Below are 55,522 nucleotides of genomic sequence, written 5' to 3'. Positions count from 1 at the left end.
GCTCCGCCTCCAGCGCCGCCGCCAGCGCGGTGGCCGCGTACTTGGCCCGCCGCGCCGGGGTGAACTTCACGTACTGACGCAGGCTCTGCGGGAGCTCGCCCGGCGGCAGCCCGCCGAGCGCGTCCGAGGCCAGGCCGACCACGCGCCGGCGCACGCCCTCGGGCAGCGGCCGGTCGAGCTTCTCGGCGACGCGCTCCGCCGCGGGCTCGGAGGGGGCGTCCGCCGTCCCGGCGGTCCCGGCCGGGGCTCCGGCCGCAGCGGGCTGAAGCCCCTGGGCTTCGCCGGGCTCCTTCGCTGCGTCCACCACGTCCTCGGCTCCGATCCTGGTCCAGCGGGGCACGGCCGCGACCGCCCCCTGTTCGTCACGCTCCGTGCGTCTTGTTCTGTATTGTCCCGTGCGGCGCGGGCGGGCGCGCCGTGCGCCCACCCGCCGCGGCGGCGGGGATCAGCCCTGCTCGGCGGGGGCCTGCGCCCCCTGGGCGCCCGGACGGGCCACCAGCTCGACCTGGTCCACCGCGTTGCACCAGCGGCAGCGCACCGACTCGACGGTCTCGCTGAGCACCTCGGTCTCCTCGACCTTCGACTCGCCGGCCAGGTCGAAGTGCAGGAACTCGGTGACCCGCGCGGTGCGGGTCACGTCGAAGCGGGTGAGGTTGCCGCACAGGGTGCAGCGCCAGCGCGTCTCGGCGGTCAGGGCGGGGACGGTCATCGGGGGTCCTCTCGGGTGGTCCCTGCGGGGGCAGGCGCTCCCCCCGGAGCCCCGGCGTCGGCGGCGGGAGGCGGGAATGCCCGCCCCAAGCCTATTGCCTGGGGCAACCGTCGCGACCACCGGTCGCCACAACACAGGCCCTAGTCCACCTGCCGTAAACCGCCGTGTCACCCGCGCCGCCCGGAGGGATGCTTGGCGGCATGGCACTCGCGGCCCCCGACCACACCGCCGCCCGGGACGGCCGCCCGGCGGCGGCCGTCCCCGCGGTCAGCTACGCCCTGATCGCGCTGAACACGCTGGTCTTCCTGCTCGGCCCCGCCGCCGGGCTCAACCCGCTGTACGGCAGCGGCCGGGCGCGGGTCTGCGCGGAGCAGCGCTACGAGCAGCGCTGGGGCGCCGTCCCGGCCGAGGTGCTGGCCGGACGCCCGCTGACCGCCGGGCAGCTGGCCGAGGCCCCCGACCCGGTCCCCGGCTGCCCGGCCGCCCCGACCCCGGGCAAGCACCCGGCGCTGTCCGTCCTCACCGGGCTGTTCGTCCACGCCGGCTGGCTGCACCTGCTGGGGAACCTGCTCTTCCTCCAGGTCTTCGGCCCCACCGTCGAACGGCGGCTGGGCCGGGCCCGGTACGCCGTCTTCTACCTGGCCGCCGGCAGCCTGAGCACCTACGGCTTCGCGCTCGCCGAGGCGCACTCGCCGGACTCCACGCGGGTGCTCATCGGGGCCTCCGGGGCGATCGCCGCGGCCCTCGGCGCCTACCTGCGCCTGCACCCCCGGGCCAGGGTGACCACCCTCGTCCCGCTGCTGCTCTTCCTGCCGCTGCGCTTCCCCGCCTGGCTGGTGCTCGGCCTCTGGTTCGCCCTCCAGTGGTGGTCGGTGCACACGGCCGGTCCCGGGGTGGCGTACCTGGTCCACGTGATCGGCTTCTCGGCCGGGTTCCTCTACGCCTGCACCGTGGTCCGCCACCCCCCGAGACGACCGGGCCGACGCCCGATACGCTGGCGGCACCCCACAAAGGAGCCCGAACTGTGATCACCGCCATCGTCCTGATCAAGACCAGTGTCGACCGCATCCCGGAGATCGCCGAGTCCATCGCCGCCATCGACGGCGTGAGCGAGGTCTACTCGGTGACGGGGGGCTACAACCTGGTGGCGATGGTGCGGGTGCGACGCCACGACGACCTGGCCGAGGTCATCCCGGGCCGGCTCAACAAGGTCCCGGGCGTGGCCGACACCGAGACCCAGATCGCCTTCCGCACCTACTCCCAGCACGACCTGGAAGCCGCCTTCGCCCTCGGCCTGGACGAGTAGCCGTCAGCCCTCGCGCCTGGTGTCCGCGACGCAGCGCCCGCCCTCGTTGCGGTAGTTCCAGGAGGCGCCCTGCGTGACCAGCTCCCGGACGGCGGTCAGGAAGCGGTCGACGTGCTCGTCCGGCGTCCCGGCGCCGAAGCTCACCCGGATCGCGTTCAGGCTGCGCTCGCCCGGCAGCGAGGGCTCGGGCGCCCCGCACTCGGACGGGGCGACGTCCTCGTCCCCGAGCAGCGTGCGCACCAGCGGGTGCGCGCAGAACAGCCCGTCGCGCACCCCGATCCCGTACTCGGCCGACAGCGCGGCCGAGAAGTGCGAGCTGTTCCAGCCCTGGACGACGAAGGAGAGCACGCCGACCCGGGCGGAGCCCTCACCGAACAGGTTGAGCACCTTGACCTGCGGGATCCCGGCCAGCCCGGCCGTCAGCCGGTCGATCAGCTGCTGCTCGCGGGCCTCCAGCGCGTCGAAGCCGGCCTCGGTCAGCGCCCGACAGGCCGAGGCGATCGCGTAGGCGCCGATGACGTTCGGCGAGCCGGCCTCGTGCCGGGCCGGGCCGGTGTGCCACTGGACGGCCACCGAGCCGTCGGTCTCCCGGGCCACCGTGCGGGTCGCCCCGCCGCCGGCCAGGTACGGCGCGGCCGCGTCCAGCCAGTCCGCCCGGCCGGCCAGCACCCCGGCGCCGAACGGCGCGTAGATCTTGTGGCCGGAGAAGGCGATCCAGTCGACGTCCAGCTCGCGCACCGAGACCCGGTGGTGCGGCGCCAGCTGGGCCGCGTCCAGCACCACCCGGGCGCCGTGCCGGTGGGCGGCCGCGGTCAGCTCCGCGACCGGCCACAGCTCGCCGGTCACGTTGGAGGCGCCGGTGACGCAGAGCAGCTTGGGGCCCTCGGGCGCGTCGGCGAGGGCGGCGTCCAGCGCGGCCACCGCCTCGGCCCGCGAGCGCGGCGCCCGCAGGTAGGTGACGGCCAGTCCGGCGTGCGCCCAGGGCAGCAGCGAGGCGTGGTGCTCGGTCTCGAAGGCGAAGACCCGGGTGCCGGCCGGGACGGCCGAGGCGAGCAGGTTGAGCGAGTCGGTGGTGGCCCGGGTGAAGACCACCTGGTCGCCCTCGCGCAGGTCGAGGAACTCGGCGACGGTGCGGCGGCTCTGCTCGAACAGGTCGGTGGACAGCTGCGAGAGGTACCCGGCACCGCGGTGGACGCTGCCGTAGTACGGCGCGTAGGCGGCGACGTCGTCCCACACCCGCTGGAGCGCCGGCGAGCTGGCCGCGTAGTCGAGCGCCGCGTAGCCGACCTTCTCACCGCTGGCGAGCGGGACCTGGACGTCGGCGCCGAGGACGGCGAGCGGGGCGAGGGTTTCGGTGGTGAGGGACGACATGGGGATGCACTCCTTCTGGGGTCAGGGACCCGGGGAGTGCTCGTCGCCGGTGTCCGCGCTTGCCGCACGGACGGTTTGCCGTGGCGACCCGGTCCTCACCCAGGGCACCCCGCCACGGACGGAGGGTTGCCGGACAGCCAGCTGGGGCTTGGCGCTGTCACTCATGACCTGGCGAAGACTCTAGGCCGCGCCCGTCGGGCGGTCAAACGGGCGTCCGGCATCCGGACAGCACCGGAGCCCGTGCCGGCGCACCGGCACGGGCTCCCCAACTACCGCCTCAGAGGCGGCTGGTGGCCTCCGACCAGCGCCGCAGCAGATCCTGCGCGGCACCGGAGTCGATCGCCTTCGCGGCCCGCTCCATGCCGGCCGCCAGCTGCCCGGTCAGCGGCGCGTCGCCCAGGTCCAGCGCGACCAGCGCCGCCGCCGTGTTCAGCAGGACGGCGTCCCGGACCGGCCCGTGCTCCCCGGCCAGCAGCCGCCGGGCGACCTCGGCGTTGTACGAGGCGTCCGCCCCGCGCAGCGCCTCGATGCCGACCAGCTCGATGCCCACGTCCCGCGGATCGAAGGCGGTCTCGGTGACCACCCCGTCGCGCACCAGCCAGACCTGCGAGGTGGTGGTGATGGTCAGCTCGTCCAGCCCGTCGTCGCCGCGGAAGACCAGCGCCGTGGAGCCCCGCTCGGCGAGCACCCCGGCGATCAGCCCGGCCAGCCGGGTGTCGAAGCAGCCGATGGCGTGCGCGGAGACCTTCGCGGGGTTGGTCAGCGGGCCGAGGATGTTGAAGGAGGTCGGTACGCCGAGGTCGCGCCGCGCGGTGGCGGCGTGCCGCATCGAGGGGTGGAACCTCGCCGCGAAGCAGAAGGTGAGCCCGACCTCCTCGGCCACCTCGGCGACCCGCCGCGAGGAGAGGTCCAGCGCCACCCCGAGCTTCTCCAGCACGTCCGAGGAGCCGCTGGTCGAGGAGGCCGACCGGTTGCCGTGCTTGACCACCTTGGCGCCGGCGGCCGCCGCGACGATCGCCGACATCGTGGAGATGTTGACGGTCTTCGCCCGGTCGCCGCCGGTGCCGACGATGTCCACCGCCGGGCCGGGGATCTCCAGCGGCTCGGCGTGCGCGTACATCGCGTCGACCAGACCGCCGATCTCCTCGACCGACTCGCCCTTGGCCCGCAGCGCGACCATGAACCCGGCCACCTGCGCGGGCGAGGCCTCGCCGCTCATGATCCGGTCCATCGCCCACGCGGTGGACGCGCGGTCGAGGTCCTCCCCCTCCAGCAGCGCCGCCAGGAGGTCCGGCCAGGTGCGGACCACCTGCGCGGGGTCGCTACCGCCGTTCGCAGGGTTCACGTTCACCATGGCTGACTCCAGCTGTTGTCGGTTCCCCGCCCAGGGGGACGCCCGTACGGACAGGAGCCAGCCTATCGAGCGAAGCTCTCGCCACGACCCCCCTCTTCCGGTTGCCCGGGGCGGGGCTCAGCGGACGGCCGGAGTCCGCTTCGCCAGCCGCGCCCGCAGCAGGGTGGCGACCGCCCCGGCCAGCGCCACCGGCTCCACCGGGTGGGAGATGGCGGCGTCCGCCCGGCTCCAGGCGGCGAGCCAGGAGTCCTGCGGCCGGCCGATCAGCACCAGCACCGGCGGGCAGCCGTAGATCTCGTCCTTGAGCTGGCGCCCGAGGCCCAGCCCGCCGGCCGGAACGGCCTCGCCGTCCAGCACGCAGAGGTCCACTCCCCCCTTCTCCAGCGCCCTGAGCACCGCGGGGGTGGTCGCGCACTCCAGGTAGGACAGTTCCGGAAGGTCCTCGGCGGGCCGGCGGCCGAGCGCCGTCAGCACCTGCTCGCGGGTGTTGCGGTCGTCGCTGTAGACGAGGACGGTGAGCGTCTCGTCGGTCGTGTACGCCATGGACCCTGCTCCCTCAAGTGTGATCCGGACCACGTTCGCCTGATCCGGATGCTACTCCGGATCACCCGCCGCCGAGCCCCCCTCGCGCACGTTCCTTCCCGGCCGGCCCCGCCCCGGGCTCACCCACCCGGAGGACGGCCCGTCACCCCCGCCCGCCCGGTCCACCCGTACGGCCGCCCCGGGGCCCGCTCCCCTATCCCGCGCCGCTGCTCCGACCGTGCACCGACGCGCCGGGCAACCGGGTCGTAGGCTGCCCCGAGGAACCATCAGAAAAGGGACACGCCGCTGCTCAGCCCCCGCCCGGGCACCCCGCCGCCGCCCAAGCGGGCATACCGCACGCACCGGACACTCCGAGGGACACCCCCCGACGTGAAGACGGAATAAGGGACCGACATAATGTCCGTCGTGGCGACAGCAACAGCAGTAGAAACCGGGCACGCGCACGGATCGGTCAACCGGCCGAACATGGTCAGCGTCGGAACGATCGTCTGGCTCAGTTCCGAGTTGATGTTCTTCGCGGCCCTCTTCGCGATGTACTTCACGCTCCGCTCCGTCAAGGGGCCGGAGTTCTGGACCGAGAAGGCCCACGCCCTCAACGTGCCCTTCTCCTCGGTCAACACCACGATCCTGGTGCTCTCATCGCTCACCTGCCAGCTCGGCGTGTTCGCGGCCGAGCGCGGTGACGTGAAGAAGCTCCGGGCGTGGTTCATCCTCACGTTCGCCATGGGCGCGGTCTTCATCGGCGGCCAGGTCTTCGAGTACACCGATCTGGTCAAGAAGGACGGCCTCTCGCTGTCCTCCGACCCGTACGGCACGGTGTTCTACCTGACCACCGGCTTCCACGGGCTGCACGTGACGGGTGGTCTGATCGCCTTCCTGCTGGTCCTGGGACGGACGTACGCAGCCAAGCGCTTCACGCACGAGCAGGCCACCGCCGCGATCGTCGTGTCGTACTACTGGCACTTCGTCGACGTCGTGTGGATCGGCCTGTTCGCGACCATCTACCTGATCAAGTAACCAGCTGATCAGGTCGCTGGCCACCGGCAGCGGCCCCCGCCCTCACCGGCGACGGGCCGCTTCTGCCGGTGCCGACGCTCCCACCGACCGACCGCGCGCGCAGCCCTAGACGGGCAGCCTCGTGCCGGCCAGACCGGCCGCCGGGTGCACCCACCAGTCGACCAGATCCTGACACCGGGGTTATTCCGTGAAAAAGCTCTCCGCACGACGGCGCCACCCATTGGCGGCGCTGGTCGTCCTACTTCTCGCCCTGGCGGCAACCGGGGGGCTGTACGCCGCGTTCGCGCCCGCCGAGAAGGCGCAGGCCGACGTCGCCGCGCAGTCGCTCGCGATCGATGAGGGCAAGAAGCTCTTCGCCGTGGGCTGCTCCTCCTGCCACGGCCTGAACGGCCAGGGCAGCAGTGACGGTCCGAGCCTGGTCGGCGTCGGCTCCGCCGCTGTCGACTTCCAGGTCGGCACCGGTCGCATGCCCGCCCAGCAGCCCGGCGCGCAGGTCCCGCGCAAGAAGAACATCTACACGCAGGCCGAGATCGACCAGCTCGCCGCCTTCGTCGCCTCCCTCGGCCCCGGCCCGGTGACCCCGAAGGAGGAGCAGTTCACCTCGACCAACCCCGAGGACATCTCCAAGGGTGGCGAGCTGTTCCGCACCAACTGCGCCCAGTGCCACAACTTCGCCGGCCAGGGTGGTGCCCTGACGAAGGGCAAGTACGCCCCGTCGCTGGAGGGCGTGGACGCCAAGCACATCTACGAGGCCATGCAGACCGGCCCGCAGAACATGCCGTCGTTCCCGGACACCACCATGCCCGAGGAGCAGAAGAAGCAGATCGTGGCCTTCGTCCGCCACACCACCAACGATGAGCCCAACCCCGGCGGTCTCACCCTGGGCAGCCTCGGTCCGGTGACCGAGGGCCTGTTCGGCTGGATCTTCGGCCTCGGCACGCTCATCGCGGTCGCGATCTGGGTCGCCGCCCACACCACCAAGGCCAAGAAGTCATGAGCCACGACATGTCAGAAGAGAAGCTCCCGGAGCCGCACGGCTCCGCCGGCGAGGTGGCCGAGCACGGCAGCCCGTTCGCCGACCCGGGCCTGCCGGCCCACGAGCCCCGTCGCACCGACATCGACGAGAAGGCCGCCTCGCGTGCCGAGCGCCAGGTCTCGCTGATGTTCGTGGTCTCGATGCTCGCCACCGTCGGCTTCATCGCCTCGTACGTGGCCATCGACCCGGACAAGATCGTCTACATCTTCCCGCTGGGCCACGTCAGCGCGCTGAACTTCGCGCTCGGCCTGACCCTGGGCGTGGCGCTGTTCATGATCGGCGCGGGCGCGGTCCACTGGGCCCGCACCCTGATGTCGGACGTCGAGATGCCGTCCGAGCGCCACCCGATCGAGGCCTCCGACGAGGTCCGCGCGGACGTCATCGAGCAGTTCAAGACCGGCGCCGCCGAGTCCGGCTTCGGCCGCCGCAAGATGATCCGCAACACCCTGATCGGCTCCATGGCGCTGGTCCCGCTCTCCGGCGTGGTCCTGCTCCGTGACCTCGGCCCGCTGCCCGAGAAGAAGCTCAAGGAGACCGGCTGGAAGGAGGCGACCGAGGCCAAGCCGCTGCAGCTGGTCAACATGAACACCATGCAGCCGATGAAGCCCGAGGACATCGTCGTCGGCTCGCTGACGTTCGCCATGCCGGAGGGCCTGTCCACGCACAGCGAGGACTTCCAGCAGCGCATCGCCAAGGACGCGCTGATGCTGGTCCGCATCGCGCCCGAGGACATCAAGGACGAGAAGTCCAAGGAGCTGGGCTTCGAGGGCATCCTGGCCTACTCCAAGATCTGCACCCACGTCGGCTGCCCGATCAGCCTGTACGAGCAGCAGACCCACCACGCGCTCTGCCCCTGCCACCAGTCGACCTTCGACCTGGCGGACGGCGCCCGCGTCATCTTCGGCCCGGCCGGCCACCCGCTGCCGCAGCTGAAGATCACCACTGACGAGAAGGGCAACCTGGTCGCCACCGGCGACTTCGCTGAGCCCGTCGGCCCGAGCTACTGGGAGCGTGCTCGATGAGTAGCGCGAGCAGCACCACGACCGGTGCCGCCAAGCCCTCCAGCACGCGTGAGAAGCCCGCCAACAAGTGGGAAGCCGCGGCTGACTGGACGGACGGCCGGCTGGGGATCTACTCCCTCGCCAAGGCCAACCTGCGGAAGATCTTCCCGGACCACTGGTCCTTCATGCTGGGCGAGATCTGCCTCTACACCTTCGTCATCATCATCCTGACCGGTGTCTACCTGACGCTGTTCTTCAAGCCCTCGATGGCCGAGGTCGTCTACGACGGCTCGTACGTGCCGCTCAAGGGCATCCCGATGTCGGAGGCGTACGCCTCCACGGTGGACATCAGCTTCGAGGTCCGCGGCGGTCTGCTGATCCGCCAGATCCACCACTGGGCCGCCCTGGTCTTCGTGGCCGCGATGCTCGTCCACATGATGCGCGTGTTCTTCACCGGCGCGTTCCGCAAGCCGCGTGAGATCAACTGGGTCTTCGGCTTCCTGCTGCTGGTCCTGGGCATGTTCGACGGCTTCTTCGGCTACTCGCTGCCGGACGACCTGCTGTCGGGCACCGGTATCCGCTTCATGGAAGGCGCGATCCTCGCCGTCCCGCTGATCGGCACCTACGTCCAGATGTTCCTGTTCGGGGGCGAGTTCCCCGGCCACGACATCGTGCCGCGCTTCTTCACCATCCACGTGCTGCTGATCCCGGGCATCATGCTCGGCCTGCTGGTGGCCCACCTGATCCTGGTCTTCTACCACAAGCACACCCAGTGGGCGGGCCCGGGCAAGACCGAGAAGAACGTCGTCGGCATGCCGCTGATGCCGGTCTACATGGCCAAGGCCGGTGGCTTCTTCTTCCTGGTGTTCGGCCTGATCGCGGTCATCTCGGCGATCGCCACGATCAACCCGATCTGGGCGTACGGCCCGTACCGCCCGGACCAGGTCTCCACCGACGCCCAGCCCGACTGGTACATGGGCTTCTCCGAGGGCCTGATCCGCGTCATGCCGGGCTGGGAGATCAGCGTCTGGGGCGGCCACACCCTCAACCTGGGTGTCATGGTCCCGCTGGCGATCTTCCCGCTGGTCCTGGTCTCGATCGCGGCCTACCCGTTCATCGAGGGCTGGATCACCGGCGACAAGCGCGAGCACCACATCCTGGACCGCCCGCGCAACGCCCCGGTCCGCACCGCGCTGGGCGCCGCCTGGATCAGCCTCTACCTGATCCTGCTGATGGCCGGTGGCAACGACCTGTTCGCCACCCACCTGCACCTGTCGATCAACTCGGTCACCTACTTCGTCCGCGTCGGCTTCTTCGTCGTCCCGGTCGTCGTCTTCATCGTCACCAAGCGCTGGTGCCTCGGCCTCCAGCGCCGCGACAAGGAGAAGGTGCTGCACGGCCGCGAGACGGGCGTCATCAAGCGCCTGCCGCACGGCGAGTTCATCGAGGTGCACGCCCAGCTGCCGCAGCAGGACCTGTACAAGCTCACCGCGCACGACCAGGTCCAACCGGTCGAGCTGCCGGCCCAGACGGACGAGAACGGCGTGGCCCGCAAGGCCGGCGTCCTCACCCGCACCCGGGCCAAGCTCTCCCGCGGCTTCTACGGCGAGGGCAGCCAGATCCCCAAGCCCACCGCCGAGGAGCACCACGAGATCACCAGCGGCCACGGCCACCACTGATCCCGTACGCACCACAGCGAGACCCCGAGGGCCGCTGACCGGAGTCCTTCCGGTCAGCGGCCCTCGGGCTGTCCGGCCACGGTCCGCCGTCCGGCCCCGCCGGCCCCTCCCGTATCCGTCCGCGCCCCCAGGAGCCCCCGTGCAGCTCTCCGTCGACCCCTCCTCGGCCACTCCCCCGTACGAGCAGATCCGCTCCCAGATCGCCGAGCGGGCGCGGTCCGGCGAGCTGGCCACCGGGCTGCGGCTGCCCACCGTCCGGGCCCTGGCCGAGGAGCTGGGGCTGGCCGCGGGCACCGTCGCCCGGGCCTACCGCGAGCTGGAGGCGGACGGCGTGGTGGAGACCCACGGGCGGCGCGGCACGCTGATCGCCGCGACCGGCGACGCCGCCCACCGGCTGGCCGCCGAGGCCGCCGCCGAGTACGCCGCCCGGGCGGGCCGGCTGGGCGTCTCCCACGCGGACGCGCTGGCCGCGGTGGAGACCGCGCTGCGGCTGGCCTACCCGCAGGACTGACCGCTGTGCCGCCGCCCGCTCAGAGCTCGGGGCGGATCATCCCCGCGGCGGGGGCCCGGCCGGCCGGCGCGGCGGTGCTGACGGGCTGTCCGGTGGCGCTGTGCTTGACCCAGTCCGTCCACTCGACGTTCCAGTCCCCGAAGCCGTTGCCGAACGGCTCCATCTCGCCGCCGCGGCTGTTCACCACCGTCACCGGGTCCCCCACCCGGGTGTGCTCGTAGAACCACTGGGCGTTGCCGGTGCTCATCCCGGTACAGCCGTGGCTGACGTTCTCGAGGCCCTGCGAGCCGACCGACCAGGGCGCCGCGTGGACGTACTCGCCGCTCCACGTCACCCGGGTGGCCCACAGCACGTCGAGGTCGTAGGCCTCCTTGCTGCCCGCCGCTATGCCGATGGTCTCGCCGTTCATCCGGACCGACCGCTCCTGGCCGAGCACCACCTTGACGCCGTTGCGGGTGTCGAAGCCGGGCTTGCCGGTGGTGACGGGGATGGTCCGCTGCACCTCGCCGTCGCGCTTCAGGGTGAGCTCGTGGGCGGCCGCGTCGATCACCGACTCCACCCGCTCGCCGATCCGCAGCTTCAGCGAGCTGCGGTCGCCGCCGTAGAGGCCGTCGGCGATCCGGCTGCCGGTGCCGTCGAAGGCCAGCGAGACGGTCGTCCCGGCCGGCCAGTAGTCCTCCGGACGGAAGTGCAGGTTCCGGTCGTCCACCCAGTACCAGGCGCCGGTGACGCCGGGCTGGGAGGTGACGGTCAGGGCGCGCTCGACCTCCTGGCGGGCCTGGGGGTCCTTCACCGCCTCGGAGAGCTGCACGGTGAGCGGCTGGCCCACCCCGTAGACGCCGCTGCCGGAGGAGTCCGGGCCGAGCTTGGCGGTGAGCAGGCGCTGGGCGGCGAGGGTGCTGAAGCTCGCCGTGGTGTCGCCGCGGCCGCCGCGGCCGTCGTCGGCGGAGATCCGCACCGTGTACGCGGTGGCGGCCTTCAGCCGGCCGGTGGTCTGCCAGCTGCGCTGGTCCTCGGCGAGCTTGCCGGCGACCACCCGGCCGTCCGGGCCGACCACCGTGACGTCGGTGAGCCGGCTGTCCTGGACGGCGGTCACGGTGACCGGCTGGGAGGGGTCCGCCCCGCTGTCCGCCGAGAGGTGGACCAGCGGGGCCGCGTCGATCCGGTGGGGGCCGGTGGGCCCCTCCTCCGGGGCCGTGCAGGCGGCCAGCGGGGCCAGCACCGCCAGGGCCAGCGAGATGCCGCCGAGAGCTGCGATTCCACGCCTGTCGGCCATGGCCGCCTCCGAAGGTTCGCACGATTGATCAGATCGTAGGAACGCCTCGGGGGGAAGCGACATCCGAGGGACCGCCGGTTCACCCGCCGGAGTGAAGGCGTCATCCCGGGGACCCAGCCGAGCGGGAACGCGCCAGGGCCGGCCCTCCCGTGCGGGAGGACCGGCCCTGGTGCCGGAGGCGGGGAACCCTACTGGTTCTGGTTCTCGCCCCGGTAGAACTCGAAGACCCATCCGAAGATGCCGATCGCGATGACCGGAGCGGCCCAGAACATCAGCCACCAGCCGAAGATCACGCCGAGGAAGGCGAGCGCGCCGCCGAGCGCCAGCGAGAGCGGCTGCCAGCTGTGCGGGGCGAAGAAGCCCAGCTCGCCGGAGTCGTCGGCGACCTCGGCCTCGGGGTTGTCACCCGCGCCGCTGTCCACCCGGCGGGCGGTGAAGGCGAGGTAGTACCCGATGAACGCGCAGAGGCCGAAGGCCAGGAACAGCGCGGTGGTGCCGGCGGCCTCGACGCCATGGTCCGAGTGGTTGGTCCACAGGCCGTACGTCACGGCCATGACCAGCACGAAGACCGACAGGCCCAGGAAGATCTTTCCCTGTTCCTTCATCAGGCGTCGCCCTCCTTGTTGCCCTTGTCCAGCTTCGGGGCGTCGTACTTCGCCGGGGTCACGCCGGCGAGGTGCTTGGCCGGCTCACCGTGGTTCTCCAGGTAGTCCAGCGCGGCGATCTCCGGGTGGTGGAGGTCGAAGGCCGGGGATTCGGAGCGGATCCGCGGGAGGGTGAGGAAGTTGTGCCGCGGCGGCGGGCAGGAGGTGGCCCACTCCAGCGAGCGGCCGAAGCCCCACGGGTCGTCGACGACGACCTTCTCGCCGTACTTGGCGGTCTTCCAGACGTTGTAGAGGAACGGCAGGATCGACAGGCCGAGCACGAAGGAGCCGATGGTCGAGACGGTGTTCAGGGTGGTGAAGCCGTCCGCGGCCAGGTAGTCGGCGTAGCGGCGGGGCATGCCCTCCGCGCCGAGCCAGTGCTGCACCAGGAAGGTGGTGTGGAAGCCGACGAACAGCGTCCAGAAGGTGATCTTGCCGAGGCGCTCGTCCAGCATCTTGCCGGTCATCTTCGGCCACCAGAAGTGGAAGCCGGCGAACATCGCGAAGACGACGGTGCCGAAGACCACGTAGTGGAAGTGGGCGACGACGAAGTACGAGTCCGAGACGTGGAAGTCGATCGGCGGGGAGGCCAGCAGGACACCGGTCAGACCGCCGAAGAGGAAGGTGACCAGGAAGCCGACCGTCCAGAGCATCGGCGTCTCGAAGCTCAGCGAGCCCTTCCACATGGTGCCGACCCAGTTGAAGAACTTCACACCGGTCGGGACCGCGATCAGGAAGGTCATGAAGGAGAAGAACGGCAGCAGCACTTGTCCGGTGACGTACATGTGGTGCGCCCACACCGTCACGGACAGGCCTGCGATCGCGATGGTGGCCGCGATCAGGCCGGAGTAGCCGAACATCGGCTTGCGGCTGAAGACCGGGATGATCTCCGACACGATGCCGAAGAACGGCAGCGCGATGATGTACACCTCGGGGTGGCCGAAGAACCAGAACAGGTGCTGCCAGAGCATCGCCCCACCGTTGGCCGGGTCGAAGACGTGGGCACCGAACTTGCGGTCCGCCTCCAGGGCGAACAGCGCGGCGGCCAGCACCGGGAAGGCCAGCAGGACCAGCACCGAGGTCAGCAGCACGTTCCAGACGAAGATCGACATCCGGAACATCGTCATGCCCGGAGCGCGCATGCAGATGATCGTGGTGATGAAGTTGACCGCACCGAGGATCGTGCCGAAGCCGGAGAAGGCCAGACCCATGATCCACATGTCGCCGCCGACGCCGGGCGAGTGCACCGCGTCGGACAGCGGGGAGTAGGCGAACCAGCCGAAGTCGGCGGCGCCGTTCGGGGTCACGAAGCCCGCGACCGCGATGGTCGAACCGAAGAGGTACAGCCAGTACGCGAACATGTTCAGACGCGGGAACGCCACGTCCGGGGCACCGATCTGGAGCGGCATGATCCAGTTCGCGAAGCCGGCGAAGAGCGGCGTCGCGAACATCAGCAGCATGATCGTGCCGTGCATGGTGAACGCCTGGTTGAACTGCTCGTTCGACAGGATCTGGGTCCCGGGACGAGCCAGCTCGGCGCGCATGACCAGGGCGAGGATGCCACCGATCAGGAAGAAGGCGAACGACGTGCCCAGGTACAGGGTGCCGATCGTCTTGTGGTCAGTGGTGGTCAACCACTTGATGATGGTGGAACCCGGCTTCCGGGTCCGCTGCGCCCCGACCGTGACGGCACCGGCGCCCCCGCCGGCCGCGGCGGGCTCGTTGAGGATGGTCACTTCTCTTCACTTCCCATGCCGATGAGGCCGGAGGGCACCCAGCCGTTCTGGCCCTTGGCGCGAAGGTCGGCCAGGTGCTTGTCGTAGTCGGCGCGGTCGACGACCTTGACGTTGAACAGCATGCGCGAGTGGTCGACGCCGCAGAGCTCGGCACACTTGCCCATGTACTCGCCCTTGACGGTCGGCGTGACCTCGAACTTGTTCACCACGCCCGGCACGACGTCCATCTTCATCATGAAGTTGACGGGCCAGAAGTCGTGGATGACGTCGCGCGAGGTGAGACGGAACTGCACCGTCTCGTTGACCGGCAGCCAGAGGGTCGGAACCTCCTTGGGGGTGCCGACGTCGTACGCGGCGTCCTTGTTGGCCGGGTCGGGGGTCTCGGTGTTCTCGTAGTTAAACGCCCAGCTCCACTGGAAGCCCACCACGTTGACGTAGTGCTGCGGCTTCTCGGAGGTGGCGGTCAGCTTCGCCTCGTCGCGGGCGACGAAGTAGAAGAGGACCGAGACGATGATGATGGGGACCGCGGTGTAGAGCGCCTCGATGGGCACGTTGTACCGGGTCTGCGGGGGGACCTCCACACCGGTGCGCTTGCGCCGGTGGAAGACCACGCTCCAGATGATCAGACCCCACATCAGTACGCCGACCACCAGCGCCGCGATCCAGGAGCCCTGCCACATCTGGAGGACCATGGGCCCTTCCTTGGTGACCGGGCTCGGGAGGCCAAGCCTGGGGAGGTCGTTGGCCGAGCAGCCGGTGGCGGTCGCGATGACGAGGCCCAGTGCCAGCGCCTGAGGCAGCTTCCGCCGCATCGTGCGCCGCGGCGAGCGGTCGGAGCCGTTGGGACTCACGTAGCGCCTTCCCGAAGTCTCGCCCGCCTTCGCGTCGCCCCGGGGAGGAGTGTGAGCCTCCCCGGCGACCCGTCCACGGGCACGGTTTGAATGCTTATGCGGGCCAAACCCTACTCCAGCCTTATGCGCTCCTGACGGGCAGCCCCCGGTAACGCGCCGCCTGCTAGCCCGATCAGGCCCGGTGAGGGCTGCGCCGCAGGTCATCGTAGGCATTCGAGGTCCGTACGCCCGATCGGGGGATGACCTCGGACGACGCCCGTGACGGCCCGTCGGGGGCGGACGAAGCGGACATTCGGGATGATCGACTGACGGCGGGTGAGCCGCGCGGCCGGGCCGGGCCCCGGGGCCGGGTGTGTCGTTAAATGTGACCGTGTACTTCGACGCGGCCTCCACGGCCCCCCTGCACCCCGTCGCCCGGCAGGCGCTGACCGCCGCCCTGGACGAGGGCTGGGCCGATCCGGCCCGGCTGTACCGCTCCGGCCGGCAGGCCCGGATGCTGTTGGACGCCGCGCGCGAGACGGTGGCCGCGGTGCTGGGCGCTCGGGCGGACGAGGTCTCCTTCACCGCCAGCGGCACCCAGGCCGTCCAGCTCGGCCTGCTCGGCGCCCTGGCCGGGAACCGGCGGCGCGGCGCCCACTTCGTGCACTCCGCGGTGGAGCACTCCAGCGTGCTGCACGTCGCCGAGCGCCACGAGGGCGCGGGCGGCGAGGTGTCGGTCGCCCCGGTGGACCGCGGCGGGCGGCTCGACCCGGCCGCCTTCGGCGCGCTGCTGCGCCCGGACACCGCGCTGGCCGCGGTGCAGAGCGCCAACCACGAGGTCGGGACGGTGCAGCCGGTCGGCGAGGCCGCCGAACTGTGCGCCGGGGCCGGCGTCCCGCTGCTGGTGGACGCGGCGCAGAGCGCCGGGCGGCTGGACGTCCCCGCGGGCTGGTCGCTGCTGACCGCGAGCGCCCACAAGTGGGGCGGCCCGCCCGGGGTCGGGGTGCTGGCGGTGCGCAAGGGCGTCCGGTACGCCTCGCCGCTGCCGGCCGACGAGCGCGAGGGCGGCCGGGTGCCCGGCTACGTCAACGTCCCGGCGGTCGTGGCCGCGGCCGCCTCGCTGCGCGCCGTACGGGCCGAGGCCGAGCGGGAGAACGCCCGGCTGCACGCTCTGGTCGAGCGGATCCGCGCCCGGGTGCCGCGGCTGGTGCCCGAGGTCGAGGTGGTCGGCGACCCGGTGCGGCGGCTGCCGCACATCGTCACCTTCTCCTGCCTGTACGTGGACGGGGAGGTGCTGCTGACCGAGCTGGACCGGGCGGGCTTCGCCGTCTCCTCCGGCTCCTCCTGCACCTCCTCCACCCTGACGCCCAGCCACGTGCTGGCGGCGATGGGGGTGCTCACGGAGGGGAACGTCCGGGTCTCGCTGCCGTACGGGACGGCCGAGGCCGACGTGGAGCGCTTCCTCGCGGTGCTGCCGGACGTGGTGGCCGGCGTCCGGGCGCCGCTCGGACTGGACCTGCCGGCCCCGCAGCCGGCCGCCGGGGAGTCGCTGCTGGTGGTCGACGCCCTGGGCAAGCGCTGCCCGCTGCCGGTGATCGAGCTGGCGAAGCGGATCGGCGAGGTGCCGCCGGGCGGCACCGTCGCCGTGCTGGCGGACGACGAGGCGGCCCGGCTCGACATCCCGGCCTGGTGCGACATGCGCGGCCAGGAGTACGCGGGCGAGGCCCCGGCCGCCGCGTACGGCGGCGACCGGGGCTCGGCCTACCTCGTGCTGCGCCGCTCCTGACCGGGGCGGGCTACTTGACCAGGTGCGCGCCGACCTCGGCGGCCGCCTCGGGGCCGTAGGCCTCCTCGAAGCGCTTCAGGAAGGAGGCCGGGCGCAGCTCGTACTCCTGGGTGCCGACGGTCTCGATCACCAGGGTGGCGAGCATGCAGCCGAGCTGGGCGGAGCGCTCCAGGTCGAGCTCCCAGGACAGGCCGGACAGGAAGCCCGCGCGGAAGGCGTCGCCGACGCCGGTCGGGTCGACCTTGGCCTCCTCCTTGGCGCAGCCGACCAGGACCGGCGCCTCGCCCTTGCGCTCGATCCGGACGCCCTTGCTGCCCAGGGTGGTGACCCGGGTGCCGACGCGGGTGAGCAGCTCCTCGGCGTCCCAGCCGGTCTTGCTCTCGATGAGCGCGGCCTCGTACTCGTTGGTGAAGAGGTAGGCGGCGCCGTCCACGATCTCGCGGATGTCGTCGCCCTCCAGGCGGGCCAGCTGCTGGGAGGGGTCGGCGGCGAAGGCGTAGCCGCGGGTGCGGCACTCCTGGGTGTGGCGGACCATGCCCTGCGGGTCGTCGGCGCCGATCAGGACGAGGTCCAGGCCGCCGACGCGGTCGGCGATCGGCTTCAGCTCGATGCTGCGGGCCTCCGCCATGGCACCGGTGTAGAACGAGGCGATCTGGTTGTGGTCCTCGTCCGTGGTGCACATGAAGCGCGCGGTGTGGCGGGTCTCCGAGATGTGGACGGAGTCGCAGTCCACGCCGTTGCGCTCCAGCCAGCTGCGGTACTCGGCGAAGTCCGCGCCGGCGGCACCGACCAGGACGGGGTGCAGGCCGAGCACGCCCATGCCGAAGGCGATGTTCGGCGCGACGCCGCCGCGGCGGATGTCCAGGGCGTCGACCAGGAAGGACAGCGACACGGTGTGCAGCTGCTCCGCGACGAGCTGGTCGGCGAACCGGCCGGGGAACGTCATCAGGTGGTCGGTGGCGATCGAGCCGGCGACGGCGATACGCACGGAAGGTCTCCTCAGGGTGGCGGCGGGGCCAGCGGGCAGGCGGGGTGAACCCACCCACGGTACCCGGCCCCGGGGAGCGCCCAGGCAAGAGTGCCGCAAGTTGCCGCCCCGGGGGCCGTGGTGGCACCCGCTGCCGTCCACCGTGTACTACCTCCCGGTAGCACTGGTGGCAGGCCGGGCCCCTGCCTAGGGTCGGCCTGGAGGGCCCGTGGTGCGGGCCCCGTCGTCGACCGTGGCAGCGTGGCCACGGCCCCGGATCGGAGCGCTACCCGATGACCACCGACCGCTGTGCCCTGCCCCTCCTGCGGCCCGAGGACGGCGAGACCCTCGACGCCCTGGTCGACTCCTCCCGGCGGCTGCGCCGGTTCTGGCCGCACCTCGCGGCCGGCCCGGAGCCGGCCGCCCCCGCGCCGACCGGCGTCCGGGTCTCCTCCGGGGCGCGGCGGGTGGTCGCCGGGATGGCCGAGTACGGCTTCTGAGCCCGCGCCGGGGCCGATCCCGGAAGGGGTGGGGAACCGGATCCGGCCGGAGCGCGTCGGATCCGCGCGGAGCGGCGAGGAGGCGGCCCCGCTGAACCCTCGGGAGGATGGGCAGATGGATCTGGAGACGACGCCCCGGCGCGGTCGGCGGACGGTGGCCCTGGCGGGTCTGGCACTGGCGGCGGCGGTGACCCTGGCCGGCTGCGGCAGCGGGGGCGCCAAGCCCGCCTCGGACGCGGCGGCGAGCGGCACCCCGGGGACGACGGCCCCCGCGAGCCCGTCCCCGGCCGCCCCGACCGGGAGCGGCTCCCCCGGGAGCGCGCAGCCGGCCCAGCCGCCGACCGGTTTCACCCCCACCCCGGCCTCGCCCGCGCCCGGGCAGCCGGCGCCGGCCACTCCCCCGGGCAACGGGATCGCGGTGGGCGAGCCGGACCCGAACGGCTCGGGTGCGCCGGCCCGGCCGACGGTCGGCTACCGGGTGGACGGCACCACCAAGCTGACCGTCTACTTCTTCGGCGGGGTCTGCACCTCGTACGCGCTGAAGGCGGACGAGTCGCAGCCGGGCCGGGTGGACGTCCTGATCGTGCCGGGCCCGCCGACCGTCCAGCCGGGCCAGGTCTGCAACGCGCTGGCCAAGCGGCAGTCGGTCTCGGCCGACCTGCGCGCGCCGCTGGCCGGGCGGACGGTGGTGGACCGGACGAGCGGCCAGGAGGTGCCGCTGGAGGGCGACCCGCGGATCGGGCCGGACCCGGTCTCCCCGGACGTCGCCGGGAAGTAGGCGCCGACGGGCGGGAAACGGAAAAGGCGGCCCCGGGAGCACCCGGGGCCGCCTTCCGCAGCGGGCCTAGCTGAACGAGTCGCCGCAGGCGCAGGAGCCGGTGGCGTTCGGGTTGTCGATGGTGAAGCCCTGCTTCTCGATGGTGTCGACGAAGTCGACGGTGGCGCCGCCCAGGTACGGGGCGCTCATCCGGTCGGTGACGACCTTGACACCGCCGAAGTCCTTGATCACGTCACCGTCGAGCGAGCGCTCGTCGAAGAACAGCTGGTAACGCAGGCCGGAGCAGCCGCCGGGCTGGACGGCGACGCGCAGCGCGAGGTCCTCGCGGCCTTCCTGCTCCAGCAGGGCCTTGACCTTGGCCGCGGCGGCATCGGTAAGGAGGATGCCACTCTCGACGGTGGTCTCGTCCTGGACGGTCATCTGCTTTCTCCCGGTCTTGACGACGGTCTGCCGCCAGTGCCAACCAACGGCCGTCCGGTTTCATTTCCCGGGCGGCGATGGATTTCTACGGCCTGTTCGCGGCGGAGTATCCGTGGGCCGGGTGTGCCACCCGCGTCCCCTACGGTCCCCATGCTCGCACACCCCCGGCGGGCGGGTCACCGCCCGGGACGTGGATCCGGCTGAACCGGCCCCGCGGCGGCGCCCGGGAGGCCAGGATGGTCCTCATGATCCTTCGCCCGGTCAGGGACACCGCCGCGGACGCGGAGGTCGTCCGGGAGCTGTCCGAAGCGGCGTTCGCCGACGCCTCGCCGGCCGCCGCCCCGGCTGCCGGGGCGGCGACGCGGCCGGGCCCGCTGCGGCTGGCCCGGACCAGGCACCTGGCGCGCACCGACCCGGGCGGCTGCTGGCTGGCCGAGAGCGGCGGCGAGGCGGTCGGGGCGGTGCTGTCGATCCGCCGGGAGGGCCTGTGGGCGCCCTCCCTGCTCGCCGTCCGGCCGTCCGCCCAGGGCAAGGGCGTCGGGCGGCTGCTGCTGGAGCGGGCGGCCGCGCACTCCCGGGGCTGCCTGCGCGGGATGGTCTGCAGCGCGGACTCCCCGGCGGCGGCCCGCCGCTACCGGCTGGCCGGGTTCACCCTGCACCCGGCGATGCGGCTGACCGGCCGGGTGGACCGGGACGGGCTGCTCGACCCGGGGGACATCCCGGTGCACCGCGGCAACGCCACCCACCTGCACCTGCTGGACTCGGTGGACCGGCGGCTGCGCGGCTCGGCGCACGGGCCGGACCACGAGCTGATGCTGGGCCACTTCGAGGAGCTGCTGATCGCCGACGCACTGGCCGGCAGCGGCTACTGCTACCGGGACGGCGGCGTGGTGCGGCTGCTCGCGGCCACCAGCAAGCGGATCGCGGCCCGGCTGCTGCGCGAGGCGCTGGCCCGGGTGCCGGACGGCGCCGAGGCCCGGGTCGAGTACCTGACCGCGGAGCAGGAGTGGGCGCTGGACGTCGGGCTGGAGGTCGGGCTGACGCCGCGGGCCGGCGGCTTCGTCGGGGTGCGCGGGATGCGGCCGCCCGCGCCGTACCTGCCGAGCGGGGCGTTCCTGTAGGCGCGCGCCACGGCCCCGTCGGAGCTCCGACGGGGCCGTGCGCGGGGCGTCAGACCATGGTGTCCAGGATCTCCCGGACCATCTCCAGGGTGGTGCCCGGGTGCAGGAAGGCGAAGCGGGCGACCGTCTCGCCGTCCCAGCCGGTGGGGGTGACGAAGCCGATCTGGTCCGCCAGCAGCTGCTGCGACCAGCGGTAGTAGTCGTCGTTGGTCCAGCCCTTGCGCTTGAAGCAGACGGCCGAGAGCTGCGGGTCGAACAGCAGCTCCAGGTGCTCGCTCTCGCGGATCAGCCGGGCGGTCTCCCGGGCCAGGGTGAGGCCGGCCTCGATGGCGTCGGTGTAGGCCTGGACGCCGTGGACGGCGAGGGAGAACCAGAGCGGCAGGCCGCGGGCGCGCCGGGTCAGGTGGTAGGCGTAGTCGGTGGGGTTCCACTCGTCGCCCTCGGTGTGCAGGACGTCCAGGTAGGAGGCGTCCTGGGTGTGCACGGCGCGGGCCAGCTGCGGGTTGCGGTAGATCAGCGCGGCGCAGTCGAAGGGGGCGAACAGCCACTTGTGCGGGTCGACCACGAAGGAGTCGGCGTGCTCGATGCCGTTGTAGCGCTCGCGCACCGAGGGGGCGAACAGGCCCGCGCCGCCGTAGGCGCCGTCCACGTGGAACCAGAGGTCGCGCTCGCGGGCGACCTCGGCCAGGCCGGCGAGGTCGTCGACGATGCCCTCGTTGGTGGTGCCGGCGGTTCCGACGACGGCGATCACCGTCTCCGGGTCCGGGTCGGCGGCCAGGGCGGCGCGCAGCGCCTCGCCGGTGAAGCGGCGGTTCACGGTCGGGACCTTGAACGCCTCGACGCCGATGATGTTGAAGGTGTTCTTGACCGAGGAGTGCACCTGGTCGGCGACGGCGATCCGCAGCCGCGCCTCGGGCCCGACGCCCAGTCGGCGGCGGGCGGTGTCGCGGGCGACCACCAGGGCGGAGAGGTTGCCCGCCGAGCCGCCGGAGACGAAGGTGCCGCCGGCCGACTGGGGCAGGCCCGCGCGGTCGGCGATCAGGCGCAGCACCTGGTTCTCGGCGGCGATCGCGCCGGCCGCCTCCAGCCAGGAGATGCCCTGGAGGGAGGCGCAGGAGACGACCATGTCGAACAGCAGCGCGGCCTTGGTCGGGGCGCACGGGATGAAGGACAGGTAGCGGGGGCTGTCGGCGGAGATGACCGCCCGGGACAGCTCGTGGTCGTACAGCTTGAGCACGTCGGCCGGGTCGTTGCCGTCCTGGTTCAGCAGGCCGGCCAGCTGGGCGCGCAGGTGCTCGCCGTCACCGGGGTGGTCGAGCGGGACGGGGTCGTACTGCAGCCGCTCCCGCATGTAGTCGAAAACCAGGTCGACCAGGTCGTTGTCGGGCCGGTGCATGCGGTCGGGTGCTGCGGACACGGCGGTCCCTCTCGGCGTGGGGTGTCGGGGGGCGCCCGGTCGGCGGGACGCTCCACCGCGACGGCCGGACGTGATCAGCGTAGGCAGCGCGGGGCACCTGCCGCGCGTCGGAACGCGGCTGGTCAGGCAGGTTTCCGGCGTCTTCGGGCCGGTCCGCGCAGGATTCCTGCGTGCCGGTGGCGGGAGTCAGCCGATGAGCTGGGAGAGCACCACCGAGGAGCGGCTGCGCTGCACCCCGGGCTCGCGCCGGATGCGTTCGATCACGGCCTCCAGGTGGCGCATGTCGGCGGCCCGCAGGTGCACCAGGGCGTCCGGGTCGCCGGTGACCGTCCAGGCGGCGACCACCTCGGGGAACTGCCGCAGGCTGGCGAGGATCTCCTCGGGGGCGGTGCGCTCGCGGCAGTAGACCTCGACGAAGGCCTCGGTCTGCCAGCCCAGCACGGACGGGTCGAGCACCACGGTGAAGCCCCGCACCACGCCGCGTGCCCGCAGCCGGTCGATCCGCCGGCGCACGGCGGTGGCGGAGAGGTTCACCTGGAGGCCGATCTCGGCGTACGAGGCGCGGCCGTCGCTGCCGAGCCGGGCGAGCAGGAGCCGGTCGGTCTCGTCCAGGTCGGCCCCGACCACCTCGTGCGCTCGGCTGCTGGTCATGGGTGCGGGGCTCCACGGGTCGTACGGGGTTCGGCGGGGGTGCTCCGGCGGCGGGCGGCGGGCGCCCGCTGCCGAAACGGTTCGTCACCATTCTGGCGGATGGCCTGGACGAGTTCACCGCCGACGGACGACCCGCCGGCGGCCGTCACGGGACGAGCAGCACGATCTTCCCCCGGGTGCGGCCCTCGGCGCTGAGCGCCTGGGCGGAGGCGGCCTGGGCCAGGGGGAAGGTGGAGGCGACGGTGACGGTCAGCCGGCCGTCGTCGGCGAGCGCGGCCAGCTCGGCGAGGTCCGCGGCGTCCGGGCGGACCCAGACGTACCGGCCGCCGAGCGCCCTGACCCCGTAGTCGGTGACGGAGGCGATCCGGCCCGGGTCCGCGACCAGGGCGGCCGAGACCTGGACGGCGCCGTGGCCGACCAGGTCCAGGGCCGCGTCCACCCCGTCGGGGGCCAGCGCGCGGACCCGGTCGGCCAGGCCCTCGCCGTACACCACCGGCTCGGCGCCGAGGCCGCGCAGGAAGTCGTGGTTGCGCTCGGCCGCGGTGCCGATCACCCGGGCGCCGCGGGCCCGGGCCAGTTGCACCGCGAGGTGGCCCACCCCGCCCGCGGCGGCGTGCACCAGGACGGTCTCGCCCTCGGCCGGCCGCAGCGCCCGCAGGGCCTGCAGCGCGGTGAGCCCGGCCAGCGGCAGGCCGCCGCACTGCGCCCAGTCCAGCGCGGCCGGCCGGCGGGCGAGGGTGCGGACCGGGGCGGAGACCAGCTCGGCGTAGGTGCCGTGCTCGACGGCGTCCTTGCGGACGTAGCCGTACACCTCGTCGCCCGGGGCGAACTCGGTGACCCCGCCGCCGACCGCGCGGACCACGCCGGCCAGGTCCCAGCCCATGACCAGGGGGAAGTGCACGTCGAGGAGGCCGTCCAGGGCGCCCTCCCGGATCTTCCAGTCCACCGGGTTCACCCCGGCGGCCCGGACCTCGACCAGGACGGAGTCCGGTCCGACCTTGGGGTCGGGCCGGTCGGTGTACTCGACCACCTCGGGGCCGCCGTAGCGGTTGATCGCGATTGCCTTCATGGGTGCAGACATACCCGCGGGCCCCGGCATACCGATTCGGCCACGGGAGGAAGCATCCTTTCTGGCGAGCGGTTCTCGTCACATCGACAGGATGGCCATCGTCACTCTGACGCTAAGCGGTTAGAATAGATAGCGTCAGTTAGACGAAAAGGCCCCACCGCTAGCTCGGCCGCACAGAAGGGCACCCGCCCGTGACCACCACCATCACCGAGACCCACGGCGTCGACCCCACCCCGACGCCGCTCGCTCTGCTGCTGCTCGGCCGGGAGGCCGACCCGAACAGCGAGCGCGGCGTCGAATGCCCCGGTGACCTCCCCCCGGCCTCCGACCCGAACCTCGTCGAGCGCGCCCGCGCGGCCAAGGCCGCGCTCGGCGACCGCGTCTTCATCCTCGGCCACCACTACCAGCGCGACGAGGTGATCGAGTTCGCCGACGTCACCGGCGACTCCTTCAAGCTCGCCCGCGACGCGGCGGCCCGCCCCGAGGCCGAGTACATCGTCTTCTGCGGCGTGCACTTCATGGCCGAGTCCGCGGACATCCTCACCAGCGACCGCCAGCAGGTCGTCCTGCCGGACCTCGCGGCCGGCTGCTCGATGGCCGACATGGCCACCGCCGAGCAGGTCGCCGAGTGCTGGGACGTGCTGACCGACGCCGGCATAGCCGACGTGACCGTCCCGGTCTCGTACATGAACTCCTCCGCCGACATCAAGGCCTTCACCGGCAGGCACGGCGGCCTGATCTGCACCTCCTCCAACGCCAAGCGCGCCCTGGAGTGGGCCTTCGAGCAGGGCCGGAAGGTGCTGTTCCTGCCCGACCAGCACCTCGGCCGCAACACCGCCGTCCGGGACATGGGCTTCTCGCCGGACGACTGCGTGCTCTACAACCCGCACAAGCCGAACGGCGGCCTGACCGCCGAGCAGCTGCGCGACGCGAAGATGATCCTCTGGCGCGGCCACTGCTCGGTGCACGGCCGGTTCAGCCTGGACTCGGTGAACGACGTCCGCGAGCGGATCCCCGGCGTCACCGTCCTGGTGCACCCCGAGTGCCGGCACGAGGTCGTCGCGGCCGCCGACCTGGTGGGCTCGACCGAGTTCATCATCAAGGCGCTGGACGCCGCCGAGCCCGGCTCCAAGTGGGCCATCGGCACCGAGCTGAACCTGGTCCGCCGGCTGGCCAAGGCCCACCCGGACAAGGAGATCGTCTTCCTGGACCGGACGGTCTGCTTCTGCTCGACCATGAACCGGATCGACCTGCCGCACCTGGTCTGGGCACTGGAGTCCCTGGTCGAGGGCCGGGTGCCGAACGTGATCACCGTCGACCCGGAGACCGAGAAGCACGCCAAGGCGGCGCTGGACCGGATGCTGGCCCTGCCGTAACGGGCCGACGGCGAAGGGCGGGCCCCCTCCCACCGGAGGGGGCCCGCCCTTTCGTCTGGCAGCAAGGCACGGCCGCGCACGCGGGACCGCTACTACTCGGGGAACCCCGGGATCACGCCCTCGCCGTCGGCCATCAGCAGCTCGCGGACCTCGTCGATCGTCGCGTCAGCGCTCGGCAGGATCAGCTCGGACGGCTCCAGCGAGTCCAGCGGCACCGGGGTGCCGTACTGCTTCACCGCGTCGATGAGCTTGCCGTAGGCCTGGCGGAAGAGCGTCTCGTCCCCCGACTCCACCGCGGTGACGAGCTCGGCGTCGAGCCCGTTGAGCAGGTTCAGGTGGCTCTCGCCCACCTCGTACTGCCCTTCACCCATGACCCTCATGATCATGCCGTGCGTCTCCCTGGTTCGTGGGGTCGAGCTCAGATCACTTGTTGTAGTTGATGCGGGGCGTGTCCTGCGGCTGCTGCTGGGGCTGCTGCTGCGGTTGGCCCTGCTCGATCGCGGCCGGGCCGGAGGAGGACGGGCCGGACAGCTCCGCCTTCATCCGGGCCAGCTCCAGCTCGACGTCCGAACCGCCGGCCACGCGCTCCAGCTCGGCCTCGATGTCGTCCTTGCGGCCGAGCCCGCTCGCGTCGTCGAGCGCGCCGGAGGCGAGCAGCTCGTCGATCGCGCCGGCCCGGGCCTGCATCTGGGCGGTCTTGTCCTCGGCGCGCTGGATCGCCAGGCCGACGTCGCCCATCTCCTCCGAGATCCCGGAGAAGGACTCGGCGATGCGGGTCTGCGCCTGGGCGGCCGTGTACGTCGCCTTGATGGTCTCCTTCTTCGTACGGAAGGCGTCCACCTTGGCCTGAAGTCGCTGGGAGGCGAGGGTGAGCTTCTCCTCCTCGGCCTGGAGCTGCTGGTACTGCGTCTCCAGGTCGGTGATCTGCGACTGCATGTTGGCCTTGCGCGTCAGCGCCTCGCGGGCGAGGTCCTCGCGGCCGAGCGACAGCGCCTTGCGGCCCTGGTCCTCGTACTTCGCCGACTGCTGCTGGAGCTGGGTCAGCTGGAGCTCGAGCCGCTTGCGCGAGGTCGCGACGTCCGCGACACCCCGCCGTACCTTCTGCAGCAGTTCGAGCTGCTTCTGGTACGAGTAGTCGAGCGTCTCACGCGGATCCTCCGCCCGGTCCAAGGCCTTGTTCGCCTTGGAGCGGAAGATCAGCCCCATACGCTTCATGATTCCGTCGCTCATGGGCCTCGGGTGCCCCCTTCTCCGGCCTGCGGTCTCTATCTCGTTACCAGACACGACGAGTGTATGTGCAGCGAGCCCGTCGCCGCAGTGCACCTGCCTGCAACAAGACTGCTACAGCGACCAGGGGCGTTTCCTCCTCCCCCGGGTGGATCCGTCCCTCGTACCTCCCATCCTCCATCCGAGTGATCCCCTACGGGAAGGCCCCGGAAGACCCGCTCCGGACGGCGACCCGGTGGTATCGATATGCGTTCGGTTCCCGGGGCACCGCTGGAAGCCGCGTCGCACCCCGTAGGCTGGTGGTGTGTTCCGACGCCGTTCAGATGATGCCGCCGCCTCCGCCACCGTGCTGGAGAAGCAGGACGAGACGACCCAGGCCCGCGATCCGCAGGCCAAGAAGGGCCGCCCCACCCCCAAGCGCAGTGAGGCCGAGGCCAACCGGCGTACCCGGGTGACCGTGCCCAAGGACCGCAAGGAGGCCGCCCGCCAGGGCCGCGAGCGGATGCGCGCCGAGCGCGAGAAGCAGCGCCAGGCGCTGATGAACGGCGACGAGCGCCACCTGCCGGCCCGTGACAAGGGCCCGGTGCGCAAGTTCGCCCGCGACTACGTGGACTCCCGCTGGTCGCTCGCCGAGTTCTTCCTCCCGGCCGCCGTCGTCATCCTGGTGCTCAGCATCGTCAAGGTGCCGGCGATCCAGCTGCTGTCCACCCTGCTGTTCCTGCTGTTCTTCGGGTTCGTGGTCCTGGACTTCGTCCGCCTCGGCCTCGGCCTGCGCAAGCAGCTGGCCGAGCGCTTCGCCGGGCAGAACACCCGCGGCGCCGTCGCGTACGGCATCATGCGCACCCTCCAGATGCGCCGGCTGCGCCTGCCCAAGCCGCAGGTGCGGCGCGGGGAGAAGCCCTGACCGCCGAACCGGTCGACTCCGGCTGGGCCCCGCCGTCCTGGGAGGGGCCCGGCCTCTACGCCGTGCCCGGGCAGGGGGGCGCCCTGCCGGGCCAGGGCGACGGCGGCCACGACCGCCTCGCCCAGGAGCGCCGGCTGCCCTCGCGCAGCGGCTCCTTCACCGGCGCCTGGCCCACCCGGCACGGCGGGCTGCGCGACTTCGTCCGCCACGAGCTCGTCGCCCGCCAGCTCGCCGAGCAGCTGGCCGGCCGCAGCGCGCAGCGCGTCCTCGACATCGGCTGCGGCCAGGGCACCCAGGCCCTGCGGCTGGCCCGGGCCGGCCACTACGTCACCGGGATCGACTCGGACCCGGTCGCGCTCGGCGTCGCCCAGGCGGCGCTCGCCGAGGAGCCGCCGGAGGTCCGCGGCCGGATGCAGCTGCTCAGCGGCGACGGCCACCAGTGCGGGCGCTGGTTCGGCCCGCGCAGCTTCGACGTGGTGGTCTGCCACGGCGTGCTGATGCACCTGCCCGACCCGGACCCGATGATCGCCTCGCTGGCCCGGCTGCTGGCGCCCGGCGGACTGCTCTCGCTGCTGGTCCGCAACCGCGACGCGCTCGCCCTGCGGCCGGCCGCCGCCGGGGACTGGCGGGCCGCCCTGCACGCCTTCGAGAGCGACCGGTACTACAACCGGTTCGGACTGGCCGCACGGGCCGACCGGCTCTCCGACCTCACCGTCACCCTCTCCGAGGTGTCGGTGCCGCTGCGGCACTGGTACGGCGTGCGGGTCTTCACCGACAGCGCCGCGAACGACGCGGCCCCGCCGGTGGACGGCCGGCAGCTGGCCCAGCTCCTGGAAGCCGAGGACCGGGCCGGCCGCACCGACCCGTACCGGCAGGTCGCCGCGCTGCTGCACGTGATCGGGGCGAAGTAGCCGCTCCGCCCCGGCCCGGCTACTCCTCGTTCAGGCTCATCGCGTAGACGACGCGGTCGTCCTCCAGCAGCACCGCGGTGTCCACGCCGTCCTCCGCGAGCTGCTTCCAGGTCTCCCCGATCCAGGTCTCGGCGTCCCCCTGGCCGGCGAACTCCTCCCGGGGCCCGTCGGGCGTCACCGCGCTGCCGTCCGCCTTCTCGTACCGCCACGTCCAGACCATGCCGGCTCCTCCCACTGACCACGCTGCCTGTGTTGCTGCGCACCATAGCCTGCCCGGCCGGATCTTCCGTATGCCTCGTCCGGCAGGATGGGCGCCATGGCGACCCGATCCGAGCCCACCCGTCCCCCGCTGCCCCGCACGCTGCTGCTCGGCGGCGCCCGCTCCGGCAAGTCCACCCGCGCCGAGCAGCTGCTCGCCGGCCACCCCGACGTCCTGTACGTGGCCACCGGCGGCACCCGGGACGGGGACGCCGAGTGGGCCCAGCGGGTCGCGCTGCACCGGGAGCGCCGGCCGGCGGGCTGGCGCACCGCGGAGACCTGCGACCTGGAGGCCGTGCTGGCCGACCGGACCGACCCGGCACCGGTGCTGATCGACTGCCTCGCGCTGTGGCTGACCGCCGTGATGGACGAGTGCGGCGCCTGGGACGACGCCCGCTGGGCGGACGGCGGCGAGGCCGCCGTGCAGGACCGCTGCGAGGCGCTGGCGCGGGCCTGGGCGGCCACCGGGCGGACCGCCGTCGCGGTGAGCAACGAGGTCGGCATGGGCGTCGTCCCCGCCACCGCCGCGGGCCGCCGCTTCCGCGACACCCTCGGCCGCCTCAACATGGCCGTGGCGGACGCCTCGGAGCGGGTGGTGCTGGTGGTGGCCGGGCAGGCGCTGACCGTCAAGCCAGCCGTCGGCTGAACACCCGCGGCGTGTAGCCTTCCGGACGATGGACACGACCGTGGATCTCGATACGTTCTCCTCGCTCGTCGAGCGCCCCGACGAGACCGCCCGGCGGGCCGCCGAGGAGCGCTGGCAGTCGGCCGACCGGCCGCGCGGCGGGCTCGGCCGGCTGGAGGAGCTGGGCAGCTGGCTGGCCTCCGTGCAGGGGCGCTCGCCGGTGCTGCCCGTCTCCTCCCCCAAGGTGCTGCTGTTCGCCGCCGACCACGGCGTGGCCGCGCTCGGGGTCTCCCGGATGCCCGCCCGGGGCGGCACCGCGGCCCGGGTGCGCGCCGTGCTCGACGGCAGCGCTCCGGTGTCCCGGCTGGCCGCGCGCTACGGCGCCCGGGTGCGGGTCGTCGACGTCGCCGTGGACGCCGACCCGGCGGACTTCCCGGACGACGTGGTCGCCCACCGGATCCGGCGCGGCTCCGGGCGGATCGACGTGGAGGACGCGCTCACCCCGCAGGAGACCGTCCGGGCGTTCCGGGCCGGCATGGCCGTCGCCGACGAGGAGGCCGACGCCGGCACCGACCTGGTGCTGCTCGGCGACCTCGGGGTCGGCGCCACCACGGTGGCCGGCGTCCTGGTCGGCGCGCTCTGCGGGACGGACGCGGCGGCGGTGACCGGGCGCGGCTCCGGGATCGACGACCGGGTGTGGATGGTCAAGTGCGCCACCATCCGGGACTCGCTGCGGCGGGCCCGGCCCGTCCTCGGCGACCAGCTCGCGCTGCTCGGCGCCACCGGCGGGGCCGACTTCGCGGCGATCACCGGCTTCCTGCTCCAGGCGGCCGTCCGGCGGCTGCCGGTGGTGCTGGACGGCGTGGTCTCGGCCGCCTGCGCGCTGGTCGCCCAGCGGATCGCCTTCCGGGCACCGGAGTGGTGGCGGGCCGGGCAGTCCAGCGGCGAGCCGGCCCAGGCGAAGGCGTACGACCGGCTGACCCTGACGCCGCTGCACGAACAGGGCGTCACCATGGGCGAGGGCCTCGGCGCGCTGCTGGCGCTGCCGCTGCTCCAGGCCGCCGGGGACGTGCTCGCGGACGAGGCGCCGAAACCCTTCGTGCCGGCGGCGCCGAGCGCCCCGAAGGAGCAGCCGCGGCTGCCCTCGGCGGCCGACCTGCTGCGGAAGCTGTAGCAGACCCGCACCCCCGGGTGCGCGACGACCCCGGGAACGCCCCTGCCGGGGGCGTTCCCGTTTCGTGAGAGGAACGGCTCCATGGCGAGCGGCGGCGACCGGGCCGGCTGGGCCGACGGCCTGCGGTTCGGGTTCGGGACGCTGTCCGTCCTCCGGGTGCGGGTCGAGCGGTGGGACCGGGCCGCGGGGGGCCGGGCGATGCTGACGGCCCCGCTGGTCGGGCTGGTGCTGGGGGCGGTGGCGGCCGCGGCCGGGGCCCTGGTGGCCTGGCGGGCCGGTGGGACGCTCGGCGCGGTGGCCGCGGTCGGGGTGCTCGCCGGACTGACCCGGGGGCTGCACCTGGACGGCCTGGCGGACGTCGCCGACGGGCTGGGCAGCGGGAAGCCGGCCGAGGACGCGCTGCGCATCATGAAGCAGTCCGACATCGGTCCGTTCGGCGTACTGACCCTGGTCCTCGTGCTGCTCGCCCAGGTGGCCGCCCTGGCCGGGCAGTTCGGCCACTCCGCGCCGCGCGGCGCGCTCGCCGTGCTCGCCTCGGCGACGGCCGCCCGGTGCGCGCTCACCTGGGGCTGCCTGCGCTCGGTGCCGGCCGCCCGGCCCGGCGGGCTGGGGGCGATGGTCGCGGGCACCGTGCCGCCCGCCGGGGCCGCCGCCGCGACGGCCGCCTCGGCGCTCGTCCTGGCCGCGGCCGGACTGGCCGACGGGTGGTCAGCCCTGCGTCTGCCGCTGGCCGTTGTGGTCGGCCTCGGCTGCGCCCGGCTGCTGCTGCGGCGGTGCGTGCGCAGGTTCGGCGGGATCACCGGGGACGTGCTCGGCGCGACGGCCGAAACCGCCGCGACCGCCTCGCTGTTCGCCCTGGCGTTGCTCGGCTGACACCGGGCGGCGCGTGATCCCAGCATGCGGACTACCATGCGTGGAGCACCGCAGCCCTGCACCGTCGCAGGTCCTGCCCGCCCGGCGCGTCCCGAGGAGCCGGGGCTTCTGGTGTGCGCGGCCGCCCCGGCGTGCGCGCGCGCCAGGGGCCCCGGAACCCGCAGGCCCGCCGGGGGACGGCCTGTGACGGCGGGCTGCGCCGGTGCGGCAGCCTCGCCGTGGCCGGCCGTGGACCACGAAAGAACAGGACGCATTACGTGACTGCATTGTCTGTGAGCACCTCCTCCGCCGCCGCGCTGCGTGCGGACGCCCTGGTGGTCGGTGTCGCGAAGGGCCCGAAGGGCATCGTGCTGGCCCCCGGTGCCGAGGCCGTGAACGAGGCGTTCGAGGGCAAGCTGACCGAGGTCCTCGCCACCCTGGGCGCGACCGGCGCCGAGGGCGAGGCCGTCAAGGTCCCCTCCCCCGCCGGCCTGAAGGCCGCGCTCGTGCTCGCGGTCGGCCTGGGCGAGGCCGCCGAGGACGGCTACCAGTTGGAGGCGCTGCGCCGCGCCGCCGGTGTCGCCGCCCGCACCCTGGCCGGCGCCAGGAAGGCCGCGCTGCTGCTGCCGGCCGAGTCCCCGGCCGAGGTCGAGGCCGTCGCGCTGGGCGGCCTGCTCGGCGCGTACGCCTTCGGCACCTACAAGGCCGACGGCGGCGCCAAGGCGCCGGTCGGCGAGCTGGTCCTGCCGGCCGCCCGCAAGGGCAGCAAGGACGCCAAGGCCGCCGTGGAGCGCGCCACCGCGGTCGGCGAGGAGATGAACCGGGCCCGCGACCTGGTCAACACCGCGCCGAACGACCTGAACCCGAAGAGCTTCGCCGCGATCGCCCAGGCGGCCGCCAAGGAGCACGGCCTCAAGGTCGAGGTGCTGGACGAGAAGGCGCTGGCCAAGGGCGGCTACGGCGGCCTGCTGGGCGTCGGCGGCGGCTCGGTGAACCCGCCCCGCCTGGTCAAGGTGGCCTACACCCACCCGAAGGCCAAGGCCACCCTGGCGTTCATCGGCAAGGGCATCACCTACGACTCGGGCGGCATCTCGCTGAAGCCGGCCGGCCACAACGAGACCATGAAGTGCGACATGGCCGGCGCCGCCGCCGTGTTCGCCGCCGTGGTGGCCGCCAAGCGCCTGGGCCTGGCCGTCAACGTGACCGCCTGGCTGGCGCTGGCCGAGAACATGCCGTCCGGCTCCGCCACCCGCCCGGGTGACGTGCTGAGGATGTACGGCGGCAAGACCGTCGAGGTCCTGAACACGGACGCCGAGGGCCGCCTGGTGCTGGCCGACGCGATCGTGCGGGCCGGCGAGGAGAACCCGGACGTCATCGTGGACGTCGCCACCCTGACCGGTGCCATGGTGCTGGCCCTGGGCAACCGCACCTTCGGCGTGATGTCCAACGACGACGAGCTGCGCGAGGAGCTGCACGCCCTGGCCGGCGAGGCGGGCGAGCAGTCCTGGCCGATGCCGCTGCCGGCCGACCTGCGCAAGGGCTTCACCGAGTCGACCATCGCCGACCTGGCCAACATGGGCGAGCGGATGGGCGGCGGCCTGGTGGCCGGCCTGTTCCTGAAGGAGTTCGTGGCCGAGGGCACCGACTGGGCGCACCTGGACATCGCCGGCCCGGCGTTCCACGAGGGCGCGCCGTTCGGCTACACCCCGAAGGGCGGCACCGCGAGCGCGGTGCGCACCCTCGTCCGGTTCGCCGAGCAGAGGGCGAACGGCAAGGCCTGACCCGGCACCCGGTCCGGGGGCTGCCCCGGACCGGAGTCCCGTCGTGACGGGGCCCGGCGCACGTGCGCCGGGCCCCGTCGGCGTTCCGGCGGGGTTACCTGCGAGTAGGCGGCGGCACCCCGGTGCACCGCTGTTCGCTGCGGGCGAAACTTTGTTCCACAGTGCGGAAGAAGCCGCGGCGAGCCGCGCGGAAGCCGCCCGTCCGGCGGCTGTCAACACCGCGCTGAGCTGCGATGATGCCCTTCGGTCGGGGGTGTTCCCACCCCGGTGACCACGCTCCGGGCCACCCCCGGGGCGGACCCGGACATCAGCCACCGTGAACAAGTGCGAAGATGTATTTTCGGCACGACTGGGCGCCCCACAAAGGCTTCCGACCCACCGGACCGCGACCGGCCCGGCGACCCACCCCATGCATGGAGGACGTGACGTGGCGAACGACGCCAGCACCGTTTTCGACGTAGTCATTCTCGGAGGCGGAAGCGGCGGTTACGCCGCGGCGCTCCGCGCCGCTCAGCTGGGCCTGAGCGTTGCCCTGGTCGAGAAGGGTGAGCTGGGCGGCACCTGCCTGCACCGCGGCTGCATCCCGACCAAGGCGCTGCTGCACGCCGCGGAGATCGCGGACGAGACGAAGGAGGCCGCCGAGTTCGGCGTCCTGGCCACCTTCCAGGGCATCGACATCAACGGCGTCCACAAGTACAAGGACGACGTCATCGCCGGCCTGTACAAGGGCCTCCAGGGCCTGGTGGCGTCCCGCAAGGTCACCTTCGTCCAGGGCGAGGGCAAGCTCTCCTCGCAGACCTCGGTGGACGTGAACGGCCAGCGCATCGAGGGCCGTCACATCGTCCTGGCCACCGGTTCCGTCCCGCGCTCGATCCCGGGCCTGGAGATCGACGGCAACCGCGTGATCTCCTCGGACCACGCCCTCAAGCTCGACCGCATCCCGAAGTCGGCCGTCATCCTGGGCGGCGGCGTGATCGGCGTCGAGTTCGCCTCGGTCTGGAAGTCCTTCGGCGTCGACGTCACCATCGTCGAGGCGCTGCCGCACCTCGTCCCGCTGGAGGACGAGAACTCCTCCAAGCTGCTGGAGCGCGCCTTCCGCAAGCGCGGCATCAAGTTCGAGCTGAAGGCCCGCTTCTCGGGCGTCGAGTACACCGAGGCCGGTGTCCGCGTCTCCACCGAGAACGGCAAGCAGATCGACGCCGACCTGCTGCTCGTCGCCATCGGCCGCGGCCCGGTCTCGGCCGGCCTCGGCTACGAGGAGAACGGCGTCGCGATGGACCGCGGCTACGTCCTCGTCGACGAGTACATGCGCACCAACGTGCCCACCATCTCCGCCGTCGGCGACCTCGTCCCGACCCTCCAGCTGGCCCACGTCGGCTTCGCCGAGGGCATCCTGGTCGCCGAGCGCCTGGCCGGTCTGAAGCCGGTGCCGATCGACTACGACGGCGTCCCGCGCGTGACCTACTCCAACCCCGAGGTGGCCTCCGTCGGCATCTCCGAGGCCAAGGCCGTCGAGCTGTACGGCAAGGAGAAGGTCGTCACCCTCAAGTACAACCTGGCCGGCAACGGCAAGAGCAAGATCCTGAAGACCGCCGGCGAGATCAAGCTCGTCCAGGTCAAGGACGGCGCCGTGGTCGGTGTCCACATGGTCGGCGCCCGCATGGGCGAGCAGGTCGGCGAAGCCCAGCTGATCTACAACTGGGAGGCCCTGCCGGCCGAGGTCGCGCAGCTCATCCACGCGCACCCGACCCAGTCCGAGGCCCTGGGCGAGGCGCACCTGGCGCTGGCCGGCAAGCCGCTGCACGCGCACGACTGATCGCGCCCCACCCCCCTTCCCGGTACTTCCCGTACGCAAGTACTTCCGTACGCAAGACTTGATAGGAGTCGCTGAAACCATGGCGGTCTCAGTAACACTGCCCGCGCTGGGCGAGAGCGTTTCCGAAGGCACCGTCACCCGTTGGCTGAAGGCCGAGGGTGAGCGTGTCGAGGTCGACGAGCCGCTGCTCGAGGTCTCCACCGACAAGGTCGACACCGAGATCCCGGCGCCGGCCTCCGGCATCCTGGCCGCGATCAAGGTCGCCGAGGACGAGACCGTCGAGGTGGGCGCCGAGCTGGCGATCATCGAGGACGGTTCGGGTGCTCCGGCTGCCGCCGCCCCGGCCCCCGCCGCCGAGGCCGCGCCCGCCGCCGCTCCGGCCGCCGAGGCCCCGGCCGCCGCTCCGGCTCCGGCTGCCGCCGAGGCTCCGGCCCCGGCTGCCGCCCCGGCCGCCGACGCCACCCCGGTGCTGCTGCCCGCGCTGGGCGAGTCGGTCACCGAGGGCACCGTCACCCGCTGGCTGAAGGCCGAGGGTGACACCGTCGAGGTCGACGAGCCGCTGCTGGAGGTCTCCACCGACAAGGTCGACACCGAGATCCCGTCGCCGGTCGCCGGCACCCTGGTGAAGATCCTGGTCGGCGAGGACGAGACCGCCGAGGTCGGCGCCCAGCTCGCCCTGATCGGTGCCGCCGGTGCCGCCGCCGCTCCGGCCCCGGCTACCGCTCCGGCTCCGGCCGCTGCCCCGGCCCCCGCTGCCCCGGCTGCCGCTCCGGCTCCGGCTCCGGCTCCGGCCGCTGCCCCCGCTCCGGCTCCGGCTCCGGCCGCTGCCCCGGCCCCCGCTGCCGCCCCGGCTCCGGCCGCCGCTCCGGCCCCCGTGGCTGCTCCGGCCGCCCCGGCCGCCCCGGCCGCCCCGGCGGCCGACAACGGTGACGCCTACGTCACCCCGCTGGTGCGCAAGCTCGCCGCCGAGCACGGCGTCGCGCTGTCCTCCGTCGCCGGCACCGGCGTCGGCGGCCGCATCCGCAAGCAGGACGTCATCGCCGCCGCGGAGGCCGCCAAGGCCGCCCCGGCCCCGGTCGCCGCCGCCGCTCCGGCCGCCGCGCCGAAGGCCGCCGCCGCGCCGTCCGCCCTGCGCGGCCAGACCGTCAAGATGACCCGCATGCGCAAGGTCATCGGCGACAACATGATGAAGGCGCTGCACGAGCAGGCCCAGCTCACCAGCGTGGTCGAGGTGGACGTCACCAAGATCATGTCGCTGCGCGCCAAGGCCAAGGAGGGCTTCCTGGCCCGCGAGGGCGTCAAGCTCTCCCCGATGCCGTTCTTCGTCAAGGCCGCGGCCCAGGCGCTGAAGGTCCACGCGGTCGTCAACGCCCGGATCAACGACGCCGAGGGCACGGTCACCTACTTCGACACCGAGAACATCGGTATCGCGGTGGACTCCGAGAAGGGCCTGATGACCCCGGTCATCAAGAACGCGGGCGACCTCAACATCGCCGGCATCTCGAAGAAGACCGCCGAGCTGGCCGCCAAGGTCCGCGACAGCAAGATCACCCCGGACGAGCTGTCCGGTGCCACCTTCACCATCAGCAACACCGGCTCGCGCGGTGCGCTGTTCGACACCGTGATCGTGCCGCCGAACCAGGTCGCCATCCTGGGCATCGGCGCCACCGTCAAGCGCCCGGTGGTCATCGAGGCCGACGGCGGCACCGCCATCGGCATCCGCGACATGACCTACCTGTCGCTCTCCTACGACCACCGCCTGGTGGACGGCGCGGACGCCGCCCGCTACCTGGTCGCGGTCAAGGAGATCCTGGAGGCCGGCGAGTTCGAGGTCGAGCTCGGCCTCTGACCCCACCCGGTCACCGCGGAACACCGCGTACGGAACCCCGTGTCGTCCCCGGACGGTGCGGGGTTCCGCCGTTCCCGGCGCGGGGTCCGCTCCTCCCGGTCCGTCCGGCCGCTCCTTCGACCCGCTCCGCCCGCCCGCTCCTCCCGCCCGCTCCGTCCGCTTCCTCCGGCCCCGGGACGGTGCCGGGACACGCCGAGCCGGGTCCGCACCGAGTCGCGGCATGCGCGGACGCGGCCGAACGGGGATGCTGGAGCGGTGATGGACGAGACGGACTTCTGGCAGATCATCGACGAGACCCGGGACGCCGCCGACGGCGACCCCGACGAGCAGGCCGACCTCCTGGTGGAACGGCTCCTCCAGCTGACCCCGGACGATGTGATCGACTTCGCCCGGCTGTTCCAGGCGCGGTTCCACCGCGCCTACCGCGACGACCTGTGGGGCGCGGCCTACCTGTTGCTCGGCGGCGCCTCCGACGACAGCTTCGACTACTTCCGCTCCTGGCTGATCGGCCAGGGCCGGGAGGTCTTCGAGGGCGGGCTGAGCGAGCCCGACGACCTCGCGGACCTGCTGCCCGACTTCGACGAGGAGGAGGACGGCGAGGCCGAGGACCTCCTCTACGCGGCCGACGAGGCCTACGAGCAGCTGACCGGGCTGCCGCTGCCCGAGGTGGGCGGACGGCAGCCCGACCGGCCGGCCGGGCCGGTGCTGGACTTCGACGACCCGGACGCCATGGCGAAGCGCTTCCCCAAGCTCTGGGAGCGGTACGGGGACTGACGGCCCGGCCCGGCCGCGTCAGGCGCTGCTGCCGGAGCTGCCGTCCTGCTTGATGCCCTTGAGGATCTGGTCCAGCACCGAGAAGTCCGGCGCGGCCGGGCTGTCGTCCACGCCGCCCTCCATGACCACGTAGCCGCCGCCCTTGGCCGGGAGGGCGGCCAGCAGCACGTAGCCCTGGGTGCCGTCCGAGGTGCGGATGTGCCAGCGGGTCGCGTAGCCGAGCACTCCGGCCACGCTGACGTACCCGGAGCCGGCGTCGGTGTGCGAGCTGACCCCGGAGAAGATCTGCCCCGCGTAGACGGGCATCTGGGCGTCGGCGGCGGCCTTCGGCGTGGCCCCCTGGACGGTGTCCTTCTCCACCGAGAACTGGCCGCGGATGCAGGAGCCGCCGTCCGGGCAGGTGTAGCGGCCGGAGCCGAGGTAGACCGTCGAGTGCGGCGGGCTGGTGGACACCTCCCAGCCGTCGAGGACCGGCACGGTGATCGAGTGCTGGGCGTCGGGGACGGTGCTCCTGACCGCCGGCACGGGCTTGGGGGCGGGCGCGGCCGTGGACGGGGTGGGGCTCGGCGAGGGACCGGTGCTCTCGGTCACGGTGACCGTGGGGTTCGGGGCCGGGTCCGCCCGCCGGTCGTCGCCGCCGCCGCTGAGCACGATCCCGGCGACGATCCCGCCCACGGCCAGCACGGCGACCGCGATGCCGACGACCAGGCCGGTCCTCGACCCGGGCGCCTTCGCGGGCGGCGGGTAGCCCGGGCCCGGGTAGCCGTAGGCCGGGCCGGGGGCCTGGGCCGGGTAGCCGCCCTGGGCGGGGTAGCCCTCCTGGCCGGGGTGACCACCCTGGAGCGGGTAGCCCTCCTGGCCCGGGTAGCCGTAGGCCGGCGGGGCCGCCGGACCGCCCGGGTAGCCGTAGCCGGGCCGCTGGTCGGACGGCGGACCGGTCTGGGTGGGGGCGTCGGCGAACCCGCCCGCGACGCCGCCCTGGAGCGGTCGGACCTCGCTGCTCCAGGCGTTGCCGTCCCACCAGCGCTCGTGACCGGGGGTGCCGTCCGCACCCGGGACCGGGTACCACCCGGGAGGCGTCGAGTTGCTCACGGGCGTACGGTACCCGGCCCGGCGGCGCTCCGGACAGGGCCGGGCCGTCACGACTCCGCACCACCCCGGGAGGCTGCCAACACCCCTGTGCGGCGGACCGGTTCGGACCGCGGGACCGGACGGACGGCAGGCCCGGGTACCGGCGGGGCTCAGTCGGCCAGCCGACGGGCCATCCAGACGTCGTCCACGTACCGGCCGTCGATCAGGAACTCCTCGGCCAGCGAGCCCTCGACGACGAAGCCGCAGCTCTCGTAGAGCCGACGGGCCGGGGCGTTCCAGCCGAGCACCCGCAGGGTCAGCCTCCGGGCGCCCGCGGACCGGGCCGCCGCGCAGGCGGCCTCGACCAGCCGGCGGCCGACGCCCCGGCCGCGGACGGCGGCGTCCACGGCCAGCCCCTGGATCTGCCGCACGTGCCGGTTGCTCGCCAGCGGGGTGGCCGGGACCTGTCGGACGTAACCGACGATCCGGCCGTCCAGCACGGCCAGCAGGTACTGGTCCGGGGTGTGCCGCTCGTCGAAGACCGGGTCCTCGACCGGCGGCTGCGGGGAGACGTCCGACAGGACGGACCAGGTCGCGTGGTTGAGGACCGCCAGTTCGCGCTCGTCCTCGCTCCGCGCCGTACGGATGATCAGATCGTCATCAGGCATGCCCGGCATGCTAACCGGGTGGGCGCAGGCAGGTGACGGGTGGTCGGCGAAGCCGCGGGAGCGGGCCGCAGCTGCGAGGATGGGCGCATGCGCATCGCTGTCACGGGTTCCACGGGTTTGATCGGTTCGGCGCTCGTCCGCTCCCTGCTGGCGGACGGCCACGAGGTGGTCCGGCTGGTCCGGCACCGGTCCAGGACGGGCCCGCAGCCGGACGGCAGCACGGCGATCGGCTGGAACCCGCTGCTCGGCGAGGTCGAGCGGGACGGACTGGCCGGCGTCCGGGCCGTGGTGCACCTGGCCGGCGCCGGGGTCGGCGACCACCGCTGGACGGAGTCCTACAAGCGGGAGATCCGGGAGAGCCGGGTGTACGGCACCGAGACGCTGGCCGTCGCGCTGGCCGCGCTCAAGGAGCCGCCGCAGGTCCTGGTGAGCGCCTCCGCGGTCGGCTGGTACGGCCAGACCGGCGACCGGGTGATCGACGAGGACTCCCCCGCCGGCGACGACTTCCTGGCCGAGGTCTGCCAGGAGTGGGAGGATGCCGCCCGGCCGGCCGAGCGGGCCGGGATCCGGGTCGTCCACCCCCGCACCGGGCTGGTGCTGTCCTCGGCCGGCGGGGCGGGCAAGCGGCTGTTCCCGCTGTTCAGGCTGGGCCTCGGCGGGCGGCTCGGCAGCGGGCGGCAGTACTGGAGCTTCATCTCGCTGCACGACGAGGTGGCCGCGCTGCGGTTCCTGATCGACCACGACGGCCTCTCCGGCGCCTTCAACCTCACCGCGCCCGAACCGGCCACCAACGCCGAGCTGACCGAGGCGCTCGGACGGGCGCTGCGGCGGCCGACGCCGTTCCCGGTGCCGGAGGCGGTCCTCAGGGCGGTGCTGGGCGAGCTGGCGGTCGAGGTGGTCGGCAGCCACCGGGTGGTGCCGCGGCGGCTGCTGGACGCGGGGTTCCGCTTCACCCACCCGGACGTGTACTCGGCGGTGCTCGCGGCGATGTGACGCGCGCCGCCCGTAGTCCCCGGAATTCCGGCATCCGCCCTGGCCAGGGGCATATGCCGGGCCGGGGCCGAGGGGGCCCGAGGAGGGGGCGCACGGGAGCACACGGCGGGCGCGTCGCACGCCCCCGGTGACCGTACGCTCCCGACGACCCCCGAACGCGGCCGTCACGGCGCACTGTCCGTCACCGCGCCCCCGACCGGTGCCGCACAACCCTGTTCGACGCCCGGATCCGGCCAGACGCACCTGTCTGATACTCGTACTGACTGGGCATCACCCTCCACGGACCGTGTCCCGGCACCCCGCTGCCTGCGTCGGCCGGAGCCCCGGGACCAGGGAGGGAGCACGCCAGTGCCCACGTACGACTTCACCCGCCGCGCCCGTCGGCCGTCCGACCCGGACGTCGTCGTGGTCGGCGCCGGACTCGCGGGCCTGGCCGCCGCCCGCGCGCTCACCGGCCACGGCCTCGCCGTTCAGGTCCTGGAGACCACCGACCGGATCGGCGGCCGGATGGCCACCCGCGAGCAGGACGGATTCCGGCTCGACGACGGCAGCCACCTGTTGAACACCGCCTTCCCCGAGCTGCGCCGCACGCTCGACCTCGACCGCCTCGACCTGCGCCCGCTCGCACCCGGCGTACTGGTCCACAGCGCCGGTCGCCGGTACCGCGCCGGGGACCCCCAGCTCACCGTCGCCCGGCAGGCCGCGACCCGGGCGCCGCTCGGCAGCCCGCTGGACAAGGCCCGGCTGGCCGGCTGGCTCGGCCGGCTCGCCACCACCCCCGTGGCCCGGCTCCAAGCCCGGCCGGAGACCACCGCCGCCCGCGCGCTCACCGGCCACGGCCTGGCCCAGCGCACCGTGGACGGCTTCCTGCGCCCACTGCTCAGCGCGCTGCTCTGCGATCCGGCGCTCGGCACCAGCAGCCGGGCCGCCGACCTGGTGCTGCGCTCGTACGCGCGCGGACGGCTCTGTCTGCCCGCCGGCGGGATCGCGGCGGTCCCGGCCCAGCTGGCCGCCGCCCTGCCCGCCGGCACCGTCCGCACCCGGGTGCGGGTCACCTCGATCGCGGCGGACGGCGTGGAGACCCTCGAGCACGGGCGGATCGGCGCCCAGGCCGTCGTCGTCGCCACCGACGCCCGCTCCGCCGTCGAGCTGCTGCCCGGGCTGCGGCTACCGGACTTCCACCCCGTCACGACCTTCTACCACGCGGCCGACGCCGCCCCGCTGGGCGAGGCCGTCCTGCTGCTCGACGGCGACCGGCCGAACGGGCACCCGCCGCTGGTCTCGCACTCGCTGGTGCTCAGCGAGCTGCACCCGTCGTACGCCCCGCCCGGCCAGGCCCTGATCGCCACCACCGTGCTCGGGCGGCGCGCCTTCGACGTGGGCGGCCCGGCCGGGCTGGAACCCGCCGTCCGGGCCCGGCTGGCCGAGCTGTACGGCGTCCCGACGTCGGGGTGGCAGTTCCTCGGCGTCCGGCACGTCCCGGACGCGCTGCCCGCGATGCCGCCGCCGCACAACCACCGCCGCCCGGTGCGGCTGCTGGCCGGGCTGTACGTCGCCGGGGACCACCGGGACACCAGCACCGTGCAGGGCGCGCTGGTGTCCGGGCGGCGGGCCGCGCAGGCCGTCCTGGGCGACCTCGGCCTGCCGGCCGGGGCCCGGGAGGAGGAGGCGGCGGCCTGACCGCTCGGCGGGCCGGGGCGCCCGGGCCCGCCGGCGGTCCGCCGGGGTGACGGACCGACGGCGGGCCGGGCGCCGGCACGGCTCTGCGTGCGGCGGCTCCGGGCCCGAAGGCCCGCTGCCGCCGCCGGGCGTCGGGTACGGGGGCGGGGCCCCGGCCCCGTACCCGGCGCTCCACGCTCGGCGCTCGGCGGGGCCGCTCCCGGCCGGTCAGATCACCCCCGCCTGCCGGGCCGTCTCCTCGAAGGCGCGGGCCACCGGGCTGCCGCGGTACGGGGTGAGCCGGCGGTGGAAGTCCCGGACGTACTCCAGCGAGCGGGCCGAGCGCATCTCCCCCGCCGCCCGCAGCGCGTCGGTGGCCATGGTGCAGGCCTCGTCGAGGTCTCCCATGCCCAGCCTGGCGGTGGCCAGCACCAGCCGGCAGAAGATCCGGCTGCGGGCGTAGGCGGGCGAGCGCAGCCGCAGCGACTTCTCGGCGTGCTGCGCGGCCGTCCGCCACTGCTGGAGGTCGCGGTAGCAGTGGGCGAACTCGTCGGAGAGCTGCGCCTCGTCGAAGTACCGCGCCCAGGAGGGCAGTTCGTCGCCCGGCCGGGCCGCCGCCAGGGAGCGCTCGGCGCGCACCAGGGCGGTGGTGCAGGAGCGGACGTCGCCCAGCAGGCCGTGCCCGCGCGCCTCGGCGGCGTGCATCAGCGACTGGACGACCGGCGGCACGGAGGTGCCCACGCCCTGCTGGGCGACCCGGGCGAGCTGCACCGCCTCCCGGCCGTGGCCCAGGTGGACGGCCTGCTGGCTCATCGTCACCAGCACGTACCCGCCGAGCGCGCGGTCCCCGGCGGCCTGGGAGAGGCGCAGCGCCTGGACGAAGTAGCGCTGGGCGAGGCCGTGCGCGGCGATGTCGAAGGACGTCCAGCCGGCCAGCCTGGTGAGGTCGGCCACGGCACCGAACAGGGCCCGGCCGATCTGTTCGCCGTAGCGGCCGCGCAGCATCGGCTCGGCCTCGCTCTCCAGGTAGCGGACCAGTGCCTGGCGGGCGTGCCCGCCGCCGTAGGCGTGGTCGAGCGCGCGGAAGAGGTCGCCGACGGCACGGATGGCGGCGATGTCGCCGCGGCCGACCCGCAGGGTGGGGCGGGACTCGCGGGCCGGGTCGGTGTACGGCGGCTCGACGGCGACCGGCGGCCGGCGGCTCTGGATCGGCACCCGGCCGATGGTGGGGGCGGTGCCGGTGGTCCCGGCCGTGCTGCGGGCGGCGGGGGCGCCGGGGGCCGGGCCGCGCGCCGGGCTCCCGGGAGGCGCGCCGGGCGCGCCCGGCGCCGGTGCGCCGATGATGGCCGCGGAGGCGGTGCTGGCCGAGGGCGGGCCGGTGGCGGCGTCCGGACGGGCCAGGGTGGAGCCGTCCCGGGCGACCCGCTCGTCGGTGCGGCCGATCAGCCAGTCCCGGCTGGGGACGACCAGGCCGGCCGGGGTGAAGGCGATCCGGCGCAGCTCGGACTGCGGGCCGTTGTCCTTGCGCCACATGCTCGCCACGATGTCCACCGCCTCCTGCGGCGTCTCGGCGAACTCCAGGCCCGCGTAGACCGGGGCGCAGGCGTCCAGGCCGAGGTCCTGGGCGGTGAGGCGGCGGCCGAGCCGGCGGGTGAACACCTCGGCGATCAGCGCCGGGGTGGCCCCGCGCGGCTGCTGGCCGCGCAGCCAGCGGGTGACCGAGGTCTTGTCGTAGCGCAGGTCGAGGCCGTGCTCCAGGCCGAGCTGGTCGACCCGGCGGGCGAGGCCGGCGTGCGAGAAGCCGGCCTCCTCGATCAGCGCCGCGAGCTGGCCGTTCTGCGGGGCCGGGCCGGAGTGGCCGGGGCCTCGGGCCGGGGCGGGCGCCGGCGGGGCGGGGTGCTCGTGCCGGTCGGGTGTGGCCTGCACCGGCAGCCGCACGTCGTCGGCGTCCGGGGCGTCGGGGGTCAGCGTCTCGGCGGTCAGGGCGTCGGGGGCGTCCGGAAGGGTCCGGCCGACCGGCCCTCGGTGCTGGCCGAGCGGGTCGAGCGGTCCGTACGCCGGGCTGTCGGTTGCAGGCCGTTGGGGCATGTCTGTCAACACCTCTCGGACGTCGCACCGGGCCTCACCAGCACTTCGGCGGCCTGGGGCGGCGCCCCCTGTCGGGAATCGGCGTGAATGTAGCGAGCATTCGGGCGCTATGGGTGGATCTGACCGAGCAATCCACCGAACGGGTGAAGCAACCGCGCCCATTGTGGGGAAGCGGAGCCGGAACGGGTTTGGTCTTCCGTGGCCGAACCGTCAGCCGTTTCGACCGCCTTCCCGGTGCCCTTCTGGAGGGCATCTCCAAGGGCATCTCCGAGGGTCGATCCGAGGGTCGATCCGAGGGGCTCTCCAGGGGTCGATCCGCCGTTCGGACGGTGCCTTCGCGTCATGGCGGACGGCGCCACAGGAGGGCGGGTTGCTGTGGCGGCCCGCCACATGGGAGCGGGGCCGCCGGATTCCTACCGTTCTCGGCCATGGACACCTCTACTGCCCGCCCGCTCGCCGGCCGCACGGCCATGGTCACCGGGGCCGCCTCGGGCATCGGCCGGGCCTGCGCCGAGGCCTTCGCCGGCGCCGGCGCCCGGGTCTACGTCGTCGACCTCGCGGTCGGCCCGGCCGAGGAGCTCGCCGAGCGGATCGGCGGCCGCGCGGTCGTCGCCGACCTCGCCGATCCCGCGGCCGTGGACGCCCTGCCGGACGACGCCGACATCGTCGTCAACAACGCGGGCCTCCAGCACGTCGCGCCGGTGCACGAGTTCCCGCCCGACCGCTTCGCCCTCATCCAGCGCGTCATGGTCGAGGCCCCCTTCCGCATCCTGCGCCGCACCCTGCCCCACATGTACGAGCGGGAGTGGGGCCGGGTCGTCAACGTCTCCTCCGTCCACGGCCTGCGCGCCAGCGCCTTCAAGTCCGCGTACGTCACGGCGAAGCACGGGCTGGAGGGCCTGAGCAAGACCGTCGCCCTGGAGGGCGCGCCGTACGGCGTCACCAGCAACTGCGTCAACCCCGGCTACGTCCGGACGCCCCTGGTGGAGAAGCAGATCGCCGCCCAGGCGCTCGCCCACGGCATCCACGAGGACGAGGTGGTCGAGCGGATCATGCTCGACCGCACCGCCGTGAAGCGCCTCATCGAGCCCGAGGAGGTCGCCCAGCTCGCCCTCTGGCTCTGCTCCCCCGCCGCCTCCTACATCACCGGCGCCAGCCTCCCCGTGGACGGCGGCTGGACGGCCCACTGAGCGCGGCGCACCGCGCGCCGGCCCGCCCCGCGCATGGCGCGGGCGCTCACATTCGACCCCGGGACTGTATGGGCCGCCCACATAGTCCCGGGGTCGGGCGCTTCCTACCTTGTGGCGACATCGTCTCCCCCCGGTTCTGGAAGTGGTGGCCATGAACACCCCCGCGCGAGGCACGGCGGCGAGCAGCTCACTCCCGAGAGTGGTGGCTGCGAGCCTGATCGGCACGACGATCGAGTGGTACGACTACTTCCTGTACGGGACGGCGGCGGCGCTGGTCTTCGGGAAGCTGTTCTTCCCGCACAGCGATCCGCTGACCGGAACCCTGCTGTCCTTCCTGACCTACGCGATCGGCTTCGCGGCGCGCCCGCTCGGGGCCCTGGTGTTCGGGCACTTCGGGGACCGGGTGGGGCGCAAGCGGCTGCTGGTGGTGAGCCTGCTGCTGATGGGCGGGTCCACCACGGCGATCGGGCTGCTGCCCGCCTACGACTCGATCGGGGTCGCGGCGCCGGTGCTGCTGACGGTGCTGCGGCTGGTGCAGGGCTTCGCGCTCGGCGGCGAGTGGGGCGGCGCCGTGCTGCTGGTCTCGGAGCACGGGGACCAGCGGCGCCGGGGGTTCTGGGCGTCCTGGCCGCAGGGCGGGGCTCCGGCCGGGAACCTGCTGGCGGCCGGGGTGCTGTCGCTGATGACGGCGGTGCAGTCGGACGCCGACTTCCTGGCCTGGGGCTGGCGGGTGCCGTTCCTGCTGTCGGCGGTGCTGGTCGCGGTCGGGCTGTGGATCCGGCTGGCGGTGGACGAGTCGCCGCTGTTCCGGCAGGCGCTGGCGGCCCGGGAGCGGCGCGAGGCGGAGCTCGGGACGGCCGAACGGCCGCCACTGGTCGAGGTGCTGCGCAACCACTGGCGGGAGGTGCTGGTGGCGATGGGGGCGCGGATGGCGGAGAACATCTCCTACTACGTGATGACGACCTTCGTGCTCACCTACGCCGTCACCCACGCCCACTTCTCCAAGCAGACCGCGCTGAACGCCGTCCTGATCGCCTCCGCCGTCCAGTTCGCGCTGATCCCGCTGTTCGGCGCGCTGTCCGACCGGGTCGGGCGCCGGCCGGTCTACCTGGTGGGCGCGGTCGGGGTGGGCGCCTGGGCCTTCGTCTTCTTCGGGATGGTCGACACCCGGTCCTTCGGCTCGCTGCTCGCCGCGGTGACCGTCGGCCTGGTCTTCCACAGCGCCATGTACGCGCCCCAGGCCGCCTTCTTCTCCGAGCTGTTCGCGACCCGGACGCGCTACTCGGGCGCCTCGATCGGGGCCCAGTTCTCCTCGGTGGCGGCCGGCGCCCCGGCGCCGCTGATCGCCACCGCGCTGCTCAGGGACCACGGCAGCGCCACCCCCATCGCGGTGTACGTCGCCGTCGCCGCCGCGATCACCGTGCTGGCGGTGCTCTGCGGCCGGGAGACCAGGGGCCGGGACCTCACCGAGGTCGGGGCGGCGGACGGGCCGGCGGCGCGGGAGGGTCAGGAGCCGGACGCCGCCGGGGCCGGGAAGCCCGCCGTCGCCTGAGTTCGAGCCGGTACGATCGCGCTTTCTCGGAACCGACGGAACCGACGCCGATTGGCAGCACGCACCATGAACCATCCTCAGGAAAGCGCCGCTCCCGCCCTGCGGCGGCTGCTCGACCTGCTCGCCTCCGGCGCCGCGACCGAGGACTTCGCCGACGTGCTGGCCGACGCCCGCCGCCGCGGGGCGCCGGCCGCCGTCCTCGCCGAGATCGACGACGCCACCTGGCAGGCCCTGCGGGTGCACCGCACCCTGCGTCAGCACCGGCGCCGCGAGGCCGAGCTGACCGCCCTGTTCGACACCGCGGGGGACCTCGCCGCCTCCCGGGACCTGGACACGGTGCTCCAGGCGATCGTCCGCCGGGCCCGGATGCTGCTCGGCACCGACACCGCCTACCTGACCCTGCCGGACGAGGCCGCCGGCGACACCTACATGCGGGTCACCGACGGCTCCGTCTCCGTCCTGTTCCAGACCCTGCGGCTCAGCCTCGGCCACGGCCTGGGCGGGCTGGTCGCGCAGACCGCCCGCCCGTACGCCACCCCCGACTACCGCACCGACGAACGCTTCCACCACACCGGCACGATCGACGCGGGCGTGCTGGACGAGGGCCTGGTGGCGATCATCGGGGTGCCGCTGCTGCTCGGCGGGCAGGTCATCGGCGTCCTGTTCGCCGCCGACCGCTCGCCGCGCGCCTTCTCGCCCGACGAGGTGGCGCTGCTCTGCTCGCTGGCCGCGCACGCCGCCATCGCCCTGGACACCGCCAAGTCGCTGGCCGACACCCGGGCCGCGCTCGCCGAGCTGAACGCCGCCAACGAGCTGGTCCGGGCCCACTCCGCCGCCGTGCAGCGCGCCGAGCAGGCGCACGACCGGCTCACCGACCTGGTGCTGCGCGGCGCCGAGGTCCCGGACGTCGCCGCCGCCGTCGCCGCCCTGCTGGGCGGGGAGATAGCGGTCCTGGACGCCGAGGGCGAGCCGCTGGCGGGGCGAGCCGCCCCCGCCGCCGAACTGGCCGAGGCCCTCGCCGCCTCCCGCGCCGAGGGCCGCTCGGTACGGCACGGCGAGCAGTGGGTCTGCGCGGTGCTGGCCGGGCACGACGCGCTCGGCACCATGGTGCTGCGCGGGCGGCCCGAGCTCGACGACGCCGACCGGCGGCTGTTCGAGCGGGCCAGCGTGGTCACCGCGCTGCTCCTGCTGCTGCGCCGCTCCGTCGCCGAGACCGAGAACCGGGTCCGCGGCGACCTGCTCACCGACCTGCTGACCGCCCCGGAGCGCGACCCGGCCGGGCTCACCGCGCGCGGCCGCCGGCTCGGCGTCGACCTCGCCCGGCCGCACCTGGTGCTGGTCGCGGAGCCGGCCGACGGGAAGACCGACGAGCGGGGACGGCTGGCGGGCGCGGCCCGGCGCTACCTGTTCGGCTCCCGGGGCATCTGCGCCGAGCACGCCGAGACGGTGGTACTGCTGGCGCCCGTCGAGGCCGGCGGCGCCGGCGACCCCGAGGAGACCGCCCGGCGGGCCGCCGAGCGGCTGGCCCGGCTGGCCGGGTTCCCGGTCACCGTCGGAGCGGGCCGCCCCGCCGCCGGGCCCGCCGCGCTGGCCGCCTCCTACGGCGAGGGCCTGCGCTGCCTGCGGGCGCTGCGGGTGCTGGGCCGCGCCGGGCAGGGGGCCTCCGCCCGGGCCCTCGGCTTCCTCGGCGTGCTGCTCGGTGACGGCCACGACGTGGAGGGCTTCGTCGGCGCGACGCTCGGGCCGCTGCTGGACTACGACGCCCGGCGCGGCACCGAGCTGGTCCGCACCCTGCGCGCCTACTTCGACTGCGGGGGCAGCCTGACCAGGGCCAAGGACGAACTGCACGTCCACGTGAACACCGTGGTCCAGCGGCTGGACCGGGTCGAGGCGCTGCTGGGGCGGGAGTGGAACCAGCCGGAGCGCTCGCTGGAGCTCCAGCTCGCGCTGCGGCTCCAGCTGCTCGCGGGGGGCTGAGCGGGGCGGGGAGTCCTTCCCCGGGTGGCGGTCGCCGGGTTGATGGTCGCCGGGGCGGTGGGCCCGGGCGGCGGTGCTCCCGGGGCAGCGGTCCCGGGGCGGCGGTCGCCGGGTTGATGGCCGCCGGGGCGGTGGGCCCGGGCGGCCGGAGGGCTTCGGCCGGGCTGGGCGTACAGTGGCGAGGTTGGTCTCGAACGCCTGGCAAGGAGCGGCAGCGGTGAGCGAGAACGTGCGTTTCGTCCACATGGGCATAGGTGAGCGGACCGTGCCCTACCAGGAGGCCTGGGAGGAGCAGCAACGGCTGCACGCGCTGCGGGTCGCGGACGAGATCCCCGACACCGTCCTGCTCCTGGAGCACCAGTCGGTGTACACCATGGGCAAGCGCACCAACCCCGCCGACCTGCCGCTGGACGGCACCCCGGTGGTCGAGGTCAACCGGGGCGGGGAGATCACCTGGCACGGCCCGGGCCAGCTGGTCGGCTACCCGATCGTCAAGCTGCCCGACCCGATCGACGTCATCGCGTACGTCCGTCGGCTGGAGGAGGCACTGATCCGCACCGCCGGCGAGTTCGGCATCGGGTCGACCCGGGTCGAGGGCCGCAGCGGGGTCTGGGTGCTGGGCGAGTCCATCCCGGACGCCGTGGTGGACCCGGCGCAGGTGGTGGACATCGGCAAGCTGACCCTGCGGATGGGCCTGCCGCTGGGCATCGACCCGCGCCTGGCCGGCCCCGAGTACGCGCCCTCCAACGCCGGCCAGCGCGGTGACGACCGCAAGCTCGCCGCGATCGGCGTGCGGGTCGCCCGCGGGGTGACGATGCACGGCTTCGCGCTCAACTGCGACCCGGACATGACCTGGTTCGACAAGATCGTGCCGTGCGGCATCCGGGACGCGGGCGTCGCCTCGCTCTCCGGCGAGCTGAAGCGCGGGCTGTCCGTCGCCGAGGCGGCGCCGGTGGTGGAGCGGCACCTGGCGGACGTCTTCGCCGAACTGCCGGAGCCGGCGCTCCACCGCTGATCCCGGCTGCTTCCGGCTGTTCCGCCCGAAACCCCGGACTGCTGCCGGAAACCCCGGCCTCCCGCTGGGAATCTACCGACCGGTAGCCATGTTGCCCTGCGATTGCAGGGCAACCGCCCCGGCGAAGGCCGTACAACCACAGGCGTACCCTGGGGGTACCCCGTCTAGTTCTAGGAGTCGCACGTGTCCGCTGTCGCGCCCGACGGCAGGAAGCTGCTCCGCCTGGAGGTCCGCAACAGCGAGACCCCCATCGAGCGGAAGCCCGAGTGGATCAAGACCCGCGCGAAGATGGGCCCGGAGTACAACGCCCTCCAGTCGCTGGTGAAGAAGGAGGGGCTGCACACGGTCTGCCAGGAGGCCGGCTGCCCCAACATCTTCGAATGCTGGGAGGACCGCGAGGCGACCTTCCTCATCGGCGGTGACCAGTGCACCCGCCGCTGCGACTTCTGCCAGATCGACACCGGCAAGCCCGCCGAGTTCGACCGCGACGAGCCGCGCCGGGTCGCCGAGTCCATCGTCACCATGGACCTCAACTACGCCACCATCACCGGCGTCGCCCGCGACGACCTGCCGGACGGCGGCGCCTGGCTGTACGCCGAGACCGTGCGCCAGGTGCACGCGATGACCGCCGCCCGCGAGGCCGGCCGCACCGGCGTCGAACTGCTCATCCCCGACTTCAACGCGGTGCCCGAGCAGCTGGCCGAGGTCTTCTCCTCCCGCCCCGAGGTGCTCGCGCACAACGTCGAGACGGTGCCGCGGATCTTCAAGCGGATCCGCCCGGCGTTCCGCTACGAGCGCTCGCTGGACGTCATCACCCAGGCCCGTGCGGCCGGGCTGGTGACCAAGTCCAACCTGATCCTGGGCATGGGCGAGACCCGCGAGGAGGTCAGCCAGGCGCTGGCCGACCTGGTCGGCGCCGGCTGCGAGCTGATCACCATCACCCAGTACCTGCGCCCCTCGCTGCGCCACCACCCGGTGGAGCGCTGGGTGAAGCCGCAGGAGTTCGTCGAGCTCCAGCAGGAGGCCGAGGAGCTGGGCTTCGCGGGCGTCATGTCGGGCCCGCTGGTGCGCTCCTCGTACCGGGCCGGCCGGCTGTACCGGCAGGCCCTGGAGCGGCGCGAGCAGGCCGCGGTCTGACCCCGGTCGGTCCCCGGTCTGACCCCGGTCGGTCCACCGACCGTTTCGAGCCATGGAAGGGCGGAGTCGCGGCTCCGCCCTTCCCGGTCTTCACCCCGCTTTGACTGCCTGGTCACGGGCTGGTAACACGGGGTGGGGAGGCTGGACGCCTGGTGAGCGTTCGATTCTTCTCAGCCACGGGAGGAGCTGTTCGGCATGCGGATGCGGATCCGATCGATGGGGGTGGCGCTGCGGTTCGCCGAGAGCGTCCTGCTGGCCCCCGGGCAGCGGCACGCCCGCCGCAACGCGTGGGCGGCGGTGTGCGAGGACCGGCAGCACGCGGCGGACCGCCGGCACGACCGGGCGGTGACGGCGGCCGGGACGGTGCCTTCGGTGGCCGGGACGATCGCTCCGGTGGCCGGGACGGTGGCGGGACGGGCCGTAGGACCCTAGAGCCCGGGCGTCGCTCTGTGCGACGGTGCGCCGGCCCGCGGGTCACGGTTGGGGCGAACGGGTACCCGGGCTTGGATATCCCGTACCCGTGCCACGTACCATGAGCGTTATGGCGAGGGAAACATCCGAGAACCCCGGGCGACTGAAGCAGATCCGCCTGGCGTACACCATGACCAAGAAGGTCGACACCAAGATCGGCCTGATCATCGCCGGCGTCGGCCTGCTGACCTTCGGCGTGTTCCTCGCCATCGGCTTCGCGATCGAGCATCCCGTCTACCTGGGCATCCTGGGCTTCATCGTGGCCGTGCTGGCCATGGCGATCGTCTTCGGGCGCCGGGCGGAGCGCGCCGCGTTCGGGCAGATGGAGGGGCAGCCGGGCGCCGTCGCGGCGGTGCTGGACAACATCCGGCGCGGCTGGACCTCCAACACCACCCCGGTCGCCGTCACCCGCAACCAGGACGCGGTCTACCGCGCCGTGGGCCGGGCCGGCATCGCGCTGATCGGTGAGGGCAACCCGAACCGGGTCCGCCAGCTGCTGGCCTCCGAGAAGAAGAAGATGGCCCGGGTGGTCGGCGACGTGCCGGTGCACGACATCGTGGTGGGCAACGGCGAGGGCGAGGTCCCGCTGAAGAAGCTCCAGATCCACCTGATGCGCCTGCCCCGCGCCATCACCGCCGCCCAGGTCACCGAGACCAACGACCGCCTGCGCGCGCTGGGCGACCTGCTCTCCAAGGCGCCGATCCCCAAGGGCCCGATGCCCAAGGGCGCCCGGATGCCCAAGGGCGGCCAGTCCCGCTGACCCTCCCTCCCTGACAACACGGGAACGGCCCCGCCGCGGAAGCTCCGCGGCGGGGCCGTTCCCGTGTCACGCGCTGCTCGGGGCGCGGACCGGCCGGAACGCTCCCCGAATCCGGACCTCTAGATCCGGACCTCGACGGTCCCGACCGCCTTGTCGTGCAGGCCGCGGGTGTCGCGGTCCCAGACCAGCGGCGGAACGACCAGGCACAGCAGCAGGGTGCGCAGCAGGACCTGCGGGATGGTCGCGCGGCGGCCGTCCAGGCGCACCACCCGGAGGCCGAACAGCCGCTTGCCGACCGTCGTGCCGGTGGTGGACAGCAGCAGGGCCGCGACGAGGAAGTACAGCGGGCTGGTCCAGAGGTTGGCCTCGGCCTGGTCGCCGCGGGCGATCAGCCCGTACGAGATCAGGGCGACGAGCCAGCCGTCCACGAACAGCGCGCCGATCCGGCGGCCGGGGCCGGCGATCGAGCCGGGGCCCTCCTTGGGCAGCCCGAGGCGCTCGCCGCGGTGGCCGAAGTCGGCGCCCATCTTCTCGGCGGCCGCCCGGGGGCCGTCGATCCACGATCCCAAAGCTTCTCTGGTGTCCACGAATCCACACTAACCGGGCTGACGCCTCCCGCCGCCACCGGCTCCCCTCCGGCCGGGCCATCGCCCCCGACCGGGTGAATCGTCGGTCCGGTACTTTCCGAGTGGTCCAGACCACTCAGGGGAAGGTATCCAGCTGGGCATGGTGATTTGTCCGCTGCCGTACGGCTTTGCCAGCCGTCCGGCATGCGTGGTTAACATCGAGGAAACGAGCGGGTCACCGGCCGGAAACGACCCATTCCTATGGTGAGCCCAATTTCGCACGCCGAGGAGGATGGATGTTCAACAACGCCGCCGAAGTGAAGCAGTACATCCAGGACAACGACGTGAAGTTCGTCGATGTCCGGTTCTGCGACCTGCCGGGCGTCTTGCAGCACTTCTCCGTACCTGCGGCGACCTTCGACCCGTCCGAGATCCTGATGTTCGACGGCTCGTCGATCCGCGGCTTCCAGGCCATCCACGAGTCCGACATGGCCCTGGTGCCGGACCTCGCCACGGCCCGCCTCGACCCGTTCCGGGCCGAGAAGCACCTCAACATCAACTTCTTCATCCAGGACCCGGTCACCGGCGAGGCGTACAGCCGCGACCCGCGCAACGTCGCCCGCAAGGCCGAGGCCTACCTGGCCTCCTCCGGCATCGCCGACACCGCCTTCTTCGGGCCCGAGGCCGAGTTCTACGTCTTCGACTCGGTCCGCTTCGAGACCAGCGCCAACGCGTCCTTCTACCACATCGACTCGGAGGCCGGCGCCTGGAACAGCGGCGCCGCCGAGGGCGACGCGCGCGGCTACAAGGTCAAGTACAAGGGCGGGTACTTCCCCGTCCCGCCGGTCGACCACTTCGCCGACCTGCGCGCCGAGATGTCGCTGGAGCTCGCCAAGGCCGGGCTGGAGGTCGAGCGCCAGCACCACGAGGTCGGCACCGCCGGCCAGGCCGAGATCAACTACCGGTTCAACACCCTGCTGCACGCCGCCGACGACCTGATGCTGTTCAAGTACATCATCAAGAACGTCGCCTGGCGGAACGGCAAGACCGCCACCTTCATGCCCAAGCCGATCTTCGGCGACAACGGGTCGGGCATGCACGTCCACCAGTCCCTGTGGAGCGAGGGCTCGCCGCTCTTCTACGACGAGCAGGGCTACGCCGGGCTCTCCGACACCGCCCGCTACTACATCGGCGGCCTGCTCCGGCACGCCCCCTCGCTGCTCGCCTTCACCAACCCCTCGGTGAACTCCTACCACCGCCTCGTCCCGGGCTTCGAGGCGCCGGTCAACCTCGTCTACTCGCAGCGCAACCGCTCCGCCGCGATCCGCATCCCGATCACCGGCTCCAACGCCAAGGCCAAGCGCATCGAGTTCCGCGCCCCCGACCCGGCCTCCAACCCCTACCTCGCCTTCTCCGCCATGCTGATGGCCGGCCTCGACGGCATCCGCAACAAGATCGAGCCGCTGGAGCCCGTCGACAAGGACCTCTACGAGCTGGCCCCGGAGGAGCACGCCAACGTCCCCCAGGTCCCGTCCTCCCTCCCCGCCGTCCTGGAGGCCCTGGAGGCCGACCACGAGTACCTCCTCGCCGGCAACGTCTTCACCCCGGACCTGATCGAGACCTGGATCGACTACAAGCGCACCAACGAGATCGCCCCCATCGCCCTCCGCCCCCACCCGCACGAGTTCGAGCTCTACTACGACCTCTGAACCGCCCTCCCGGGGCACCCGCGCGGGGGCTCACCGAGCCGATGCGCGTCACACCACTCCGAAGCCCCGCCAGGCACCGCCTGGTGGGGCTTCTCCCCTCGCCCCTGGGCCTCCAACAAACCCAGCCGAGCCCGACCCGCCGGCAAGGGGCGCGGACACCGTCCGCCCCCACCCTTGCGTACCCACCACTCCCCGTCCACCCGGACGGCAGCCTCCGACCCTGCCGCTGCGACAGGCTCCACGAACCCATATGACCACACCCGCGCCTCCGCGCTCTGACCCCTCGTCACCGGACCTGACCGCCGCGCGCCCGATGCTCAGGTACGCCGTTGGCCGCGCTGCTGTTTCATCGTCAGAGGTGCTGCTGCAAGCGCTGACGATGGCCTACATCCACTCCGTGATCAAGTCGTCTCTGAAGCAGGCCGTGCGCGAGGAGGAGATCCCGCGCACCGTTCATACCGGGGACGCCCTGGCCGCGCCGCTTCAACCCGTTCACCGCCGACGAGGCCCGCACCTTCTTCACTGCCGCGCAGGATAACCGCTTGCACGCCCTGTTTGAAGTCGCCCTCCGCACCGGATCCCGCAAGGAGAACTCCTCGGCCTGCGCTGGGAAGACCTCGACCTCGACATTGGCACGGCCAGCATCCGCCACACCCTCCAGCGCACCGCCACCGGCGACCTGACCACCCTCCCCACCAAGACCGCCGGCTCCGAACGCCGCATCGCCCTCCCGGCCGCCTGCGTCACTCGCTCCGCGCGCACCTCGTCCGACAGGCCGAGAGAAGCAGCAGGGCAGCGCAAGCTGGGTGGACACTGGCCTCCTGTTCACCCGCGGACGGCCATCCCATCGAGCCCACCACCCTCACACGGCGCTTCAACGCGCCACTGCACCGCTCCCCCGTGCGGGCCATCCGGTTCCACGACCTGAGGTACTCGACCGCGCCCCTCCTCCTGGAACAAGCCATCGAACTCGTCGTCATCAAGGAGCTGATGGGTCACGCGCACATCGGCGTCACCGCGACGGTATATGCCCACGCCCGTCTCCGCCTCCAACGCGACACCATCGACCTCCTCAGCCACTCGCTCGGCAGTCGCTCCGAAGCGGCCAGCGAGCCCCACAACGGCGACGACCCACCGCTTCGTGCAGCACCCGTCCGCTGACGTTGCCGTCAACTACTGCCGTCGGATGCCGCAGCGGCCCCATCGGAGTCACATTCCGACGGGGCCGCGCGTGTTTCGAGCTACGTCGAGTCACATCGCCGCGTCGGCATCAATCAACCACGCTTCGAAGTCATCAACATCATGGAAGCGGAAGCCATTAACCTACAGCCCACGGTTAAAGTCGGCAGTCAATTAGCGACCGGGCGACCTCATTGCCTGCTCCCGTATTAGAAATC

53 protein-coding genes, 1 pseudogene and 1 riboswitch (2 of these 55 running past the window's edge) are annotated in these 55,522 nt (G+C 73.2%); of the genes and pseudogenes, 32 read left to right on the top strand and 22 right to left on the bottom strand.

Annotation, left to right across the window (positions count from 1 at the left end):
• Together ACH5AR_RS14740 and ACH5AR_RS14735 are read right to left on the bottom strand one after the other, a co-directional pair.
• Positions 1-304: the start of an NYN domain-containing protein gene (locus tag ACH5AR_RS14740; RefSeq protein WP_396301959.1), read on the bottom strand. 1,124 nt of this gene lie to the left of the window's left edge; 304 of the gene's 1,428 nt are visible here — the first part of the coding sequence; its start codon is at positions 302-304; the stop codon falls past the left edge of the window.
• Between the two features lie 141 nt (positions 305-445).
• Complete coding sequence (locus ACH5AR_RS14735) at positions 446-709, bottom strand: hypothetical protein (RefSeq protein WP_396301763.1); 264 nt, start codon at positions 707-709, stop codon at positions 446-448.
• A 200-nt stretch (positions 710-909) separates the two neighbouring features.
• Here ACH5AR_RS14735 and ACH5AR_RS14730 point away from each other — a divergent pair, with 200 nt between their 5' ends.
• Together ACH5AR_RS14730 and ACH5AR_RS14725 are read left to right on the top strand one after the other, a co-directional pair.
• Complete coding sequence (locus tag ACH5AR_RS14730) at positions 910-1,737, top strand: rhomboid family intramembrane serine protease (protein ID WP_396301762.1); 828 nt, start codon at positions 910-912, stop codon at positions 1,735-1,737.
• The gene (locus ACH5AR_RS14725) at positions 1,734-2,015 is read left to right on the top strand and encodes an Lrp/AsnC family transcriptional regulator (protein WP_396301761.1); all 282 of its coding nucleotides are present in this window, start codon (positions 1,734-1,736) and stop codon (positions 2,013-2,015) included. Before ACH5AR_RS14730 ends, ACH5AR_RS14725 begins: the two co-directional genes overlap by 4 nt.
• 3 nt (positions 2,016-2,018) lie before the next feature.
• Here ACH5AR_RS14725 and ACH5AR_RS14720 read toward each other — a convergent pair whose 3' ends face one another.
• The 3 genes from ACH5AR_RS14720 to ACH5AR_RS14710 form a co-directional block, all read right to left on the bottom strand.
• Positions 2,019-3,386, bottom strand: coding sequence for an aminotransferase class V-fold PLP-dependent enzyme (locus ACH5AR_RS14720; protein ID WP_396301760.1), 1,368 nt, complete (start codon positions 3,384-3,386; stop codon positions 2,019-2,021).
• Between the two features lie 50 nt (positions 3,387-3,436).
• Positions 3,437-3,555: riboswitch (SAM riboswitch) on the bottom strand.
• Positions 3,556-3,663: 108 nt separating this feature from the next.
• On the bottom strand, positions 3,664-4,740 hold the full coding sequence (gene trpD, locus ACH5AR_RS14715) for an anthranilate phosphoribosyltransferase (RefSeq protein WP_396301759.1): 1,077 nt from the start codon (positions 4,738-4,740) through the stop codon (positions 3,664-3,666).
• A 117-nt stretch (positions 4,741-4,857) separates the two neighbouring features.
• Entirely contained in the window at positions 4,858-5,283 is a 426-nt protein-coding gene (locus ACH5AR_RS14710; protein WP_396301758.1) for a hypothetical protein, read from the bottom strand.
• 396 nt (positions 5,284-5,679) lie between these two features.
• Between ACH5AR_RS14710 and ACH5AR_RS14705 the strand changes: the two genes are divergently transcribed.
• The 5 genes from ACH5AR_RS14705 to ACH5AR_RS14685 all read left to right on the top strand — a co-directional run bounded on the left by ACH5AR_RS14705 (position 5,680) and on the right by ACH5AR_RS14685 (position 10,527).
• Positions 5,680-6,300 (top strand): heme-copper oxidase subunit III, encoded by a 621-nt coding sequence (locus tag ACH5AR_RS14705; RefSeq protein WP_380696216.1) that lies wholly within the window; start codon positions 5,680-5,682, stop codon positions 6,298-6,300.
• Between the two features lie 187 nt (positions 6,301-6,487).
• Positions 6,488-7,297, top strand: coding sequence for a c-type cytochrome (locus ACH5AR_RS14700; protein ID WP_396301757.1), 810 nt, complete (start codon positions 6,488-6,490; stop codon positions 7,295-7,297).
• A gap of 8 nt (positions 7,298-7,305) precedes the next feature.
• Positions 7,306-8,358, top strand: a complete 1,053-nt coding sequence (locus ACH5AR_RS14695) for a Rieske 2Fe-2S domain-containing protein (protein ID WP_396301756.1) — start codon at positions 7,306-7,308, stop codon at positions 8,356-8,358.
• Positions 8,355-10,016 carry a cytochrome bc complex cytochrome b subunit gene (locus ACH5AR_RS14690; protein WP_396301755.1) on the top strand — a complete coding sequence of 554 codons (1,662 nt, stop codon included), beginning with the start codon at positions 8,355-8,357 and terminating at the stop codon, positions 10,014-10,016. The genes ACH5AR_RS14695 and ACH5AR_RS14690 overlap by 4 nt, the downstream gene beginning before the upstream one ends.
• A 139-nt stretch (positions 10,017-10,155) precedes the next feature.
• Positions 10,156-10,527, top strand: a complete 372-nt coding sequence (locus ACH5AR_RS14685; protein WP_396301754.1) for a GntR family transcriptional regulator — start codon at positions 10,156-10,158, stop codon at positions 10,525-10,527.
• A 19-nt stretch (positions 10,528-10,546) separates the two neighbouring features.
• Here ACH5AR_RS14685 and ACH5AR_RS14680 read toward each other — a convergent pair whose 3' ends face one another.
• From ACH5AR_RS14680 to coxB, 4 genes are all read right to left on the bottom strand, one after another.
• A complete protein-coding gene (locus ACH5AR_RS14680; protein ID WP_396301753.1) occupies positions 10,547-11,803 on the bottom strand; it encodes an Ig-like domain-containing protein in 1,257 nt (418 codons plus the stop codon).
• Positions 11,804-11,991: 188 nt separating this feature from the next.
• Entirely contained in the window at positions 11,992-12,408 is a 417-nt protein-coding gene (locus tag ACH5AR_RS14675; RefSeq protein WP_396301752.1) for a cytochrome c oxidase subunit 4, read from the bottom strand.
• Positions 12,408-14,183, bottom strand: a complete 1,776-nt coding sequence (ctaD, locus tag ACH5AR_RS14670) for a cytochrome c oxidase subunit I (protein WP_396301751.1) — start codon at positions 14,181-14,183, stop codon at positions 12,408-12,410. The genes ACH5AR_RS14675 and ctaD overlap by 1 nt, the downstream gene beginning before the upstream one ends.
• Positions 14,180-15,034, bottom strand: a complete 855-nt coding sequence (coxB, locus tag ACH5AR_RS14665; RefSeq protein ID WP_396301750.1) for a cytochrome c oxidase subunit II — start codon at positions 15,032-15,034, stop codon at positions 14,180-14,182. The genes ctaD and coxB overlap by 4 nt, the downstream gene beginning before the upstream one ends.
• A gap of 370 nt (positions 15,035-15,404) precedes the next feature.
• On the opposite strand from coxB, the gene ACH5AR_RS14660 reads away from it, so the two are divergent.
• Positions 15,405-16,799 (top strand): cysteine desulfurase/sulfurtransferase TusA family protein, encoded by a 1,395-nt coding sequence (locus ACH5AR_RS14660; protein WP_396301749.1) that lies wholly within the window; start codon positions 15,405-15,407, stop codon positions 16,797-16,799.
• 10 nt (positions 16,800-16,809) lie between these two features.
• On the opposite strand, the gene ACH5AR_RS14655 is transcribed toward ACH5AR_RS14660, so the two are convergent.
• Positions 16,810-17,787 (bottom strand): carbohydrate kinase family protein, encoded by a 978-nt coding sequence (locus ACH5AR_RS14655; RefSeq protein WP_396301748.1) that lies wholly within the window; start codon positions 17,785-17,787, stop codon positions 16,810-16,812.
• Positions 17,788-18,059: 272 nt separating this feature from the next.
• Here ACH5AR_RS14655 and ACH5AR_RS14650 point away from each other — a divergent pair, with 272 nt between their 5' ends.
• Both ACH5AR_RS14650 and ACH5AR_RS14645 read left to right on the top strand, forming a co-directional pair.
• On the top strand, positions 18,060-18,266 hold the full coding sequence (locus tag ACH5AR_RS14650; protein WP_396301747.1) for a hypothetical protein: 207 nt from the start codon (positions 18,060-18,062) through the stop codon (positions 18,264-18,266).
• A gap of 115 nt (positions 18,267-18,381) precedes the next feature.
• The gene (locus tag ACH5AR_RS14645) at positions 18,382-19,044 is read left to right on the top strand and encodes a hypothetical protein (protein WP_396301746.1); all 663 of its coding nucleotides are present in this window, start codon (positions 18,382-18,384) and stop codon (positions 19,042-19,044) included.
• Between the two features lie 66 nt (positions 19,045-19,110).
• Here the strand turns inward: ACH5AR_RS14645 and erpA are convergent, their stop codons facing one another.
• Positions 19,111-19,464, bottom strand: coding sequence for an iron-sulfur cluster insertion protein ErpA (erpA, locus tag ACH5AR_RS14640; RefSeq protein WP_030061066.1), 354 nt, complete (start codon positions 19,462-19,464; stop codon positions 19,111-19,113).
• A gap of 245 nt (positions 19,465-19,709) precedes the next feature.
• Here erpA and ACH5AR_RS14635 point away from each other — a divergent pair, with 245 nt between their 5' ends.
• Positions 19,710-20,585 carry a GNAT family N-acetyltransferase gene (locus ACH5AR_RS14635; RefSeq protein WP_396301745.1) on the top strand — a complete coding sequence of 292 codons (876 nt, stop codon included), beginning with the start codon at positions 19,710-19,712 and terminating at the stop codon, positions 20,583-20,585.
• Positions 20,586-20,634: 49 nt separating this feature from the next.
• On the opposite strand, the gene ACH5AR_RS14630 is transcribed toward ACH5AR_RS14635, so the two are convergent.
• From ACH5AR_RS14630 to ACH5AR_RS14620, 3 genes are all read right to left on the bottom strand, one after another.
• Positions 20,635-22,002 (bottom strand): pyridoxal phosphate-dependent decarboxylase family protein, encoded by a 1,368-nt coding sequence (locus ACH5AR_RS14630; protein WP_396301744.1) that lies wholly within the window; start codon positions 22,000-22,002, stop codon positions 20,635-20,637.
• Positions 22,003-22,188: 186 nt separating this feature from the next.
• The gene (locus tag ACH5AR_RS14625) at positions 22,189-22,653 is read right to left on the bottom strand and encodes an Lrp/AsnC family transcriptional regulator (RefSeq protein ID WP_049651848.1); all 465 of its coding nucleotides are present in this window, start codon (positions 22,651-22,653) and stop codon (positions 22,189-22,191) included.
• Between the two features lie 145 nt (positions 22,654-22,798).
• Positions 22,799-23,722: an NADP-dependent oxidoreductase gene (locus ACH5AR_RS14620; protein ID WP_396301743.1), complete on the bottom strand. Its 924-nt coding sequence runs from the start codon at positions 23,720-23,722 to the stop codon at positions 22,799-22,801.
• 191 nt (positions 23,723-23,913) lie between these two features.
• Between ACH5AR_RS14620 and nadA the strand changes: the two genes are divergently transcribed.
• Entirely contained in the window at positions 23,914-25,098 is a 1,185-nt protein-coding gene (gene nadA / locus ACH5AR_RS14615) for a quinolinate synthase NadA (RefSeq protein ID WP_396301742.1), read from the top strand.
• 92 nt (positions 25,099-25,190) lie between these two features.
• Here nadA and ACH5AR_RS14610 read toward each other — a convergent pair whose 3' ends face one another.
• On the bottom strand, positions 25,191-25,484 hold the full coding sequence (locus ACH5AR_RS14610) for a hypothetical protein (RefSeq protein ID WP_396301741.1): 294 nt from the start codon (positions 25,482-25,484) through the stop codon (positions 25,191-25,193).
• 37 nt (positions 25,485-25,521) lie between these two features.
• Positions 25,522-26,328, bottom strand: coding sequence for a PspA/IM30 family protein (locus ACH5AR_RS14605; RefSeq protein ID WP_380696256.1), 807 nt, complete (start codon positions 26,326-26,328; stop codon positions 25,522-25,524).
• A 301-nt stretch (positions 26,329-26,629) separates the two neighbouring features.
• On the opposite strand from ACH5AR_RS14605, the gene ACH5AR_RS14600 reads away from it, so the two are divergent.
• Both ACH5AR_RS14600 and ACH5AR_RS14595 read left to right on the top strand, forming a co-directional pair.
• The gene (locus tag ACH5AR_RS14600; protein ID WP_396301740.1) at positions 26,630-27,229 is read left to right on the top strand and encodes a DUF3043 domain-containing protein; all 600 of its coding nucleotides are present in this window, start codon (positions 26,630-26,632) and stop codon (positions 27,227-27,229) included.
• 188 nt (positions 27,230-27,417) lie between these two features.
• Positions 27,418-28,140, top strand: a complete 723-nt coding sequence (locus tag ACH5AR_RS14595; RefSeq protein ID WP_396301958.1) for a class I SAM-dependent methyltransferase — start codon at positions 27,418-27,420, stop codon at positions 28,138-28,140.
• A gap of 19 nt (positions 28,141-28,159) precedes the next feature.
• On the opposite strand, the gene ACH5AR_RS14590 is transcribed toward ACH5AR_RS14595, so the two are convergent.
• Complete coding sequence (locus tag ACH5AR_RS14590; protein ID WP_396301739.1) at positions 28,160-28,360, bottom strand: hypothetical protein; 201 nt, start codon at positions 28,358-28,360, stop codon at positions 28,160-28,162.
• Between the two features lie 123 nt (positions 28,361-28,483).
• Here ACH5AR_RS14590 and cobU point away from each other — a divergent pair.
• The 7 genes and pseudogenes from cobU to ACH5AR_RS14555 all read left to right on the top strand — a co-directional run.
• Positions 28,484-29,044 (top strand): annotated as a pseudogene (gene cobU / locus ACH5AR_RS14585) (bifunctional adenosylcobinamide kinase/adenosylcobinamide-phosphate guanylyltransferase); the annotation flags it as partial.
• 28 nt (positions 29,045-29,072) lie between these two features.
• Positions 29,073-30,197 carry a nicotinate-nucleotide--dimethylbenzimidazole phosphoribosyltransferase gene (locus ACH5AR_RS14580; RefSeq protein WP_396301738.1) on the top strand — a complete coding sequence of 375 codons (1,125 nt, stop codon included), beginning with the start codon at positions 29,073-29,075 and terminating at the stop codon, positions 30,195-30,197.
• Between the two features lie 81 nt (positions 30,198-30,278).
• On the top strand, positions 30,279-31,070 hold the full coding sequence (locus ACH5AR_RS14575; protein WP_396301737.1) for an adenosylcobinamide-GDP ribazoletransferase: 792 nt from the start codon (positions 30,279-30,281) through the stop codon (positions 31,068-31,070).
• Between the two features lie 257 nt (positions 31,071-31,327).
• The gene (locus ACH5AR_RS14570; protein WP_396301736.1) at positions 31,328-32,830 is read left to right on the top strand and encodes a leucyl aminopeptidase; all 1,503 of its coding nucleotides are present in this window, start codon (positions 31,328-31,330) and stop codon (positions 32,828-32,830) included.
• A gap of 409 nt (positions 32,831-33,239) precedes the next feature.
• Positions 33,240-34,646, top strand: coding sequence for a dihydrolipoyl dehydrogenase (gene lpdA / locus ACH5AR_RS14565; RefSeq protein ID WP_396301735.1), 1,407 nt, complete (start codon positions 33,240-33,242; stop codon positions 34,644-34,646).
• 79 nt (positions 34,647-34,725) lie between these two features.
• Entirely contained in the window at positions 34,726-36,495 is a 1,770-nt protein-coding gene (gene sucB / locus ACH5AR_RS14560) for a 2-oxoglutarate dehydrogenase, E2 component, dihydrolipoamide succinyltransferase (RefSeq protein WP_396301734.1), read from the top strand.
• Positions 36,496-36,753: 258 nt separating this feature from the next.
• A complete protein-coding gene (locus tag ACH5AR_RS14555) occupies positions 36,754-37,269 on the top strand; it encodes a DUF4240 domain-containing protein (protein ID WP_396301733.1) in 516 nt (171 codons plus the stop codon).
• An 18-nt stretch (positions 37,270-37,287) separates the two neighbouring features.
• Here ACH5AR_RS14555 and ACH5AR_RS14550 read toward each other — a convergent pair whose 3' ends face one another.
• Positions 37,288-38,361: a DUF2510 domain-containing protein gene (locus ACH5AR_RS14550; RefSeq protein WP_396301732.1), complete on the bottom strand. Its 1,074-nt coding sequence runs from the start codon at positions 38,359-38,361 to the stop codon at positions 37,288-37,290.
• Positions 38,362-38,510: 149 nt separating this feature from the next.
• Positions 38,511-39,008, bottom strand: coding sequence for a GNAT family N-acetyltransferase (locus ACH5AR_RS14545; RefSeq protein WP_396301731.1), 498 nt, complete (start codon positions 39,006-39,008; stop codon positions 38,511-38,513).
• A gap of 87 nt (positions 39,009-39,095) precedes the next feature.
• Between ACH5AR_RS14545 and ACH5AR_RS14540 the strand changes: the two genes are divergently transcribed.
• Positions 39,096-40,001 carry a TIGR01777 family oxidoreductase gene (locus tag ACH5AR_RS14540; protein WP_396301730.1) on the top strand — a complete coding sequence of 302 codons (906 nt, stop codon included), beginning with the start codon at positions 39,096-39,098 and terminating at the stop codon, positions 39,999-40,001.
• Between the two features lie 348 nt (positions 40,002-40,349).
• A complete protein-coding gene (locus ACH5AR_RS14535) occupies positions 40,350-41,681 on the top strand; it encodes an FAD-dependent oxidoreductase (protein ID WP_396301729.1) in 1,332 nt (443 codons plus the stop codon).
• A 207-nt stretch (positions 41,682-41,888) separates the two neighbouring features.
• Here the strand turns inward: ACH5AR_RS14535 and ACH5AR_RS14530 are convergent, their stop codons facing one another.
• On the bottom strand, positions 41,889-43,748 hold the full coding sequence (locus ACH5AR_RS14530) for a regulator (protein WP_396301728.1): 1,860 nt from the start codon (positions 43,746-43,748) through the stop codon (positions 41,889-41,891).
• Between the two features lie 428 nt (positions 43,749-44,176).
• Between ACH5AR_RS14530 and ACH5AR_RS14525 the strand changes: the two genes are divergently transcribed.
• The 7 genes from ACH5AR_RS14525 (at position 44,177) to ACH5AR_RS14495 (ending at position 51,850) form a co-directional block, all read left to right on the top strand.
• On the top strand, positions 44,177-44,938 hold the full coding sequence (locus tag ACH5AR_RS14525) for a 3-hydroxybutyrate dehydrogenase (RefSeq protein WP_396301727.1): 762 nt from the start codon (positions 44,177-44,179) through the stop codon (positions 44,936-44,938).
• 151 nt (positions 44,939-45,089) lie between these two features.
• A complete protein-coding gene (locus tag ACH5AR_RS14520; RefSeq protein WP_396301726.1) occupies positions 45,090-46,490 on the top strand; it encodes an MFS transporter in 1,401 nt (466 codons plus the stop codon).
• Positions 46,491-46,556: 66 nt separating this feature from the next.
• Positions 46,557-48,467: a helix-turn-helix domain-containing protein gene (locus ACH5AR_RS14515; protein ID WP_396301725.1), complete on the top strand. Its 1,911-nt coding sequence runs from the start codon at positions 46,557-46,559 to the stop codon at positions 48,465-48,467.
• Between the two features lie 244 nt (positions 48,468-48,711).
• Positions 48,712-49,482 carry a lipoyl(octanoyl) transferase LipB gene (gene lipB / locus ACH5AR_RS14510; protein WP_396301957.1) on the top strand — a complete coding sequence of 257 codons (771 nt, stop codon included), beginning with the start codon at positions 48,712-48,714 and terminating at the stop codon, positions 49,480-49,482.
• Positions 49,483-49,665: 183 nt separating this feature from the next.
• Positions 49,666-50,619 (top strand): lipoyl synthase, encoded by a 954-nt coding sequence (gene lipA, locus ACH5AR_RS14505; protein ID WP_396301724.1) that lies wholly within the window; start codon positions 49,666-49,668, stop codon positions 50,617-50,619.
• 195 nt (positions 50,620-50,814) lie between these two features.
• Positions 50,815-51,051 (top strand): hypothetical protein, encoded by a 237-nt coding sequence (locus ACH5AR_RS14500; protein WP_396301723.1) that lies wholly within the window; start codon positions 50,815-50,817, stop codon positions 51,049-51,051.
• 109 nt (positions 51,052-51,160) lie between these two features.
• Positions 51,161-51,850: a DUF4191 domain-containing protein gene (locus tag ACH5AR_RS14495; RefSeq protein ID WP_396301722.1), complete on the top strand. Its 690-nt coding sequence runs from the start codon at positions 51,161-51,163 to the stop codon at positions 51,848-51,850.
• A 119-nt stretch (positions 51,851-51,969) separates the two neighbouring features.
• Here ACH5AR_RS14495 and ACH5AR_RS14490 read toward each other — a convergent pair whose 3' ends face one another.
• Positions 51,970-52,437 carry an RDD family protein gene (locus ACH5AR_RS14490; protein ID WP_396301721.1) on the bottom strand — a complete coding sequence of 156 codons (468 nt, stop codon included), beginning with the start codon at positions 52,435-52,437 and terminating at the stop codon, positions 51,970-51,972.
• 275 nt (positions 52,438-52,712) lie between these two features.
• Here ACH5AR_RS14490 and glnA point away from each other — a divergent pair, with 275 nt between their 5' ends.
• Together glnA and ACH5AR_RS14480 are read left to right on the top strand one after the other, a co-directional pair.
• Positions 52,713-54,125 (top strand): type I glutamate--ammonia ligase, encoded by a 1,413-nt coding sequence (gene glnA / locus ACH5AR_RS14485; protein ID WP_396301720.1) that lies wholly within the window; start codon positions 52,713-52,715, stop codon positions 54,123-54,125.
• A 555-nt stretch (positions 54,126-54,680) separates the two neighbouring features.
• Positions 54,681-55,286: a tyrosine-type recombinase/integrase gene (locus tag ACH5AR_RS14480; protein WP_396301719.1), complete on the top strand. Its 606-nt coding sequence runs from the start codon at positions 54,681-54,683 to the stop codon at positions 55,284-55,286.
• Between the two features lie 175 nt (positions 55,287-55,461).
• Here the strand turns inward: ACH5AR_RS14480 and ACH5AR_RS14475 are convergent, their stop codons facing one another.
• Positions 55,462-55,522 carry the final stretch of a hypothetical protein gene (locus tag ACH5AR_RS14475; RefSeq protein WP_396301718.1) on the bottom strand. 287 nt of this gene lie beyond the right edge of the window, so the window shows 61 of its 348 coding nt (coding positions 288-348); its start codon lies beyond the right edge, outside the window; the stop codon is at positions 55,462-55,464.

Origin of the sequence: Kitasatospora sp. NPDC018619 (assembly GCF_044391605.1) — a bacterium.
Classification (GTDB): Bacteria; Actinomycetota; Actinomycetes; order Streptomycetales; family Streptomycetaceae; genus Kitasatospora.
Note: the sequence above shows the minus strand (reverse complement) of the source record. Positions and strands in the feature narration are given on the sequence as shown.

What these genes read in the sequence shown, in the direction of transcription:
- ACH5AR_RS14735 (WP_396301763.1), bottom strand. Translation starts at nt 709, where the DNA reads ATGACCGTCCCCGCCCTGACCGCCGAGACGCGCTGGCGCTGCACCCTG.
- ACH5AR_RS14730 (WP_396301762.1), top strand. Translation starts at nt 910, where the DNA reads ATGGCACTCGCGGCCCCCGACCACACCGCCGCCCGGGACGGCCGCCCG.
- ACH5AR_RS14720 (WP_396301760.1), bottom strand. Translation starts at nt 3,386, where the DNA reads ATGTCGTCCCTCACCACCGAAACCCTCGCCCCGCTCGCCGTCCTCGGC.
- trpD (WP_396301759.1), bottom strand. Translation starts at nt 4,740, where the DNA reads ATGGTGAACGTGAACCCTGCGAACGGCGGTAGCGACCCCGCGCAGGTG.
- ACH5AR_RS14710 (WP_396301758.1), bottom strand. Translation starts at nt 5,283, where the DNA reads ATGGCGTACACGACCGACGAGACGCTCACCGTCCTCGTCTACAGCGAC.
- ACH5AR_RS14705 (WP_380696216.1), top strand. Translation starts at nt 5,680, where the DNA reads ATGTCCGTCGTGGCGACAGCAACAGCAGTAGAAACCGGGCACGCGCAC.
- ACH5AR_RS14695 (WP_396301756.1), top strand. Translation starts at nt 7,306, where the DNA reads ATGTCAGAAGAGAAGCTCCCGGAGCCGCACGGCTCCGCCGGCGAGGTG.
- ACH5AR_RS14690 (WP_396301755.1), top strand. Translation starts at nt 8,355, where the DNA reads ATGAGTAGCGCGAGCAGCACCACGACCGGTGCCGCCAAGCCCTCCAGC.
- ACH5AR_RS14680 (WP_396301753.1), bottom strand. Translation starts at nt 11,803, where the DNA reads ATGGCCGACAGGCGTGGAATCGCAGCTCTCGGCGGCATCTCGCTGGCC.
- ACH5AR_RS14675 (WP_396301752.1), bottom strand. Translation starts at nt 12,408, where the DNA reads ATGAAGGAACAGGGAAAGATCTTCCTGGGCCTGTCGGTCTTCGTGCTG.
- ACH5AR_RS14650 (WP_396301747.1), top strand. Translation starts at nt 18,060, where the DNA reads ATGACCACCGACCGCTGTGCCCTGCCCCTCCTGCGGCCCGAGGACGGC.
- ACH5AR_RS14645 (WP_396301746.1), top strand. Translation starts at nt 18,382, where the DNA reads ATGGATCTGGAGACGACGCCCCGGCGCGGTCGGCGGACGGTGGCCCTG.
- erpA (WP_030061066.1), bottom strand. Translation starts at nt 19,464, where the DNA reads ATGACCGTCCAGGACGAGACCACCGTCGAGAGTGGCATCCTCCTTACC.
- ACH5AR_RS14635 (WP_396301745.1), top strand. Translation starts at nt 19,710, where the DNA reads ATGATCCTTCGCCCGGTCAGGGACACCGCCGCGGACGCGGAGGTCGTC.
- ACH5AR_RS14625 (WP_049651848.1), bottom strand. Translation starts at nt 22,653, where the DNA reads ATGACCAGCAGCCGAGCGCACGAGGTGGTCGGGGCCGACCTGGACGAG.
- ACH5AR_RS14620 (WP_396301743.1), bottom strand. Translation starts at nt 23,722, where the DNA reads ATGAAGGCAATCGCGATCAACCGCTACGGCGGCCCCGAGGTGGTCGAG.
- ACH5AR_RS14610 (WP_396301741.1), bottom strand. Translation starts at nt 25,484, where the DNA reads ATGATCATGAGGGTCATGGGTGAAGGGCAGTACGAGGTGGGCGAGAGC.
- ACH5AR_RS14605 (WP_380696256.1), bottom strand. Translation starts at nt 26,328, where the DNA reads ATGAGCGACGGAATCATGAAGCGTATGGGGCTGATCTTCCGCTCCAAG.
- ACH5AR_RS14590 (WP_396301739.1), bottom strand. Translation starts at nt 28,360, where the DNA reads ATGGTCTGGACGTGGCGGTACGAGAAGGCGGACGGCAGCGCGGTGACG.
- ACH5AR_RS14580 (WP_396301738.1), top strand. Translation starts at nt 29,073, where the DNA reads ATGGACACGACCGTGGATCTCGATACGTTCTCCTCGCTCGTCGAGCGC.
- ACH5AR_RS14575 (WP_396301737.1), top strand. Translation starts at nt 30,279, where the DNA reads ATGGCGAGCGGCGGCGACCGGGCCGGCTGGGCCGACGGCCTGCGGTTC.
- lpdA (WP_396301735.1), top strand. Translation starts at nt 33,240, where the DNA reads ATGCATGGAGGACGTGACGTGGCGAACGACGCCAGCACCGTTTTCGAC.
- sucB (WP_396301734.1), top strand. Translation starts at nt 34,726, where the DNA reads ATGGCGGTCTCAGTAACACTGCCCGCGCTGGGCGAGAGCGTTTCCGAA.
- ACH5AR_RS14555 (WP_396301733.1), top strand. Translation starts at nt 36,754, where the DNA reads ATGGACGAGACGGACTTCTGGCAGATCATCGACGAGACCCGGGACGCC.
- ACH5AR_RS14545 (WP_396301731.1), bottom strand. Translation starts at nt 39,008, where the DNA reads ATGCCTGATGACGATCTGATCATCCGTACGGCGCGGAGCGAGGACGAG.
- ACH5AR_RS14540 (WP_396301730.1), top strand. Translation starts at nt 39,096, where the DNA reads ATGCGCATCGCTGTCACGGGTTCCACGGGTTTGATCGGTTCGGCGCTC.
- ACH5AR_RS14530 (WP_396301728.1), bottom strand. Translation starts at nt 43,748, where the DNA reads ATGCCCCAACGGCCTGCAACCGACAGCCCGGCGTACGGACCGCTCGAC.
- ACH5AR_RS14525 (WP_396301727.1), top strand. Translation starts at nt 44,177, where the DNA reads ATGGACACCTCTACTGCCCGCCCGCTCGCCGGCCGCACGGCCATGGTC.
- ACH5AR_RS14520 (WP_396301726.1), top strand. Translation starts at nt 45,090, where the DNA reads ATGAACACCCCCGCGCGAGGCACGGCGGCGAGCAGCTCACTCCCGAGA.
- ACH5AR_RS14515 (WP_396301725.1), top strand. Translation starts at nt 46,557, where the DNA reads ATGAACCATCCTCAGGAAAGCGCCGCTCCCGCCCTGCGGCGGCTGCTC.
- lipB (WP_396301957.1), top strand. Translation starts at nt 48,712, where the DNA reads ATGGGCATAGGTGAGCGGACCGTGCCCTACCAGGAGGCCTGGGAGGAG.
- ACH5AR_RS14500 (WP_396301723.1), top strand. Translation starts at nt 50,815, where the DNA reads ATGCGGATGCGGATCCGATCGATGGGGGTGGCGCTGCGGTTCGCCGAG.
- ACH5AR_RS14495 (WP_396301722.1), top strand. Translation starts at nt 51,161, where the DNA reads ATGGCGAGGGAAACATCCGAGAACCCCGGGCGACTGAAGCAGATCCGC.
- glnA (WP_396301720.1), top strand. Translation starts at nt 52,713, where the DNA reads ATGTTCAACAACGCCGCCGAAGTGAAGCAGTACATCCAGGACAACGAC.